This window comes from Trichloromonas sp. (assembly GCF_034006665.1).
In the GTDB taxonomy this organism is placed as follows: domain Bacteria; phylum Desulfobacterota; class Desulfuromonadia; order Desulfuromonadales; family Trichloromonadaceae; genus Trichloromonas.
Map to the genome: position 1 here is coordinate 1 of NZ_JAVESI010000015.1, position 56,766 is coordinate 56,766.

A 56,766-nucleotide genomic window follows, 5' to 3' on the forward strand; every position below is an offset into this window, starting at 1 on the left:
CAGCATCCGGGCGATGAGACTCGTCTTTAACTCTTCAGAATAGTGAGTCATACAATTTCACTTTCAGCCCCTCGGGGTTCACTCAAAGGCTCTCAAAGAGAGGCGACATCTATCCTGACACAGGGGGCTCACTGGCCGCAACAACCATGGGAAAGGTGTTTTTCAGCGCACTGAAATCGGTCAACTCGTGAACCCTGTCGGCGCACAGTGCTTCGACGTTGCTCGGCCAGGGTTCGCTACCGGCCATGGCGTCAATCTGCCCAGTCTGCATCGCTTGTGGCATGTCGAAGGGGCTCAAGGGGACAAATTCGATCTTGTTGACATCCAGCCCGGCATATGTGCTCCAGGCCAGCAGAGCCCCGTAGGTGCTCGATCCCATTTGGATGCCGACTCTGGCCCCTTCCAGCTGTTTGACATCGGTCAGCTCGCGGCGCGAAACCAGCCGGTGCATCTTGCTGCCTCCAGCAAAACCGGTCAGCAACCGGACGCGCTGGCTGCGTGATGCGGCGATCAGAAAAGGGGCGTCCCCCATAGCTGCGACATCCGTAGCACCTGTCATCAAACTCTCAGCGGCCAGGATCCCGCCGCCAACCAGTTTGACATCGACATCCAACCCTTCAGCAACAAAGAACCCCTTGGCTTGTGCGACGATAAACGGCTCGTAGCAAACCTTATTCGAATAAGCAAGTCGAAGGGATTCAACCGATTTTGCTGCGGAGACCAAGGGATTGAATAAAAACAAGATCCCCATAAAGCTGACTGCGAAGGACATTTCACAAAGTTTTTTCATCACTGCCTTCTCCTTCATTGGATTGCCGTCCTCCGTTCCCAGCAAAAAGTTTCGGTCAGAATTTGCGTTTATAGCTGATCTGGGCGAACAGCCAGTCCGCCGCGCTGTTGTCGGCCTGCTTTTTGGTGAATTCCCCGGGCCAGAAACGGCTGTAGCCGAACAGCAGCTCGATGTTTTCTTGCTTGACCGCGCGCAGGGGCGGCAGGGCCCAAGTCAGAATAAGATCCAGTTCATCTCCCAGGTGCCGGCCGCTGTTGCCGGTCTTGTCGCGGTACCGGCTGCTGTTGAGAGACCAGCCGTCCTTTGCCTCGTCCAGCCAGAAGCGGTGGCCCTCAATCTGCAGCTTGACCTGTTGGTGCGGCTTGAGATGAAGGTTGCACTGGGCATCGTGCAGGTTGGTCCAGTCAAGCAGATTCAGGCGGCCGTACATGCGGTCGCGGGCGCCAAACACGCCGAGGAAGGCGTTGCTTTCGCCATCGGCGGGATCGGCGTCCCCCGAGGCGAAACTGTATTCCAGGCTCAGGGCCGGCTTCAGCGGCAGGCTGGCGAAACGCCGGCCGACCAGCAGATGGGCGCCCCAGGCGCGCAGCCTGTCGGCGCCGGAATCGCCCCATTGCTGCACCAGGGTGGCATCGTAGAACCAGACACCCTCCAGCGCCGCCAGCCGCGCGCCCAGATTGTAGGCCTGCCGGTTACCCTTGGGCTGGCCCTGTTCCGAACCGTAGTGCTCATGGCGGTCGTACTTGACCAGAAAAAAGGGCTCCAGCACAGTTCTCTCGTTTAGCTGCCAGTGGCCGTAGACGCCGCCGCCATGACCGGCATGGCGATGGCGCAGACTCAGCTGGGTCGGTTCGTGCAGGATGTAACCACCCCAGATGAAATCGATGAAATGGGCGTCCCGGCGGTAGGACAGTTTGACGGCATCCCACTGGTAGCGGCCGCTGTTGCCCCAGCTGCCCGGTCCGAAGATGCGGTTGTCACCGTATTCCAGGGTCTGGCGGCCGACCTTGAGGGACCAAGCCGGCGTCGGCAATTCGCGGATTTCGACGAAGGTTTCGTACAGCTCCCATTCATCGCGGTAGGCGTTGTTCTGGTGGTCGTTTTTCTTGCTGTAAAAGAAGTGTTCCTCGTCCAGATCACTCTCGAAGATACGGGCATCCTGCAGCCCGACAGCCAGCTTCAGATGGCGCTGGGGTTGCCAGCTGCCGCCCAGCCGCAGGCGCTGCAGCCAGAAGCCGTCACAGCTCTCGCCGCTGGCGGGCTGCTCACCGTAGTTTTTGGCGTTGAAATGGTGCTGGTGCTCATAGCGGTAACGCAGATCGACATAGCCTGCAAAGGGGGCGGCGCCCGCCGGTATGGCCGTGGCCAGCAGCAGGGCCAGGGCGGCGCTGGCCAGCAGATGAAACCCTTTCCGCATAGCTCCTTCCTCCGATTCTGTGGGATCGATAAACGGGTGCTGGTGGCCGCCAAAATGATGGCTGGCAGCGGTAGCGGGGTGTTTTTTCGATTCTTGAATCGCGATGGAACCTCGATTATCCGTCCGCCATGGCCTGCATCCTCTCAGTCCTCAAAAATAAGAACGGGGTCGAGCGCGGCTTGAACGGGGTGAACAAACGGACAATGGCAAGAACGTTGAGCCGGGTTCGGAACAGGCGGATGAGCAGCAACATTTTCGTAATTCCCTCAACATCAGGTAGTTACAAAAAATCGCCGCACCCCTTGCGGTCGCCTGGCAAGCTAAAAATATCGTAAATTGTTGATTTTCATGGTTTTTCTTTAAAATGAGCAATGGCAACACGAGCCGCAAAACCTGACCGGGCACTACTGATTTTTTCCAGCAGATCCTTAAGGTCAGGCGGACTTGATAGATTCACGTACGGATCCCGTTTAGACGGTGGAAGCAGCAGCATTGGCCGCCCACCGTGGCCGGGTCAAAGCAAGAACTTGAGCAACGAGTCAGCGAGGGTCTGTCAGAATCTCCATCGGCAGCAGGCGGTTTTCAAAGAGATAGTCCTGTGGTCGCCAGCGCCATAGCCCGTCAGGCTGATCATCACCGGGCTGACCGGTCAAGTCGTCGGCCGGCACCAGCCAGACCTTGGCCTGCCACAGGTGCCAGCGGCCGTCGAGTTGCAGGTTGCCCGCAGCATCGCTGCGGGCGCTGGCCAGCCAGTAGCCGCGGCTGGTGCGGCCCTGGTTGTTGTGGCAGATCAGGCCATAAAGCCTGTGGGGCTGCAGACCGGTGGCGCTGAGGCGGAAGTCGCCGCTGGCGGGATCAAGCCACAGGTCGGCGCGACCTCCCAGGGGTTCTGGTTGCCAGGTGATCGGGTTCTTGCTGTGCAGTTGCAGGGAGATCGGTGCGGCGATCGCGGGAAGAGCCGGTGTGAGGAGTAGCACGGCGCCAAGCAGCGCCCCGACCAGCCGCGTCGCGTGGCCTAGGGAAGTCATGGGTGGGACTGGCGCCGCGCCTGCCATTTCTTCCAGCCCAGCGGCAACAGAGCCAGCAAAACCAGCAGAACCAGACCAACCAGCAGTTCGGTGGTCAGGGTGCCGCGCAGCAGATCGGTGAACGAGCTTGACAGGGCGATATAGGCCACCGTGGCGGGAGCCATGCAGACCGCCGAGGTCAGAACATAGTGGCTGAAACGGATGTTAGTCAGGCCGAAGGCGTAGTTGAGCAGATTGAATGGAAACAGGGGAATCAGCCGGGTAAAGGCCACCATCTTCCAGCCCTGGCGGGCGACGTCGGCATCCAGTTTTTGCCAGCGTTCGCCGGTCAGCTTGGTGGCGATCCAGTCGCGCCCGAGGTAGCGCGCCACCAGAAAAGCCAAACTGGCACCGGCAGTGGCACCCGTCAGGGTGTAAACCACGCCCCAGACGGGCCCGAACAGAATCCCGCCCAGCATGGTCAGGGGCAAGCCCGGCAGAAAGAACACCGGTGCCAGGCTGTAAAGCAGCATGAAGATCAACGGTGCCCACAGGCCATAGCCGGTGATGGTAGCCCGCAGCTGTTGGGGATCGAACTGGTCGAGCAGGCCGCTGGCGCGCAAGGCCACGATGCTGCCGATCAACAGGGCCAGCACGGCCAGACGCATAAGCTTTTGCCGGCCGGTAGCGGCGGATGCGGGGCGGGTGGCAGGTTCAGACATGGGACGCTCCTGGGCATTGGGGGCCAGAATCTGGTGCCTGGCGCGGCGTTTCAGACTCAGCCGGTTTTTGTAGCGCAGCAGGGAGGGAACAGGTTTGAGGCTGCCGTCGAGGGCTGCCGTCGGTTGCAGCAGCACATCGAGAACATGGCAGCAGTTGCTGACTGGCCGCAAAAATTCCATGCAGCCGGCGCAATAGGTCACCAGGGGCCGGTCCTGGGCCTGTTCGGCGCGGCGGTCACGCCACTTCAGAGCCAGCTGTGGCGCGGTGGCCATCACGCAGCCGCCCTCGCCGCAGCAGAGGGTGGTGCGGCCGCTGTTGCGCATTTCCTCGATCTTCAGTCCACGCTGCTCAAGCAGTTGGCGCACCGCCTGCTGTACCGGCAGGGCCTGCCGGTTGACACAAGGGTCATGGATGGTCACCGTCAAAGCTGGTGTCACTGTGGCTGGTGGGACGGGCAGTGTGGCGGGCTGTTGCGCCAATTCCTCGTAGACCGAATGGCATTGCAGACCGTTGCCATAGCGGCGGAAAACCTCGTAGCAGTTGGGGCAGGCGGTCAGAACCGTTGTGACGCCACCCGCCTGCAGCAGATCACGCAGCTGGCCGAACCGCTGACTGAAGCGCTGCTGATCACCGAGGTCGTGGGAGGGCTTGGTGCAGCAGTCGAGTACCAGCCCGAGGGTCGGCTGCTGGCGGCGCAGCTGCTCGTACAGCTGCCAGACGGTTGCCGGCCGGTTGCCGGCCAGGGCGCAGCCAGGGAAGAAGACCATCTGGCACCCCTCGGGCAAGGCATGCCAGGTGAAACGTTTTGATGTGCCGAGGTTCTCATAGCTGCGCAGACCACGAAACCGCCGCAGGATCTGTGGCTGGTCGATCACAACCGCCCGGCGCAGCTGCAGAAACAGGGCACTGAGACTCAGGCGTTCCGGGCACAGGGCATCGCACAAGCCGCACAGACTGCAGGAAAAGGCCAGGGTCGCAGCCAGCCTTGGATCGTCGCCCTGCTGTAGACGGCGGGCCAACTGGGCCGGATTGCCATACTGCTGCAAAAAGGCGCAGCCGCGTACGCAGGCGCCGCATTCGCTGCACCCGGTGGAGACGTGATCCAGCAGGCGATCGAGGTTCTGACGCATTTGCGTCGGATCGTTACAGGTCAGCGGTTGCGGGCAGCCCATTCCTCGGTCCCTCCCTCGAAGTTGATGGCGGCTGGCAGGCCGGCAAGCTGATGCACCATCCAGGCGTAGCCCGAGCGGATGCCGCCGGTGCAGTAGTACAGAACCGGCTTGTGCGGATCAATCCCTTGGGCGCGCAGCAGCTGGCGCAGCTGAGAAGCGTCGAGTGGACGGCGGTCGGAACCCTGGTAGAACTTCTCCCAGTGCAGATGGACGGCGCCGGGCAGATGGGCGGGCAGCCATTCCGTCAAATAACTGCGGGTATCCACCAGCTGCCATGCGGCACCGCGCTGTTCAATATCGCTGGCGCTGCAATTCAGGGCGCTGTTGAGGGTGACCTGATAGGTTTTAACAGCGGCAGGTTGGGGAATCTCCTGGTTCAGCGGCGCGCCGGCGGCCTGCCAGGCCTGGATGCCGCCATCAAGCAGATAGACCGGCCCCCGGTGGCCAAGCCAGGCCAGCAGCCACGCCAACCAGCCCTCACCGCCCCAGCTGCTGTCGGCGTCGCCGTAGATCAGCAGGGCGCTCTGTTCGTCGATACCGCAAGCACCCAGCGCCGCCGCCAGTTCGGCCGGTGGCCAGACGCGATATTTGACGCCGCGTGCGTCGGTTCTGCTATAGTCCTCCCAGCTGAAGGAAAAAGCATTGGGCAGATGGCCTTGCTGCCAGTGGGCGCGGGGACGGGCGTCAAGACAGATCAGGTCGGCACGTTCGAGAGCGGCGCTGACGTCAAGACGCTGCAACTGAAAGCTCGGTCCCTCGGCGGCGCCAACCGTCAGAGGCAGAAGCAACAAGGACAGTATGGGCAGAAAAAGACAACAGAAACATCGGCCTGTCCAGGTCGGGCGCACTGGTGGGACGGGGACCGATGCGATATTGCTGTTGCTGATGCTGGTCATCATGGTTTCCTTTCTGTTTCTGGCGCGTCAGAACGATCTGCGCCTGGCGCTGGTGGAAATAACCGCCGCCAGCGCGGTGGTCGTGCTGGCATTGGCTGGCTTTCTTGCGGCCTTGTCGCGCGCTCGCTGGCGCTGCTGGCCACTTCTGGTGCTGCTGACGGCGGTATTGCTGCGGCTGCTGTTTGTACCGCGTCCGCCCCAGCTCTCCGACGATCTGTACCGCTATCTGTGGGATGGCTTGCAACTGATCGCGGGCGTCAATCCCTATGCCCTGGCGCCGGCGCAGGCCGTGCCGCCTTCACCATGGGCTGCCCAATTGCAGCCGCTGATCAATCATCCCCAGTTGGTGACCCTTTATCCGCCCGTGGCACAGCTGCTGTTCGCTCTGGCGGGCGGTTCCCTGCTGGGCTGGAAGTTACTCCTGCTGACCTGCGACATCGTTACCTTGGTGCTGCTGATGGCGCTGCTGCGCCGCGTTGGCCAGCCGGCAGCACTGGCGGCCCTGTATGGCTGGCACCCGCTGGCGGTCATTGAAGGGGCGGCTTCTGCCCATCTGGATCTGGCCGCGTTGCCGCTGCTGTTGCTGGCCCTGTGGTTACTGATGCCCGCGCCAAGCCGGGCTGCGCCGGCCGCTGTGGCGGGCAGCGGTCTGGCCCTGGCCCTAGCGGGGGGGATCAAGCTGGTGCCTCTGCTGCTGGCGCCCCTGCTACTGGTGCTGCTGGCGCCTGGCCGACGGTGGCTGTTTGCGCTGGTAGCCGCTGCCGCCCTGCTGCTGCCGGCCGGTCTGTTCTGGCCGGAACTGATCAAAGGACTGCAGACCCTCGGCCAGTATGCCCGCCATTGGGAATTTGCCGCTCTGCCCTTTCGTCTGTTGCGTGCCTTGCTGGCTGACGGGCTGACGGCCCGACTGGTACTGGCGACTCTGCTGCTGCTGATTTTAGCGGAACTGCTGGTGTGGCTACGACATACAGCGGGCCAGGCCGTCGCGCTGGGTCAGGCCGCGGCGGTTCTGCTGCTGGCCTTCGCCCTGCTGACACCCACCCTGCATCCCTGGTATCTGCTCTATCCACTGGTGCTGGCACCGCTGGCCCCGCCGCCGGTGCGGTTGGCGGCATTCGTGCTGGGCTGGTCGGGCCTGCTGAGCTATCAGGTGATGACCGGCTTTGCCCTCAACGGCCAGTGGCAGGAAAGCACCCGGCTGGCGGCCTACATCTTCAGCGCACCGGCCATGGCGTTGATGCTGGCTCTGATGGTTGCCCTGCTGCGACGGTACAGGCGCAAGCCGATCTGACGCCGGTCGTGCCAGGCCTCGCGCGCGACGATCCACAAAATCGTGCTGCCGGCGCGGACCACACCCCGCAAGGTGCGGCTGATTTTGGACCGACCGGCCAGGCGTGGCAGATACAGCAGGGGAATCTCGCGTACGCGCAGACCCTGTTGCAAAGCCTTGATCTGCATTTCGATGGTCCAGCCGTAACCGGCATCGCGCATCTGCAGGCTTTGCAGGGACGACCAGCGGATCAGGCGCATGGGACCGAGATCCTGGTAGTTCCCGCCCCACAGCAGGCTGATGAGCCAAGTGGCCAAACCGTTGCCGAAACGTTGTTGCAGACTCAGGGCGGCGCGGTTCTTCGGCACCCGCTGAGCCAGCACCAGGTCGAGATTCTCTTCGACGAGGGTCTGTGCCAGAACCTGCAGTTGGGGGTGATTGTCACTGCCGTCGGCATCAGCGAAGGCGACCAGCTCCGGCGGATTGTCCTGCAAAGCGGCGATGCCGGCCAGACAGGCCGAGCCGTAGCCGAGCCGATCCTCGCGCACCACCCTGGCGCCGGCAGCACGAGCCAGGGTGCCGGTGCCATCGGTCGAAGCATTATCAACCACCAGAACTTGGCTGATACAGGCCGGGACGCGGCGCAGAACGGTCGGCAGGGATTCGGCCTCGTTATGGGCCGGCATGATCAGAGCGATGCGCGGTGCGGTTGCTGGCATGGGGATATTCATAGCCCTTTGGAAGAGTAAACAGGCGCACCTCTTTGATCCCGGTGCGCCTGTTGCGGTTTTTCGGGGTTTGCTCTGGCCGGGCCGGGATCAGAACAGGATGGCAGCCAGGGCCAGCGACCAGGTTTCACCCTTGGTGGTGCTGGCTCCGTAGAGTTCGTTGAAATAACTGGCTTCGAGCATCAGCTGAGGCAGCAGTTTGTAGCCCAGGGTGATTTCCAGTTTTCCCAGATCGGTTTCATAGGGATTGGAATTCACCTCAGTGAGCTTGCCCGTGGGGCCGGAGTCGCCGTTGCCGACATGGGCGTTGCCATCAAGCTTGGTGCGGACATAGAGGGCGCGGGTGAGGTCAAAGCCGGTCTCCAGCAGATAGACGAATTCATCGGCGTATTGCTGGGTGCGCCAGCGGTAGCCGGCCTCGACATTGAAGTAGCCCGGCAGCAGCGGATAGAGGGAATGGCCGAACTGCAGCCGCACATCGATATCGTCCTGCCCGTCGCCGAGTTGGATATCCGTCGACAGATCCTGGTCCTTTTCATCATAGGCCTCGCCGGTTTTGTACAGGGTCTGCAGAGACAGGGCCCCGGCATCAAGAGCCAGCAGCCGATAGCGCAAGCCAACGTTGATATCGGCGAGACCAGTGGATTGAGCGGTTTTGTCGACACCGTTGCTGAAGCTGGTCATGACGCCGTTCACCAGTTTGCGGCCACGTTCCTGATAGGTCCATTCGGTTTCCTTGTAATCGAAAGAGCCGATCAGGGTCAGATCCTCCAGCAGGCCGTATTCGCTGTAGAACGACCAGGTCTGCTCGTCATAGTCGAAATCCCGCCGCAGGTTCTTATAGACGTCATTCGGCGCGTAGGGCTTGGTGGACCCATTCTGGTAGAAATAACGGTCGGCTTCGTATTCACTATAGGCCAGGCGGGTGTAGAGCTTGCCTTTGGGCTGGGTCCAGGCGCCGGCCCAGAGGCTGCCGCTAGCGCATAGCAGCAGCAAAAGCGTCAGCGACAGCAGACGAGCCATTCGATGGTACGGTTGCTTCATGAGGTCTCTCCTTCAGTTCTTCCCGTGGATTAAAAGGTTCCCGGCAGGAGATCGGAGATCCGCAGCATGAACTCTGTGGCAGAAGTCAGTTGCTGGCCGGGACGTGAAAACGGCGGGAAGATATCATGTAAGCTAGTGATTTTACAAATGGATTATCTCGACAACATTCTCCGCTTTCAATCGGTTTTCTCGATAGTAGTTATTACATCTGGATTTCGCCACGCTGCCGTGCTATAGCAGGCGACCATGATGAACTCTGCTATTTTGATCGGTGCCGGGCTGCATCTTGCCGCCCTGCTGGCCCTGACCCTTTATGGTCTACATCGGCTGTGGCTGCTGTGGCGCTGGTGCCAGCTGTTGCGTTATCCTCTGATTGCGCCCCAGTGGCACGGCCCCTTGCCGCTGGTGACGGTACAGTTGCCGCTGTATAACGAGCCCTGTGTGGCCGAGCGTCTGCTCGATGCTGTGGCAGCCCTCGACTGGCCATCGGAGCGGCTCCAGATTCAGGTGCTGGACGATTCGACGGACGAAACCACAGCGCTAGTGGCGGCCCGGGTGGCCTTCTGGCGGGCGCGGGGTCTGCCTTTCGAGATCTTGCGCCGTACGCAGCGGCATGGCTACAAAGCCGGTGCCTTGGCGGCCGGTCTGGGATCGGCCCGGGGTGAGCTGATTGCCCTGTTCGACGCCGATTTCGTGCCGCCAGTGGATTTTTTACGTCGCCTGTTGCCTTGGTTCGCCGACCCGGCCGTGGCGCTGGTGCAGGCCCGCTGGGCTTTCCTCAACAGCGAAGCTAGCTGGCTGACCCGTTTGCAGGCACTACTGCTGGGGCCACATTTCAGCATTGAGCACCAGGTGCGTCATCGCCGCGGCCTCTTCTTTAACTTCAATGGCACAGCCGGTATCTGGCGGCGGCAGGCCATTGAGGACGCCGGTGGCTGGCAGGCCGACACAGTGACGGAGGATCTTGATTTGAGCTATCGCGCCCAGTTGCGTGGCTGGCGTTTCGTCTATGTCGATACGCTGGCGGTGCCGTCGGAGCTGCCGGATAGCCTGTCGGCCTTCTGCAGCCAGCAACAGCGCTGGGCCAAGGGCTCGCTGCAGACGGCGCGTAAAATGCTGCCACAGATCTGGCGGGCAACGCTGCCCCGATCGGTGAAGATCGAGGCAACGGCCCATCTGTTGGCCAATCTCGGCTGGTTGTGCGGCACCCTGGTCGCCTTGACAGTACTGCCGGCTGTGCTGTGGCGTCTGCAGACGGATGGCTACCGCTTCTGGCCGTTGGATCTGACGCTGTTTTTGCTGGCGACCGGAGCCATCCTGACCTATTTCTTCTGCCATGCCTGGCAGCGGCGGCAGTGGTCGCTGCTGCCTTTTGTGCCACTGATCCCACTGCTGACCCTTGGGCTGGCACCACGTCTGGCTTGGGCGGCGCTCACGGGGCTGGTGCGCCGCGGTGGCGAGTTTGTCCGCACCCCCAAACAGGGCGGCGCGACCGACTGGCAGCGGCTGCTGCCGGTGGGATCGGGCCGGCTCTGGCTGCCGTTAGGACTGGGGCTTTACAGTCTAGTGCCTCTGTTGCTGGCTTGGCGGCAGCTCAGTGCGTCGGGTCTGCTTCTGCTGCTGTTCTTCCCGGCCGGGTTTTTCTGGCTGGCGCTGCAGCACTGCCTTGAAGAACAGCACCGCCGGCGGCCGATGGCACGCATCAGATCTTGACGGCCAGCCTCCGGCCCAGTTTATGCTTGACAGCCCTTGGAAGGTGCCCGCGCTCGGGTGCCCCGTCCTGCCCCATCACGTTATTTATGCCAGGAAGCTGTCGTGACTATCCTGATAGAGCGTTTCTCCGAACCGGCCCCCTTAGCCAAGACCGCCGATGCGGTCGAAACGATGAAGTATCGGTTCCAGACTCAGGCGGGCCGAACTCTTTATGCCAAACGAAAATGCACGGTTGAGCCGGTGTTCGGCCTCATCAAGGCAGTCATGGGATTCCGTCAGTTCCTCCTTCGCGGGGTGGAATCCGTTCGCAGTGAATGGAACCTGGTATGCATGGCCTGGAATCTGAAGCGGTTACATGCCCTAATGGCCTAAAACCGGCCGGGGCTTCTGTTTTTGTCGTCAAAACGACGAGTTAAAAGTCAATTTGAGCAGGCGGACAAGATTGCCAATGATGATTTTCATCATCAACGGTCCTGCCGGTCCGAGGCAACTTGGCTTAGACCGGCAGGCTCCTAGATTTGCGCAGGACTTGAACCTTCTAATGTTGAGTGTGATTCTGTTTGCTGCTGAAAAAACCCATGAACAGAGTAAATGTTAAGGCCATGCCGTAAAAGCCGAACATGGCTTGCAACCCGGAAAGACCCAGAGCACGACCCAGAGAAAAGACCAGTGAGGCGATAGTGATACCCAGCAGCATCGGATAGCAGATGGAAAACAGCATCCATTTCACCGAACCGGACTGGAGTTTGACCGCCATGGCGGTGGCCAGACAGGGAGGGTAAAGCACCATGACACCATGAACAACATCAAGGACAGGGCGTGCAGGGAGGCATTTACTTCCATGCCTATGAGAGCGGAAGCGAGGTGCGACAAGGCATCAGGCACTGGATCGACCAGTACAATACGAGCCGCCCTCACTCCAGTCTGGACGACAGAACTCCGGATGAGGCATATTGGCAAAAACCCCGACCCGACTACGCTGGCCCGGCTCTCCAACTGGCGGCATAATCATAAAGACTTCCCACCTTATTCCCGCCGCCGACTTGTCCTAACAACCGGGGCCACCTTAGGATTCTGACGTTTTTTTCGCGGTGTCCGTATCAGCCGTGGAAGAGGGAAAGAGGTTTCTTCTTCCCGAAGAAATGCGTCATTTTAAACCCTTTTTTACTTTGGCGAATTATTATGATCTCGAAACCCTATACCGCTGTTAGACAGATAAATCGTAGAGCTTTTATGAAGCTAGGCGCAGCCGGAGTAGCGTCGAGTTTAGTAAGACCCAAAAATGCTCAGGCGTGGGAGTCGAAAGCACCGCCCGACACAGAATCCTTCGGATGTCTGACGGATATTTCCCGCTGTATCGGATGCAGAAAATGTGAAAAAGCCTGCAGTGAAATCAACAAGCTACCCCCTCCAATGCAACCATACGATGATCTGACGGTCTTCGATCAGACGCGCCGTCCAGATGCGGAACACATTACAGTCGTTAATCGCTATCATACTGGGCGTTTGGATGAAAACGGGAAGCTTGCCCCCAATTACGTGAAGATCCAGTGTATGCATTGCGTCGATCCCGCCTGCGTCTCGGCATGTATTACTGGTGCCATGACAAAGAGCGACAGTGGTGCCGTACATTACGATGCAAGTAAATGTATTGGGTGTCGATACTGCATGGTCGCATGTCCCTTTGAAATTCCCGCCTATGAATACCATAAGCCGCTTATGCCCCAGGTGATTAAATGTACTCTATGTGAAGCAGAGTTTACCCGCAATAACCGTCCCCCCGCATGCGCGACGGTGTGTCCTACTGAAGCCATTACTTTTGGCAAAAGATCAACTCTTCTCGAGTTGGCGAAAAAACGCCTGCAGAAGAATCCTGCCCAATATGTACAACACATCTACGGAGAAAAAGAGGTTGGAGGAACGGCATGGCTCTATATATCATCCGTTCCCTTTGCAAAAATCAACTTTTTAAAGCTGCCACATAAGCCGTTACCTAAATTAAGTGAAACTTTGCAACATTCTCTTTTCAGCTATCTGTGGTCACCAATAGTATTGTTTACCATTTTAAGTGTAGTTCTTTTTAAAAGGAGCAAGAAAGATGTCTTACCATCTTCAAATACATCTGAAGACGGAGGGAAGATATGAGTGATCCTGATGTACACAAATCTGTTCCTTTGCGTCGCCCTCTCTGGACCCCCGGAGTTTTGGTAATGCTGGTTTTCATGCTGATCGGCGCGGCCTTTATTATCGCACGCTTTACTGGAGGCATTGCGGCAGTCAGCAATCTCAGCACGGCACGCCCTTGGGGGCTGTGGGTTGGCATTGATGTCGCGACCGGCGTCGCGCTTGCTGCCGGGGGTTTTACCACCGCATTTTTGACTCATATCCTAGGCCGGCATTACTACGAATCATTAATGCGTCCCGCCCTCCTCACCGCTATGCTCGGCTATACTTTTGTCGTATTGGGTTTGTTGATAGACATCGGACGCTCATGGGCAATCTGGAAACCGATGATTTTTTGGAACACAAATTCGGTTCTCTTTGAAGTCGCCATGTGTGTAATGGTCTATCTCACCGTTTTATATATTGAATTTATGCCTATTGTTATTGAACGCTTCAAAAGCCGGCCGGGAACCTCGAATCGAAGAGTTCAATGGCTTCTGAAGAAGGGGGAAGCCCTTCTGGGCAGAACAATGTGGATCTTCATCGTTGCTGGGGTAGTACTTTCATGCATGCATCAGTCAAGTTTAGGTTCGTTGATGTTGATCACCCCCACCAAACTTCATCCATTGTGGTATACCCCTATTCTTCCATTACTTTTTCTTACGTCGGCTATTGCCGTGGGTTTTCCTATGGTGATCTTTGAAGGCACTCTGGCGAAATCCAGCTTGCAGAGTAATGACGAAATGGCCTTGATGAGCGGAATTGCCCGCTTCACGCCCGTAATACTTGGAATCTATTTGTCCCTGAAGATTGGGGACATGCTGGTGCGCGGTACCTGGATATATTTATTCGATAACACAATGCAAAGTAACTCCTTCCTCATTGAGGTGGGATTAGGGGTAATCGCCCCCATGGTTATACTTTTGAATCGTCAGCGCCGTAATTCGCAACGCTGGTTATTTTTTGCCTCCTGTTGCGTTATCGGCGGAGTTGTTTTTAATCGGGTCAATGTGTTCATTATCGGTTACAAGCCCCCCTTTGGTCCGGTAACATACTCCCCTGCGGTAGGAGAAATCTTTATCACCTGTGGATTGATTGCAACCTTAATGTTTCTGTATCGGGTCATTGTTACATATCTGCCGGTGCTTGCACCGCGCAGGGAGGACGCCATATGAACAGTCAATTTCGTCTGAACCATTCATCACTATGTACTTGTGCCGGTCTCGGTGTCTTGGGAATGCTGCTCTGGAGCACAGTCGTTTTGGGCGCGGAGCCAACCAGACAGGAGCAGGCACAACAACGTGCACTCGAACGTGTACCTCAGATCAAAGAGGTGCATCAAGAAAGCCTGCTGCGTCGTTCCCAGCGTCTTCAAGAGAGGGGAGTGTCGGTCAAGGACATCCGTCAGACCTACTTTGTCCTCGACAGTCCTATCATAAAAGAACTCGAAGATCGCTATGCTCCGGTGCGCTTCAATCATGGCCAGCATGCTGCGAGTGCGGGAGACTGCACCATTTGCCACCACAAGCGCCCCGCTGCCGATATCGCCTACAACCCCAATCCCGAACTGGTGCGTTGCAGTGCCTGTCACCAGCAATCTTTTGCCCCGGAGTTTCCGAATCGTCTCGGTCTTAAAGCGGCATACCACCAGCGCTGTATTCAGTGCCATGAAGATCAGAACAAAGGGCCGCAGATCTGTGTTGATTGCCATCTGGAACAAGTTCCAAAGCATCAGGATCTGGTAAAACTTCCCGAAAACCCGGACCCCCTGGAAGTAACTGCCGAATGTCTGCGCTGTCATGCGGAACAAGCAGAGGACTTCAAACTTACCGCCCATTGGCTCTGGCGCGGACATTCCTCCTATACCGTGGAGAATGAACGAGCGGTGCAACACGGGAAAGGCACTACAGCCATAAACAACTACTGAGTGAGCATCATCAGCAACGAGTCTCGTTGCACAAGTTGTCATGCAGGATACGGCTGGAAAGATAGTACCTTTAACTTTGAAGATACCTCACGTATAGACTGTCTAATCTGTCACGACACGACGGGAACTTACGTCAAAGAGCCTACCGGTGCCGGATATCCGAAAAAAGACGTCAATCTCAAGTACGTAGCAGAAAGGGTTGGGCATACCGGTCGGGAAAGCTGCGGCAAGTGTCATTTCAGCGGCGGCGGCGGCGATGCCATCAAGCATGCGGATATGGGCAGCAACCTAAGAGATCCGGATCCCCGTTGCGATGTGCATATGGGAGATCTGAATTTCACCTGTTCCGAATGCCACACCACTCGCCAACATCGCATTGCCGGTCGTAGTTCCTCTGTTGCTCCGGTTGAGGGCGTTACCCGTTGTGAGGACTGTCATTCCGACAGACCTCATATCGGCAACAGCATTCTCGACCATCATCTGAATGCCCACGGCAAAGCCATGAGTTGCAACACCTGCCACTCACCCGTGTATGCCAAGTGTGCCCCCACCAAAACCTGGTGGGACTGGTCCAAGGCCGGCGACTTGAAGCGCGAACCAAAACTTGAGCGCCTAGGCAACAGCGAGCCGCTACCGGACTATGCACCACAAAAAGGTGAATTCCGCTGGGCACGCGCGTCCAAACCCGAATATCGCTGGTACGACGGCTACATGGAGCGCATCAACATGGGTGATCCTACCGATCCAAATGACGAAGTGGTAAAACTCACTGCTCCGGTGGGTTCTATAAATAACCCGAAGGCGCTCATAACGCCTTTCAAGATCATGAAAGCGATACAAGCGTTTGATACGCGCTATAACACCCTGCTGATCCCTCATCTATTCCCCTATGGACCAGATGATGAAACGGCCTACTGGAAAAACTACCAATGGGACAAGGCATTTACTACCGGGATGAAAGCGGCTGGACTGCCCTTTAGTAGCAACTGGACATGGAAGGAAACTTGGACCTTCTGGCGCCTGGAACATGAAGTGATGCCGGCGAAGCTGGCGTTATCCTGCAAACAGTGCCATCCCAGTCTGCGTGAGGAGCGTACCTGCGATCGCTGCCATCAAGACAGCCGGCACGTGGATTTCAAAAAACTGGCACATAAAGAAACGGATTTCAGCTTCGTGGCTGACAAACATGAAAATATCGAAGCCCTCAAACAAAGCAATTATCTGAATTTCGAAGAATTGGGCTATAAAGGCGATCCTATTATCTATGGCGGACGCTTCAAAGAATTACCCCTGGGGCGCAAGGACAAAGAAAATTAGCAAGCCGCTTTAAAACCATCCGGGAAAAATCTGTTGTTCTCGAAAGCCTCCCCTCCGTGAACCGCTCAAGGTTCATAGAAAAGGAAGCGATGTCACCTCTGAAAACACACTGGGCCGGGAGTATCCTCCCGGCCCAGTGTGTTTTCAGAGAGTCTTCCCCTCCCCCCTACTTTTTGACGAAGTTGGTCGGGGCGTTGCAAGTGGGGCATTTTTTCGGCTTGCAGCGACTTTCCTTTTCGTAACCACATTGCTCGCAGCGCCAGATCGCCATATCGGTTTCCTTTCTTCGGGAACAAATTAAGACAACTGTAGTCTTGTTTTATCCAGAACCCTTTTTCTGTCAACATCTTTCCCGCCGGCCCCCCGATCCTTCCCCGCCCATCCGTTCGATGGCGCGTAGATGCAGGCGGGCTTCCTCGGCCAGTTCGGGGGTGCGAGCGAGATCGAGGGCGGCGAGAAAGTAGTGGTAAGCGCTGGTGATGCAGCGGGGTTGATGGATGAGGGCCTTGCCGGCGCCGAGGTAGGCACGGTCGAGTCCGGCGTCGGCCGGGCGTTCGGCGATGAAGCGGCGGAAAAGGCCGAGGGCCTGATCGAACCGCCGGTGAGCCAGGTAGAACTCCCCGAGATCAAGCCAAGTGGCCGAGGCGAGCCGTGTCCGTTCCCGGCGGTCACCGATCCGCCGGTAGAGGGTGTCGGCCAGAACCAGGTTGTCGCTGAGGACTGCTTGGCGCACCCCCTTTCCCGGATCATCAGCGGTTTCGAACCCAACCTCCCGACCGCGTCGCCACCGCCGTTCAGGCGCCCGGTCGAGTCCCCAGGCGAGAGCGAGACCGGCAATGAAGCCGCCGATATGGGCGCCATGGGCAACGCCGCCGTTACCGCCGGCGTCAATGAGAAAAGGAAGCAGGTTATCCACCAGCAGATAGAAGCCGAGGACCAGTCGCGCCGGGATGAGGAAGGTGTTGACCAGGAGGGGAAAGAGGAAGACGAAGGTCTTGACATGGTTGCGCGGAAACCACAGATAGTAGCACCCGAGCACTCCGGAAATCGCCCCCGAGGCACCGACCAGCGGCACCTGCGAACCGGGAACGAAAAAGGCGAAAAAGAGGGTCGAAGTCACCCCCATGCCGAGATAGGCGAGCAAAAAACGGAAACGACCGAGACGATGCTCGACGTTGTCGCCGAAAATGTAAAGAAAGAGCATGTTGCCGAGCAGATGCAGCCAACCGCCGTGCAGGAACATGGCGGTGAAGAGCGTGCTCCATGACAGGGAACCGGGACGGAAACCGTGGCGGAAAACAAAGAGATCGTAAGCGCTCAATTGCTCAAAGAGAATGCGCGCCGCCTGGGAGGAGCGAGCGCCGACGACGCGCAGGTATTCGTTCAGCAGGGGATCGGCGAGATCGGGACGGGCGCCGCTTAAGGGCAGGGCGATGAGCAGGAAGACGGCGACGTTGACGCCGATAAGCAGATAGGTAACATAGGGGGTTCCCGACGGATTGGGGGTATCGCCGATCGGCAGAAACATGGCGCAAGACCTCGCGTGGATAGTCCGACGGCGCACGGCTTAAGCACCGACCGGCGAAGTCATGAGACTAGCACGCTCGGCCCCGGGAAACCAGCCTTGCTTTTTAGTGGGTAAAATATTATTTTACCGCCACCGGAGGTTATGTTCTGTGAGCTTTCTCTACGCCCTCGATCTCATCGGCACCGCCGCTTTCGCCGCCTCCGGCGCCCTGGCCGGCGTCCGTCGCGATATGGATCTGTTTGGCGTAGTGGTGCTCGGCACCGTCACCGCTACCGGCGGCGGCACCCTGCGCGACATTCTTCTCGGTGACTTCCCGGCCTTCTGTTTCCAGAACGAAACCTATCTTTACATCTCCCTGGCGGTCTCCCTGCTGGTCTTTTTTCAACACCACCGTTTCGATGCCTTTAAAAATCCTCTGCTCTATTTCGACGCCGTCGGACTTGGCACCTTCGTGGTCATCGGTACCGGCAAGGCCCTCGATTTCAACATGGGTTTCATCGGCGCAGTCACCATGGGCATCATGACCGCCACCGCCGGCGGGGTCACCCGCGACGTCCTCTCCAACCGCATTCCGTTGATTCTGCGCAAAGAGGTCTACGCCTCGGCCTGTCTGGCGGGGGCGGCACTGATGACGCTGCTGCACAAGACCCCTCTGCCCACTAATTTGACCGCCTCTCTGGCGGCGGTGACCGTCATCCTTCTGCGCCTGCTGGCGATCCGCCACAACTGGTCGTTGCCCAAGGCCAAGGCGCAAAACTGAGCACCCTTCCCATCCCGCCTGAATAACCATGCGAAAGGACCCTGCATGCATAAGGTACGCCTGAAAGGAACCTCGAAAACCTTCCGCGTTGGCAAAATCGTCTGCCTGGCGCGCAACTACTCGGAACATATCAAGGAACTGGGCAATGCCGTACCCGAAAAGCCGGTTCTCTTCATCAAACCCGCCAGCAGCATCATCGGCCATCGCGAAGCGGTAATCATCCCCACCATTTCCCAGAACTGCCAGCACGAAGTGGAACTGGCGCTGCTCATCGGCAAGTGGGGGAAGAACATCACCGCCAAGGATGCCCTGGGACATGTGGCCGGTTATGGCGTCGCCCTCGACATGACCCTGCGCGACGTGCAGACCGAACTGAAACAAAAAGGGCTGCCTTGGGAAATCGCCAAGGGCTTCGACACCGCCTGCCCCCTTTCGGATTTCGTCCCCGCCGCCGAGGTCGGCGATCCCCAGAACCTGCGCATTACCCTCAAGATCAACGAACAGCTGCGCCAGGACGGCAACACCGCGCAGATGATGCTGCGCATCCCCGAGATCATCCAGGCGGTGTCGGAGATCTTCACCTTGGAAGAAGGGGATGTGATTCTCACCGGCACCCCCTCGGGAGTCGGCACGGTCAGAAGCGGCGACCGGATGCAGGCGGAGATTGAAAAGGTCGGCTGCCTGGAGATTCCGGTACAATGAAACAGCGCATCGTCCTGATCGGCCCCGGTCGCCTGGGACAAGCGGTGACCGCCCTGCTCGCCGAAGCGGGGCATTCGGTCCGCGCCATCATCGGCCGGGATGCCGGCCGCGCCTTGGCCGCCGCCCGTTTTGTCGGCAGCCGCGACGCCGCAACCACCGACCTGAACCGGGCCGCGCAGGGCAACGTCGTGCTGCTGGCAGTGCCCGACGACGCCCTCGCCGAAACCGCCGCAGGCTTGCGCCGGCAAGGTCAGCTGGCCGAGGGCGCGGTGTTGATCCACTTCAGCGGCCGGCATCCCGCCGCCATTCTCAACCAGGGGGAAGGCCCCAAGGTTCGGGCCCTCTCCCTGCATCCCCTGCAAACCTTCGCCGACACCGTCGGCGGAGTCCGCAACCTGCCCGGCACCCCCTTCTCGGTGGAAGGGGACGAGGATCTTGTGGCCTTCGGCGAACAACTGGTGAGGGATATGGGCGGCACCCCCTTCCGCATCCTCGCCGACCGCAAACCCCTCTACCACGCCGCCGCCTGCGTTGCCTCCAACTATTTGGTCACCCTCGCCGCCGTCGCCGGAAGAATACTGGCACGCTGCGGTTTCCCCGAGGACGAAGCCGTCAAACTGCTCATCCCCCTGCTCCACGGGACGGTGCATAATCTCACCGCCCTTGACCCTCCCCGGGCGCTGACTGGCCCCATCGCCCGCGGCGATATCGGAACCGTCGCCGACCATCTCAATGCCTTGGAGGAACTGCCGGACAACGTACGGCAAATCTATCGGCTGCTGGGACGGGAAACGGTTGAACTGGCGATAAAAAAAGGAAGTTTGGACAAGGAACGGGCCGAGGCTCTGCGGGAACTGCTGAAATAACCCCCCCTCGGTCTCCCCTTGTCAGGGGAGAGGATTTCCCTGCTTTCACTTTCGGATGAAGGGGTTAGGCGGGCCGAGCGGCTTTGCGGAGTTGATTCGTCAAATGATGAGCCAGGCGGGTCGGCTCGGGCATGCGGTAGCGGCGGGTGCAGGCCAGGGTCAGGCGAGTCGCGCTCGCAACGTCGGTCAGATGGCCGGGGGAAACGTACAGGGGTCTGACCCCATCCCGCGTCCGCAACACCATTCCCACGATCTCATCCCCCAGCCGCAGCGACGCCGCCTCCCCCCGTTTGCTTCCCGGCTCGTCATGAACACCGCACAGGCGGCTTTTGGCGCAGCCGACCGTCGGCAGGTTCAGCCACAGGCCGAGATGGCTGGCCAACCCAATACGCCGGGGATGGGCGATACCTTGGCCGTCGACCAGGACCAGATCGGGAACGGTCTTCAGCCGCCGGAAGGCCGCGAGCAGAACCGGCAGTTCGCGGAAGGAGAGCAGACCGGGAATGTAGGGGAAGTCAACCCGACCGTCGGCCCAGGCCTGGTCGATGACGGTGAGGGTCGAAAAATCGAGGACAACGACGGCGGCGAAGAAGTGGTCGCCGTGCTTCTCGTAGGAAACATCCACCCCCGCCACCGTCGCCGGCGATTCGGCGACGGTCGGCATCAACCGCACCTGTTGCGCCAGCTCCCGTTGCAAGGCTACCGCTTGGCGGGGGTCGAGATCCCAGTTGTGCAGCGTGGCGAATTCCATCCTTGCCTACCCTTGGCAGCGCAGCAGCTTCTTCCCCTCCTGAAAGAGAATCTCCACCTTGTTCCCCGCCACCGCGAGGACTAGGCCGAAGCCGAAGGTCGGGTGGTTCACCCAGTTCTTCACCTTGAAAACGGCGTCCATCCGGTAAGGAATGGCGCTGGCCGGATCGGCGTCGCGGCTGGCATCCTGCCACTGGGCCTGCTCCAGCAGGACCGCCTTGGAGAGAGCGGACTTGGCCTCTTTCGAGGCTTTCGGCGCCGCCGCCGCGCGGGTTTTCACTTCCCCCGCCGGCCTCTCGGCCTTGGGCGCGTGGTAGTTGTGCATTCCGCCGCAGGTATTACACTGCACGCGCACCACCTGATCGCCGACCATGGCGATAATCGTGTGGTTGGTGACAACCCGGCAGCGGGTGCAACGGGCATCGATATAATCTCCTGCGGAACGTTTTTTACTGGGCATGACGCTGTCCTTAACGAAAGAAAAGGCCACAGGCGCAGCGTCCCGTGGCCGTTTTGGTTTCAAGTTGTGAGGAGATTTATAGCATCGCGGCGGTGCTCCTGTCAAGAAACGGCCGGTGCCGTGGGGTCGACGCCGTTTACCACATTGCGGGGAAGACCGGCGAGAAAGCCGCAGAGATTGGCGACCGCTCCGGCCAGCAACCGCCCACGGGCGGCACCGGTGACCCAGGCGACGTGCGGGGTGATGTAGCAGTTTTCCGCCTGCAGCAGCGGGTTGTCGGCGGTCGGCGGCTCTTGGGAGAGAACGTCGAGGCCGGCTCCGGCCAAGCGACCGCCGTTGAGGGCCGCCGCCAGAGCGGCCTCGTCGACGAGGGCACCGCGCCCGGTGTTGATAAGCCGGGCGCCCGGTTTCATCAGCGCCAGTCGTCGGGCGTCGACCAGTCGCTCGGTATCAGACGTGAGCGGACAATGGAGACTGACCACATCGGCGCGACTGAAAAGTTCGTCGAGTTCGACGAAGGCGACATCCACCCCCGCCGCTTGTCCCCGGTATTTTTCCGGATGGCGGGTATGGACAAGAAGCTTCATGCCGAAGGCCCGTCCCAGCGTCGCCACCTTGCGGCCGATGTCTCCAAAGCCGACGATACCCAAAGCCAGGCCTTCGAGTTCGACCAGCGGCCGATCCCAGAAGGCGAAATCGGGAGAACGCGTCCACGCTCCCTCTCGCACCAGACGGGCGTGATGACCGACCTGCGAGCACATCTCCAGCAGCAGAGCGAAGACCAGCTGCGCCACCGAGGCGGCACCGTAAGCGGGGACGTTGGTCACGGCAATGCCCTGGCGGGCGGCGGCCTCGACATCGACCACGTTGTAACCGGTGGCGAGCACGCCGATATAGCGTAAATCGGGCAAAGCCGCGAGGGTTGCCGCCGCAAGCACCGTTTTATTGGTCAATACCGCCCAGGCCCCGGCGGCCCGCTCCACGATCTTGTCCACCGGCGTCCGCTCGTAAACGACGCAATCGCCCAAAGCATTCAGCCCCTCCCAGCTCAGGTCGCCGGGATTGAGAGCGTAACCATCCAGCACAACAATTTTCATAATCCCGTCCTTTCACTTAAGCATAACCGCACCATAGCAAAAAGCGCCGGGAAGCGGAAGCTTGTGGTTTCGGCTTCCCGCCACAACGCCATAGCTATCGCCAAAGAAAAGCCAGTCCCCGGCTTGCAGGGTCGCGCTTGCAGGGTATGATGGAAAAACCCTCGTTCACGCACCCGAAGCAGGGCCATATCCTCGCCCGAGCCAAGGCGGGTGGGATCCTGCGAGAGGCAAAATTCACCGGAGAAATGCCATGGAGTTCGCACCGATCAAAAAAGACCTGTCGCGCCTGGCGGTTGCACCGAATCTGCTGGATTACGAAGCCTGTCGCGCATCCTTCTCGTGGGACGGGGTGCGGGCGGAACTGGGCGGTCTGCCGGACGGACGGGGACTGAACATCGCTCACGAGGCGATAGATCGCCACGCTGCGGGCGTGCTGCGTGAGCGGGTCGCGTTGCGCTGGCTCGGCAAATCCGGCGCAACTGTCGATCTGACCTACCGCGAGCTGCGCGAACGCAGCAACCGTTTCGCCAATCTGCTGGGCGCCCTGGGCGTGACGGCGGGGGAGCGGGTCTTCTGCCTGGCCGGACGGATTCCCGAACTCTACGTTACCGCCCTCGGCACCCTGAAAAACCGCAACGTCTTCTGTCCCCTCTTTTCGGCCTTCGGTCCTGAACCGATCAGTCAGCGCCTGGCGCGGGGCGATGCGCGGGTGCTGGTCACCAGCGAACGCCAGTACACGAAAAAGGTGGCCAAGCTGATGGAGCATCTGCCGCAGTTGCGCTTCGTGCTGCTCACCGACGCCCCGGAGCATCTCGATGATCGCGTCCGTTCCCTGCCGCTGCTGATGGCCGAAGCCTCCGCCGATTTCGTCATTCCCCCCACCGATCCCGAGGATATGGCGATCCTTCACTTCACCAGCGGCACCACAGGCATGCCCAAAGGAGCGGTTCATGTCCATGACGCCGTCCTCACCCACTACCTCACCGGCAAGTACGTGCTCGACCTGCATCCGGACGACATCTTCTGGTGCACCGCCGATCCCGGCTGGGTTACCGGTACCTCCTACGGCATCATCTCCCCCCTCGTCCACGGCGTCACCAGCATCATCGACGAGGCCGATTTCGACGCCGAACGCTGGTACCGCATTCTCGAAGAACAGCGGGTCACGGTCTGGTACACCGCACCCACGGCGATCCGCATGCTGATGCGCGGCCCGGAAGATCAGTGCCGCCGCTTCGATCTCTCGCGGCTGCGGCTGGTGCACAGCGTCGGCGAGCCGCTCAACCCGGAAGCGGTGCTGTGGGGGGCAAAGGTTCTTGGTCTGCCGATTCACGACAACTGGTGGCAGACGGAGACCGGCGGCATCATGATTGCCAACTACGCCTCGCAGGAAATCCGTCCCGGCTCCATGGGCCGCCCCCTGCCGGGTATTGAGGCTGCCATCGTCCGGCGCGGCGCGCACGATACCGTTGAACTCGTCGAAACGCCGAACGTGGAAGGGGAACTGGCGTTAAGGCCGGGCTGGCCATCCATGTTCCGAGCCTATCTCCACGACGAGGAACGCTATCGGCAATGTTTCGTCGGCGGCTGGTACCTCAGCGGCGATCTGGCGCTGCGCGACGAAGACGGCTATTTCTGGTTCGTCGGCCGCGCCGACGACATCATCAAGACCGCTGGGCACATGGTCGGGCCGTTCGAGGTGGAAAGCGCCCTCATGGAACATCCGGCGGTTGCCGAAGCGGGGGTCATCGGCAAGCCCGAAGCGGTCATCGGCGAGCTAGTCAAGGCGTTCGTGGTCGTGAAAGAAGGGTTCGAGCCCAACGACGAGCTGCGCCTGGAGCTGCTCGGTTTCAGCCGAAGCAAACTTGGCTCGGCCGTCGCTCCGAAAGAGATCGCCTTTGTCGACACCCTCCCCAAAACCCGCAGCGGCAAAATCATGCGCCGTCTGTTAAAGGCCCGAGAGCTGGGCCTGCCCGAAGGGGACACCTCTACCTTGGAAGGAGGAGAAATCTCATGAGCAGCGAAGACGAAGGGACAAGGTTGACCCGCCTCCTGCGGTCGATGCTCCTCATCCGCCGTTTCGAGGAGAAAGCCGCCGAGATGTACAGCGCCATGAAGATCCGCGGTTTTCTCCATCTCTATATCGGTGAGGAGGCGGTAGCCGTGGGGGTGATGGAGGCGCTTACCCCGGAAGACGCCGTGGTCGCCACCTATCGGGAACACGGGCAGGCCCTGGCGCGGGGTATGAGCACTCAGGCGATCATGGCCGAGATGTACGGCAAGCTGGAAGGCTGCTGCCGGGGACGAGGCGGTTCCATGCATCTCTTCAATGTTGCGACCCGTTTCTACGGCGGCAATGCCATTGTGGGCGGCGGCATGCCCCTCGCCGTGGGCCTGGCGCTGGCCGACAAGATGCGAGGGCAGGCGCGGGTCACGTGCTGTTTCTTCGGCGACGGTGCGGTGGCCGAAGGAGCCTTTCATGAATCGATGAATCTCGCCTCACTGTGGAAACTGCCGGTACTCTTCATCTGCGAAAACAATCTCTACGCCATGGGGACCGCCCTCCGCTACACCCAGGCGGTGCGGGATCTGGCGGCCAAAGGCGCCAGTTACGGCGTGGCTGCGGCGGCAGTGGACGGCATGGACGTGCTGGCGGTGGAGCAGGCGGCAAAAACCGCGGCGGACCATGTCCGCCGGGGGAACGGGCCCTATTTCCTGGAGTGCCGCACCTACCGCTTCCGTCCCCATTCCATGTTCGACACCGAGCTGTACCGGACCAAGGATGAAGTGGAAACCTGGAAGCCGCGCGACCCAATCATTCTGCTGACCCGCCACATGGAAGATCGAGGGCTGCTCGACGAGCCAACGCTGGCCAAGCTGGAACGGGAAGTGGCCGCCGAGATCGAGGCGGCCGTGGCCTTCGCCGAAGCCGGAACCTGGGAGGCCGTGGAAGACCTGACCCGTTTCGTTCATTCGGAAAAGGGGGCGTCATGAGCGAACCGGAAGCAATGAAAAAAACCACCTATCGCGAAGCGGTACGGGAAGCCCTCCGCGACGCCCTGCTCAGGGACGAGCGCGTCTTTCTCATGGGCGAGGACGTCGGTCATTACGGTGGCTGCTATGCCGTCAGCAAAGGGCTGCTGGAGGAATTCGGTCCCGAACGCATCCGCGACACCCCTTTGTCGGAGCTGGGGTTCGTCGGTGCCGGCATCGGCTCGGCCCTGGGCGGCATGCGCCCGATCGTGGAGATCATGACGGTCAACTTCAGCCTGCTGGCTCTCGATCAAATTCTCAACAACGCTGCCACGCTCCTGCACATGTCGGGCGGACAGTTCAACGTCCCCCTCGTCATCCGCATGGCGACCGGCGCCGGTAAACAACTGGCGGCCCAGCATGCCCACTCCCTCGAAGGCTGGCTCGCCCATATCCCCGGCCTCCGCGTGCTGACCCCCGCCACCCTGGAAGATGCCCGGGGGATGCTCTGGACCGCATTGGAAGATCCCGATCCGGTACTGATTTTCGAAAACAACACCCTCTACAACATGGAGGGCACCTTGCCGGAAAACGCCGGACCGGTGGACATAGCCACCGCCAGGGTGCGGCGGCCGGGACGGGATCTGACCATCATCACCTACGGCGCCAGCCTCTTCAAAGCCCTCGAAGCGGCCGAAACCCTGGCACGGGAGGGGATCGAGGCCGAGGTCATCGACCTGCGCAGCCTCCGCCCGCTGGACGACGCCACCTACCTCTCATCCATCGCCAAGACCCATCGCGCCCTGATCGTGGACGAAGACTGGCGCAGCGGCAGTCTTGCCGCTGAAATATCCGCGCGGATCATGGAACAGGCCTTCTACGAACTGGATCTGCCGGTGGCGCGCCTCTGTAGCGCCGAGGTGCCCATCCCCTACGCCCGACACATGGAAGAGGCCGCCCTGCCCCAAGCCGAAAAGATTGTCGCAATAGCGAAAGGGATGATGAGTCATGGCTGAATTTAAGATGCCGAGCCTCGGCGCGGACATGGAGGAAGGGACTCTGGTTGAGTGGTTGATCCAACCGGGAGAGCGGGTCAAACGCGGCGACATCGTTGCGGCGGTGGAAACCCAGAAAGGGCTGTTCGAAATCGAAAGCTTCGAGGACGGCATCCTTGGGGAACCCCAGGTTTCACCTGGGCAAACGGTGCCGGTGGGAACGGTGTTGGCAATGATTCAGGCGGACGGGGCGCCAAGCCCTTCCGAAGAGTCCCCTCCGCCCGCAAGCGAGCAACAGGGGACTGAACCGTCGGCAACGACGCAGGCTCCAGTGGTCGCGGCGATCCCGGTTCCCGCACCCAGCCAAAGAATCGCTGCCTCGCCGGCGGCCCGCAGACGGGCGGCGGAACTCGGCCTTGACCTCGCCGGCATTCAGGGCAGCGGTCCGGATGGTGCCATTCAGCTCAGCGATGTGGAACAGGCGGCACGGCCCGCTTCGGGGGAGGCCCCGCCACACGCGGTGCTAACGCCCTCCAGCGCCTCCCGGGAGGGAATGCGCCAGGCCATCGCGGCAGCCATGAGCCGCGCCAACCGGGAGATCCCCCACTATTATCTGGAAACGGATATCGATCTCAGCCGCGCCCTGCTCTGGCTGGAAGAAGAAAACCGCAAGCGCCCCATCCGCGAGCGCATCCTGCCCGCCGCCCTACTCCTCAAGGCGGTGGCCAAGGCGCTGGCGGCGGTGCCCGAACTCAATGGCTACTGGCTCGACAACCGCTTGCAGGCCAGCGTGGCCATCCACATCGGCTTCGCCATTTCCCTGCGCGACGGCGGCCTGATCACGCCTGCCATCCACAATGTCGATCAGTTGAACCTGTCCGAGCTGATGAAAGCCATGGCGGATCTGATCGAACGGACCCGCGCCAATCGCCTGCGCGGTTCCGAAATGACCGACGCCACCGTGACCGTCACCAACCTCGGCGATCTCGGCGTCAAGACCGTCTTCGGCGTCATCTACCCGCCCCAAGTGGCACTGGTCGGCTTCGGCAGAATCACCGAGCGTCCCTGGGCCGAAAACGGCATGCTGGGCGTACGCCGCTGCGTCACCGCCACCCTGGCCGCCGATCACCGCGCCAGCGACGGCCACCGGGGCGGACAGTTTCTTGCCGCCCTTGATCGTTTCCTGCAAACTCCGGATGACTTATGACCAGCGAAGAAATCAGGCAAGTAATTTATCGGAATCTGCGGCGGATTGCTCCGGAATGCGATCCGTCGGAACTTGCGCCGGAAGAAAATATCCGCGAAGCGCTGGATATCGACTCCTTCGGCTTTCTCCAAGTGCTGATCGGCATCAGCGAGGAGATCGACATTGAAATCCCCGAAACCGACTATGCCCAGGTGTTCACTCTGGCGGGGATGCTCAACTACCTTACGCGCCGCCAGGGCTGAAATGCCCGTCCAGGTCATCGACTGCGGCGTCATGGACTACCACTTGGCCTTCGCTCTCCAGCAACGGCTCATCACCGGCATAGCCGACGGAAGCGAACCGGAAACCCTGCTGCTGGTGGAACATCCCGGCATCTACACCCTCGGCACCGGTGGTAACGAGGCCAATCGCCGCGATCCGGCCATCATTCCACTCCGGGTCAATCGGGGAGGAGACATCACCTGGCATGGTCCGGGACAACTGGTGGGATATCCACTGGTGAATCTGGGCTTGCGGGGGCGAGATCTGCACCGCTGGCTGCGCTTTATCGAGAACGTCGTGATTCGGACGGTGTCGGGCTATGGCGTGAAAGCCTGGCGGGTTCCCGGCCAAACCGGGGTCTGGACGGCGGGGGGCAAGCTCGCCGCCATCGGCGTCGGTGTTCGCCGCTGGGTTACCCTGCACGGCTTCGCCCTGAACGTGGCCCCCGACATGAGTCCGTTTGCCAGGATCCACCCCTGCGGAATTCAGGATTGCCCCGTTACTTCGTTGTTAAAGGAAGCCGGGCAATCCCCCTCCATGCCAGAGATCAAAACCCGAATAAGAGACGTGTTTTTGGCCTTATTGGCCGAAGATATGCCAAGAACAGAAAGCGCCGCGCCGCCCGTTCAAAAAAACTAGCGACGCCTTGCCCAAAACGGGACGACCCCAGCCCTTGGCGGCTGGGGTCGTCAACGTTTCTCGGATATCGGCCGGTTCACAATCCCTTTTTCTCCAGAAACCGGAACAACAGCAGCGCACCGCCGATAAAGACGACGATTACCAGCCAGTGGTTGATCCCCAAAAGCTGCGGCAGGCTGATTTTTCCGAAATTGCCCCAAGTCAGCACGGTGCGCTTCATCAGGGGAAAAGCTTCGGCATAGAGGGCAGCGCCGGCGATCATGCCGAAAATCCCCCAAATGGCGTCCCAACGCCCTTCCCCCAAGGCACCCGCCGAGGTGCCGGGACAGTAGCCGAGCAGTCCCCAACCGAGTCCGAAAATCAGTCCACCGAGGATGTTGCCGCCGAGCACCGTCGTTTTCAGGCTGAGTTTAGCCAGTTCGAGATCGACCAGCAGGTAAACGCCGACCATGCCAACCAGCACACTCGTGAGCATGAACTTGATGATGGTCATATCCTTAAACAACAGGGCACCAAGCTGCTTATCGTAGCGCAGCACCCTTCCCTTCTGCAGGATAAAGCCGAAGGCGATGCCGGTCACCAGACCGTAGATGAGCATTTTCATGACGATTTCCTCCCGTAGAGAAGGCGGGCGACGAAAATGCCGCCGATGAAAAAGCAGACCAAGGAGACAAAACCGCTGACAGCCAGCTGGAGCGAACCGCTCAGCCCGTGACCGCTCGGTCAGCCGTCGGCCAGACGGGCGCCGAACATGGCGACGGTCCCGCCGGCGAAGGCGAAGAGCGCCCGGCGACCGTGACTGACCGCGCCGAAGCGCTGCTGCCAGAGGCCGGGCAGGGCTTGGACCCGAAAGCTGCGATCAGTCATTGAAGCGATCAGGGCGCCGATGAAGATGCCGACAACAAACATCCACTGCCAGTCAATCTTGGGCGCGGTTTTGATGAAATAATCCATTTGCGCCACCCGCTCCGGGGTGAATACGGTTTCGACCATGCCGGCAATGCGCACAAATGTCGTGGACGCGCCGAGAAACTGCCCGGCGAACCATACGGAAAAGACCGAAACCAACCCGGAAAGGGCCCCGGCCAGATAGGGGTTCCACCCGCCGTCGGATAGCGACGAAAAACGCGAAACCATAAAAATCTCCTTTCGTTTACAGAGGTTCACATCCGCAAGCACGAATGGTAACGGTCCAGAAAGATTAGCAAATTTTTCCGGAAAAACAAGTCTTCACAGACGCCGAAGCCCCCGGTGGATAACCACCGGGGGCTTCGTATTTACACGCGGGATCAGACAATCGCCCGCTTAGCCTTTCAGGGCCGCGTGGGCCGCGGCGAGACGGGCAATGGGCACCCGGAAGGGGGAGCAGGAAACGTAGTCGAGGCCGATGTGATGGCAGAAGATGACGCTCGACGGCTCGCCGCCATGCTCGCCGCAGATGCCGAGCTTAATATTCGGGCGGGTGGCCCGGCCCTTCTCGCAGCCCATTTTCACCAATTGGCCGACTCCGGCCTGGTCGAGGGCGACGAAGGGGTCGGTGGGGTAGATCTCGCTTTCGACGTAGAAGGGCAGGAACTTGCCGGCGTCGTCACGGGAAAGGCCGTAAGTGGTCTGGGTCAAGTCATTGGTGCCGAAGGAGAAGAACTCGGCTTCCTTGGCGATGGCGTCGGCGGTCAGAGCGGCGCGGGGCAGCTCAATCATGGTGCCGATCAGATACTCAACCTTGACGCCGTAACGGGCGATGACTTCATCACACACCCGCACCGCATTGGCCTTGAGGATCGCCAGTTCCTTCACTTCGCCGACCAGCGGGATCATAATCTCGGGGATGATCGAGAAGCCTTCATGCTTGATCAGCTCGCAGGCCGCCTCCATGATCCCCTGCACCTGCATGTCGTAGATCTCGGGGAAGGTGATCCCCAAGCGGCAGCCGCGATGGCCAAGCATCGGGTTGAATTCGTGGAGGAATTCCACCTTGTTCTTGAGCACCTGGGCGGTCACGCCCATGACCTTGCCGAGTTCCTCGATCTCCGAATCCTTCTGCGGCAGGAACTCGTGCAACGGCGGATCGAGCAGACGAATGGTGACCGGCAGCCCCTTCATTTCGCGGAAGAGGCCGATGAAGTCGCCCTTCTGCATAGGCAGAATCTTGGCCAGTGCCCGCTTGCGCCCTTCGATGTCGTCGGCCAGGATCATTTCGCGCACAGCCATGATGCGGTCGGCGTCGAAGAACATATGCTCGGTGCGGCACAGGCCGATGCCCTCGGCACCGAACTCGCGGGCAACCTTGGCATCCTGCGGGGTGTCGGCGTTGGTGCGGACCTTGAGCTTGCGATATTTGTCGACCCACTGCATGAGCTGGCCGAAATCGCCGGTGAGCTCGGGCTGCACGGTCGGCACCTGGCCGAGAATGACTTCACCGGTGGAGCCGTCGAGGGTGATGATATCGCCCTTCTTGATGACCACGCCCCCCTTGGCGGTGAACTGCTGCTCGCGGTAGTTGACGACGATGTCGCCGCAACCGGCGACGCAGCACTTGCCCATGCCGCGGGCAACGACCGCCGCGTGGGAGGTCATGCCGCCGCGGGCGGTGAGAATGCCTTGGGCGGCATGCATACCGTGAATGTCCTCGGGGCTGGTTTCGACCCGTACCAGGATGACCTTGAGGCCGATCTTGGAGGCCTCTTCGGCTTCATCGGCGGAGAAGACCACCTCGCCGCAGGCGGCGCCGGGGGAAGCAGGCAGACCCTTGGCGATAACCGTCTTGGCCGCCTTGGGATCGAGGGAAGGATGAAGCAGCTGGTCAAGCTGGGAGGGCTCGACACGCAGCACCCCTTCCTTATCGTCGATCAGCCCTTCCTTGACCATGTCGACGGCGATCTTCACCGCTGCCTTGGCGGTGCGTTTGCCGTTGCGGGTCTGGAGCATGTAGAGCTTGCCCTTCTCAATGGTGAACTCGATATCCTGCATGTCCTTGTAATGCTTTTCGAGGATTTCACGGATCTTCACCAGCTGGGCATAGCAGTCGGGGAGCACGTCTTCCATGGCCGGCAGGTCACCGGGCTTGTGCTTGGCTTTGTTGATCGGCTGGGGGGTACGGATGCCGGCGACCACGTCCTCGCCCTGGGCGTTGACCAGATATTCGCCGTAGAAGTAGTCCTCGCCGGTGGAGGGGTCACGGGTAAAGGCGACGCCGGTGGCGCAGTCATCCCCCATGTTGCCGTAGACCATGGACTGGACGTTGACGGCGGTCCCCCACTCGGCGGGGATGTTGTTGAGTTTGCGGTAAGTGATGGCGCGGGGGTTCATCCACGAGCCGAAGACCGCACCGATGGCGCCCCAGAGCTGCTCCTCGGGATTCTCGGGGAAGTCGCGGCCAAGCTCTTCCTTGACTTTCTGCTTGAACTGCACGACCAGGTCCTTGAGATCGTCGGCAAGCAACTCGGTGTCGAGGTGCACCCCCCGGGCGTCCTTTTTCTGCTCGAGCAGGTGTTCGAGGATATCGCCGTCCATTTCCATAACGACGTCCGAGTACATCTGGATAAAACGACGGTAGGAGTCGTAGGCGAAACGGGGGTCGCCGCTCTGCTCGATGATCCCCTGCACGGTCTCGTCATTGAGGCCGAGGTTGAGGACGGTGTCCATCATTCCCGGCATGGAGGCGCGAGCACCGGAGCGCACCGAGACCAGCAGGGGGTTCTTGCGGTCGCCGAACTTCTTGCCCATCAGGGCTTCGACCTGCTTGAGTTTCTCCTCGACCTGCCCTTTGAGTTCCGCCGGATACTGGCGGTTGTTCTTGTAGAACTCGGTGCAGACCTCGGTGGTGATGGTGAAACCCGCCGGAACCGGCAGCCCGATGGAGGTCATTTCCGCCAGGTTGGCGCCCTTGCCTCCCAGCAGGTTTTTCATGTCGCCCTTGCCCTCGGCTTTCCCGTCGCCGAAAAAGTACACATACTTCACAGCCATCAACCTTCTCCTCCTGAAAAGTTTTAACGCCGGGACCAGTCCCGGCCAAGTAACGGGCTCCCCGGCCCCTAGGCGGCGATCCGGGAGAAATCCGCGATCCCCGTAAACAGCTTGGCGACGCCGGTAAGCAGTGCCAGACGATTGATGCGCACGGCGTCCTCATCAGCCATGACCATGACGCCTTCGAAAAAGCCGTCCACCGCGCCGCGCAAACCGGCAATGGCGCGCAAGGCCGCAGCATACTCCCCGGCCGCCACGGCTTGATTGACCTGCCCGGCCGCCGCACGGGTCGCTTCATGCAAAGCCCCCTCGCAAGGGGCGGCAAAGAGCGCCGGATCCACGGGTGTATCGACTCCGCTTTTAATTATATTGACGACCCGCTTAAAAGCAACGGCCAGCGGTTCGAAATCTTCGCGTCCCTTGAGTTCAGCCAGGGCCTTGACCCGGGCCAAGGCATCGCTGACATCCACAAAAGAGGCGGAAAGGACCGCGTCGACCACATCCTGGGGATAGCCTTGCCCGGTGAGCAGATTGACCAAGCGCAGACGGAGAAATTCGAGAACGTCGGCACGCACCTCGGGGCGGGGCCGGGTCAGCTTGACCGTCAGCAGATCGAGACTGCGGTCAACCAGCGCCGGCAGAGACAGGCGGTAACCGCGCCCGAGGATGATGTTGAGGATGCCGATGGCGCTGCGCCGCAGGGCGTAAGGGTCGGCGGTGCCGGTGGGAATCAGGCCGACACCAAAACAGCCGCAAAGGGTATCGAGTTTGTCGGCAATGGAGACGAAAGCACCGAGGTCGGCGGAAGGAATGGCGCCACCGGCCTGGGTCGGCAGATAATGTTCGTAGATCGCCTGGGCGACTTCGGCGTCCTCCCCTTCGAGCAGAGCGTACTCGCGCCCCATCACCCCTTGGACTTCGGGGAACTCGCCGACCATGCCCGAAACCAGGTCGGCCTTGCACAGGGTGGCGGCACGAGCAACCTTCTCCTTCAGCTTCGGCGCCAGCTCTTCGGCAAGGGCCACGGCCAGCGCCCGGAAGCGCTCCATCTTCTCGAAGGAAGTGCCGAGCTTGGCCTGATAGACCACCGATTTGAGGGCTTCGACGCGAGTCGCGAGAGGCACCTTCTTGTCTTCCTCGAAAAAGAAGCGGGCGTCGGAAAGACGGGCGCGCAACACCCGCTCGTTCCCCCGAACCACCACCGACGGATCGGGAGCGAGGGTGTTGTTGATAGTGATGAAGGCCGGCATCAGCTTGCCGGAAGCGTCGACCAAGGAGAAGTAACGCTGGTGACTGCGCATGGAGGTGATCAGCACCTCCTTGGGCACTTGGAGAAAATCGGGGTTGAAAGTGCCGAGCACGGCGCTGGGATATTCCACCAAGTAAGTCACCTGCTCCAGCAATTCCTCATCGGCGAGCGCCTCCCCTCCCGCTTCCTTGGCCAGGCGGGCGACCTCGGCGCGAATAATCGCCTTGCGCCTATCCGGATCGACAATGACGAAATGGCGCTCGCATTCGTCCAGATACCGTCTGAAATCCTTGACTTCAAAGGCGCCCGGAGCCATGAAGCGATGCCCCCGCGACCGGTTGCCGCTGGTGACGTTGCCGAAGGCGAAGGGCACGACGGCGCCGCCGTAGAGGGCGACAATCCAATGCACCGGCCGGGCAAAGCGGACATCGAGATCCTTCCAGCGCATGGATTTCTTAAAAGGGATATTGTTGATCAGGCGGGGGAGGATTTCCGTCAGCAACTCTGCCGTGGGCCGTCCGGCCTGTTCTTTCCTGGCGCAGACATAGTGCCCTTTTTCCGTCTCGACAATAACCAGCTGATCGACGCTGATCCCCTGACCGCGGGCAAAACCTTCGCCGGCCTTGGTCGGCTTGCCCGTGGCGTCGAAGGCGACACTTTTGGCCGGACCCATGACCTCGCTGCGCAACGTCGGCTGATGTTCCTCGACCCCATCCACCACCAGCAGCAGCCGGCGGGGGGTCGCCAGGGTACGGACGGCACCGAAAGCAAGCTGGGCGCTTTCGAGTTCGGCGCGGATCAGGTTGGCCATATCGGCCATAGCCTTGGGCAGAAAACCGGCGGGGATCTCTTCGGTTCCGATTTCGAGCAGCAGTTCCTGAGCCATCAGCGGCCTCCTTTCAGTAGCGGGAAGCCGAGCTGCTCACGCAGACGCAGATAGCCTTCGGCGCAGAGCTTGGCCACGTTGCGCACGCGGCCGATGTAGTTGGCCCGTTCGGTCACCGAAATTGCTCCCCGGGCGTCAAGTAGATTGAAGGAATGGGAGCATTTCATCACATAGTCGTAGGCGGGAAGCACCAGCCCACGCTCCACCAGGCGGATGCATTCTTTTTCGTACATGGAAAAAAGCTTGAGGAGCATGTCGACGTCGGCCTCCTCGAAGTTATAGGTCGAGAACTCGACCTCACTCCGGTGGTGGACGTCGCCGTATTTGACCCCTTTGACCCATTCGAGGTCATAGACGTTGTCAACCCCTTGCAGGTACATGGCGATCCGTTCGCAGCCGTAGGTGATCTCGCCGGAAACGGGTTTGAGATCAACGCCGCCCGCCTGCTGGAAGTAGGTAAACTGGGTAATCTCCATGCCGTCCAGCCAGACCTCCCAGCCCAGCCCCCAGGCGCCGAGGGTCGGGGACTCCCAGTCATCCTCGACGAAACGGATGTCATGGGCCTTGGGATTGATCCCGAAACTCTTGAGCGAGTCGAGATAGAGATCGAGGATGTTCATCGGCGAGGGCTTGAGAATGACCTGGAACTGGTAGTAATGCTGAAGACGGTTGGGATTTTCGCCGTAACGGCCGTCGGTGGGCCGGCGGGAGGGTTCGACATAGGCGACATTCCACGGCTCGGGGCCGAGAACCCGAAGGAATGTCGCAGGGTTGAAAGTTCCGGCACCTTTTTCCACATCGTAGGGCTGCTGAATGATACATCCTTGCCCGGCCCAGTAATTCTGCAAAGAAAGAATCAGATCTTGAAACGTCACGCGACCTCCAGAAAAAGCCGGAACCGGTCATGGCAACGACCGGCCCGGCCCGGATTAAATCCCCGGCTCGGGATCTGCTAAAAAAATCGAATATTAGCTTTTTCCAGCTTCGGCTGTCAAGCTGGAATCGTCGCTAGAAAGCCTATTTAGCCACCCTTCTGCGCCTCGCCATCAAGCAGGATCCGCTCCAGAAAATTTTGCGAACGCAAAGGTCGACAGAGGTGACATTCCAGGGCGTTCGCCACCAGTTGCCGCCCCTCACGAAGGGTCGTTTCTCCCAGTCGGATATCGGCGAAAACTGTCGACGGCCCGTTGAGAATCCGCGATACGGAACCGAGGGTCAGCAAATCCAAGGAAAGCTCCCCCTGGCTCCCCGCACAGACAGGGCAAAGGCTGCCACCGCGCCGAGCGGCAAAGCTCACCCGGGGACCGAGCAGGGGACCGAAGCAGGCGGCACAATGAAGCAGATGAGGGATGTAGCCGGAAAGGTTGAGCAGACGCAGCTCGAACAGAAGCCTGGCCGATTTTCCGCCCCCGTTGCGGGCCAAAGCATCGAGCAAAGCCTTGAGGAGCGCATAGACCTCGTCCTGCTCCTCCCCTTCAGCAAAGAGCGCCTCAATCAGTTCACAGGCGTAGCCGGCCAAAGCAATCGCCGCCAGGTCAGCACGCAATCCCAGACGCGGATCGACCAGTTCCGACTCCTTCAGGATGAGCAGGCCCCCAGAGCGGGGAAACGTCCAGTGAAGAATCACGCTGGCGAAAGGTTCGAGGGAAGCCGCAAAACGCCGCCGGCTGTTGCGGGCGCCCCGGGCGAAACCACGCAGCCGGCCGTGCCCCGGGGCGAAAAAAGTGACGATGCGGTCGGCCTCGCCGTAGTCGAAATGGCGCAACACAATCGCCTCGGAACGGAACAGGCGCATCGGTCGTCAGGTTAGCGCAGATGGTTGAGGAAGAGGGTGGCGGTGCCGAAGTAGATGAGAATGCCGGTAATATCGTTGGCGGTCTGTACGAAAGGGGTGGAGGCGATGGCCGGATCGACCCCGACCTTTTTGAAGAAACACGGCGCAAGAACACCCATGGTCGCCGCCACCGTCATGGCGGTCACCATGGCCAGCCCGACCACCAGCCCGAGATAGGCATTGTGATGCCAGACAAAGGCCACCAGGCCGATGGTCGCACCGCAAACCACGCCCATGATGATCCCAACCCGCAACTCTTTCAGAAAAACCTGGCGCATGGTGGAAAAGTCGATGCGCCCGGTGGCGAAGCCACGCACCACGATGGTCGCCGACTGACCGCCGACGTTCCCGCCCATGCCGGTAATGACGGGGATGAAGGAGATGAGGGCGATCACCTCCTCCAACGTCACCTTGAAAAGCCACATCAGATAGCCGGTGATCACGCCGCCGAAAAGGTTGGTGATCAGCCAGGGCAGGCGCAACCGAGCAATCTTAAAAGATTTATAACCGTAGAGCAGCTCCTCGTCGCTGGAGCCGGCCATCTTGTAGATATCCTCCGTGGCCTCTTCGCGCATGACGTCGATGACGTCATCGACGGTGATGATCCCCATCAGCTTGTTCCCCTCGTCGACAACGGGAATCGCCAGGATGTTGTACTTGGCCACCAGCTGCGCGACCTCTTCCTGGTCGATGTCGGTGCGCACGCTGATCACGTCGGTGGTCATGATGTCCTTGAGCCGCGACGTCGGCGGCACCGTCAACAGCTGACGGAGAGAGAGCACCCCGACGAGGTGATTGTACTCGTCGGTGACGTAGAGATAGAAAACCATCTCGATATCCTCGGCGCCCTGTACCGCTTCGATCGCCTCGCGCACGGTCATATCCTCGCGCAGGGAGAAGATCTCGGTGGCCATGATGCCGCCGGCGGTATCCTCGTCATACTTGAGCAGTTCCTCAATCTCTTCGGAATGCTCGATCTTCATGCTCTGCAGCACTTCCTCGGCCAGTTCCTCGGGCATATTGCGGATGATGTCGACGGCATCGTCGTAAGGCATTTCCTGCAACACTTCGGTGATCGTTTCCTTGTCGATCTGCTCCAGCAGCTGGGCGCCGGTGGCATGATCAAGTTCGGAGAGCACGTAGGCCGAAATCTCCGGATCGGCGAGGAGATTGAAGAGGATACGCTGTTCCTTGAGGTCGAGATAACGGAAGAGATGGGCGATATCGGCGGGATGGGACTTGGCCAGAACCTTGGTGATATGGGGATAGGCACCGCGTCGGATCAGTTTGCGGACGGTATCGAGGAGCATTTGCAGTTTCTGGTCCATAGCGATAAATCCTCCCCGGAGCGCAGTGCGAAATAGATGACGGCCGATACTAGCACCCCCCCGACGAAGGTGTCAACGACGGGGAGACGACCCCTTAAGACACAAAAAAACCCCGCGACGCGGGGTTTTTTTGATCGATTGCGACAACGGCGAGCTAGCCGAGTTCCTTGATGACCGCCGAGAAATCCTCCTCGCCGCGCCCGGCCTTGACTGCCTTCTCAAAGACCTTGGCCACGGCGTTGGCCGCCGGCAGTTCAAGGCTCGAATTGTCCGCCACTTCCTTGGCTTGGAGCAATCCCTCATAGACATACTTCAAGGCCAGGTTACGCGAGAAATCGCCGCGGGCAATAGAGCGCCCCTTGGCATTGAAGAGAGGAGAAGCGACGCCGCCCGATTCGAGAACTTCGAGAATCTTCTCGGCATTGAAGCCAAGCTTCTCACCGAGAACCAGACCCTCGGCCAAAGCTTCCATCAGCTCGGCCTGAACCAGGTTGACCACGAACTTCATGCGGGTCGCGTCTCCGACTTCGCCGACATGAATAATGTTCAGGGCGAAATGGGAAAAAACCTCGCGACAACGACTGAGCAGGGTATGATCACCGCCGGTAAGCACGGTCAGCAGACCGCTGATGGCATGCTCCTTGGTCCCCCAGATCGGCGCTTCGAGGAACTGGACTTTCTTGGCCGCGGCCTTGGAAGCAAACTCCAGAGTAACCTCAAGGGAATGGGTGCCCATGTCGACCAGGATCGCCCCCGGCTTGAGGCCGTCCATAAAACCACCTTCGCCGTTCAGGGCGGCGCTGACCTCTTCCTTCTCGGGCAGCACGACGATAAGCATATCCTTGTTCTGCGCGACCTCGTAAGGACTCGCGGCCGATTTCGCTCCCAGCTTGACCAGATCGGAAACTGCGTCCGACTTGGCATCGTAAACCGTCAATTTATAGTGTGCCTTCAGCAGATTGGCGGCGATATGCCACCCTACCGTACCCAGCCCGATGAAACCGATATCTTTGACCATCCGCGACCTCCCCGTAAGACTCGAAAGTAAAACATATGCTGATTACCTATACCGCAAATCCACAAAAAAACAAGAGTAAATAAATCATAAACCCGCGAAACGCGAAGGACGTCAACAAATCGATTCTATTCTCAAGCCTTTGCCAAAGGCAAGGAAAAGGCGACCCGAGTACCGACCCCCTGTTGACTTTCCAGAGAGATCCGGCCGCCATGAGCCTCGACGATCGCCTTGACCAGACTCATGCCCAGGCCGATCCCTCCCAAGGCCGTATCCGAAGCATCGGCCCGAAAAAAACGATCGAAAGCATGGCATTTCTCCTCGTCGCTCATGCCCGTCCCCTGATCGGCCACCTCGAAGCAATAGAAGTCGCCCTCGGAGAGTCCAGCGATACGAATGACGCCCGGATTCGGCGAGAACTTCACCGCATTGCTCAGCAGATTGGTAAAAATCTGCTCAATTTTCGCCCGATCGATCTCCATGCGGCACTCGGGATCGCTCACGACAAAATCAAAGCGTTGATTGGTCGACAGGCCGCAACAGTACTCCCGCACATCGTCGAGGAGTTCAGCCACGGTATGCACCCGCCGTTCGAGGGGCAGAGTTAGCCCCGAATCGACGCAACTGATATCGAGCAGCACGTCGAGAATCTGGTTGAGCCGCCAGGAATTTTCGTAGATCCGGCGCAATCCGTCCCGGCGCTGGTCGGGGGAAAGAAGTTCATCCTGCAAGATCTCGGCGAAGCCGCTGAGGACGGTAATCGGGGTTTTCAGCTCGTGCGCGGCGGCAATGATGAATTCGGACTTCAAGCGTTCAATCTTGTGCTCGAAGGTGACATCCTGCAACACCAGCACCGTACCGGTGCCCTCCCTATCCGCGTTATGCAGCCGCGCGAACTTGCCCCGCAAAACCTTACCGCCCAGGCTGGTCGCAAGGAGAACCGGGCAGTCCGAAACCGCCGAAAGCTCCCTGGATTTATCCAGCGGAGTGGTCAGTTGCAATAGGGCGGATTCCAAGGGGCCGGCGGCGGCCAGTTCGTCGATTCCCGGAAGCAGTTCCAACGCCGCCGGATTCATCAGTTCGATGCGTCCGGCGGGATCGGTGACGATCACACCGTCCTTGAGGGAGCGCAGAATCAGACTCAGACGCCGCTGGGCGCGGGTCTGCTCACGCAGGGAGGTCTTGATTTTCTGTAAATAGAGCCCAACCAGCACCCCGGTGGCGGAGCCGAAAACAAGGGGAACCACAAAAGCTCTGGGCTTAAGTGGGAAGCCCGCCAGCACCTTCTGCAGAGCGGAGAGAGAAGCCAGCAGCAGGGCGCCCCCCAGGGTGCTCAACACCATCAGAAGGATTCGGGAGAGCCCTTCCTCGCGGGGAAGAAGGTTTCCGCGCTTGTACAAACGGGTCGAGTGCATGGCGACCCCCCCTAGGATCACGCCCAACCCTAGGGGGAACAGACTCCCCCCAAAAAGCTCGCCGCTGCCGCCATCCGTCGCTTCGAGCCGGTGAAAAATGCTGAGGACGACCAGCGCGCCGAGCAAAAAAACAAGCAACAGGCGCCATGGCCCAAGGGTTTGCCGCATCGTCGATTCTCCCATGAAACGGATTGTGCTGCTGCCCACTCCACGGACATGCCACCGAATATTGTTACACCAAGATCCTGAAACATGTAACCCCCGAACGGCAAATTTTCAGCAGGACGTGAACCGCTTTTGGACCGAAAAAAGCCATGCTTGCTTTTTTAGCCGGTGGCTAAAATCACAGATGCCAGACAATACGCAGATTGTAGCGCTCCCCTTCGGGACGGTTTTCCGCCTCATACTCCTTGTAGATATTGAAAAAGAGATGCGTATCGGGACTGATGTGCCAAACACCGCCGGGACCGATGGCGAAAACCCGCTCATCGTCGTCGATGGAACGGCCGTTGACCCGGGTCTGGGTGATCTGGTCGAAAAAATAGCCGTTGAGCCCGACCCGCAGAGTTTTGGGGAACACCGCTGTATCCAGGGTGAAATTCCCGTGCCAGGCCTGCCCGGCTTTGAGTTCGTCGGCGCCGCCGAAGGGATCGTCGTTCGTGTCGTTCCACAGGTAGTGGATCCGCCATGAGGCCGTCACTTCCTGGGTGATAAAGAGGGTCGCCGCCCAGTAGGGATTGAAGGAAAAATGATTGCTGCCGGGATTCAACGCCCTCTTCTCGTCGTACTGTCCGGTTGGCCAGATGGTCTGAAGCTCGATACGGTTGAGCATCAACGGCCCCTTTTCGCCCATAATCGGATCCCACTGGAGGAAGGGTCCGACGAGCAGGTCACCGAAACCGGAATCGGTCTCCGGCAGGGGATCACTGTCGATGAAAACCTGGGGCAGCATGAAATTGAGTCCCCAGCGGGCACCGGGGAAAAGCTCGGTTCCCGACTGGTAGGTCGCCTGGGCAAGGCTCACGGCGACATCGACTGAGGGATCGTCAAAAGGCAGCCCCGCCAGTTTGTCGGCGGTATAATACTGAAGATACTCGGTCAGATAGAGCCCCCGTCCGGCGGGCGGCGCACCGTCGAGAAAACTGGTGAAGCCGAGATTGACCGACGGTTGGTTGAAAGCGCCGGCGGGCCCGGCCACAAGCGCCGCGCCCAAAACAAGAAAGATGACCGGAAGGTGCAATCGCCGCATGAATCACTCCTGTAGACAAAAAAAGCTGATAAGAATCGGCCTAGAATCATCGCTTACCCCCTGTTTTGTCAAGAAATAAAACCTTGTTCGAAAGACCTCCAGTACCGACGGAACGGCTATTTCAGGGGATCCCCAATCCCCTCCGGCAAGACCTCGCCCGCCCCCTCCCCTTTCAGCTCTTGGTAAATCCGTTTCCAGTCCTTCTCGACCCGCAGAAAAGCCGCGACGATCTCGGGATCAAACTGGGTCCCGCTGCACTGCCGGATGATCCGCACCGCGGCATCGTGACTGATGGAAGGCTTGTAGACCCGCTGGCAAACCAAGGCATCGTAGACGTCGGCAATGGCCATCAAACGACCGGGCAAGGGGATTTCCTCCCCCTTGAGACCCTCGGGGTAGCCGCTACCGTCCCACCACTCGTGATGGCAATAGACGATTTCACGGGCCATCTGCAAAGCCGGACTTCCGGAAACCCCGGCGCGGCGCCCCGCCTCGTCGATCACCTGGCGCCCGTAAGTGGTATGTTTCTTGATTTCCTCGTACTCCTCGGGGGTCAGACGTCCGGCCTTGCGCAGCAGCAGATCGGGCACGCCGACCTTGCCGATATCGTGCAGCGAGGCCAGCCGGCAAAGAAGATCGATGGTCTCGGGAGTAAGAACCTTGCCGTAACGGGGATGATGACTCAGTTCCTCGGCGACCGAGCGCAGATATTTTTCCGTGCGCAGAATGTGGGCGCCGGTTTCGCTATCACGAATGCTCGCCAGGGAGCAGAGGGAATGCATCATGAAGTTCTGCATGAACTCGGTCTGTGCCTGATGTTGCTGGGAGCGGTGCTCTTCGAACCGAAAGCGCAGCAGGGTCGCGGCGCCGAGGATGGCAGACATGAGCAGGATCGGCATGACCGGAGACAGATAAAGCCCATACAGATTGAGCAACCAGGCACTGCCGGTCCAGAGCAGCAGGCCCGAGAGAGCGGTCAGCAACAAACCCACGGTCGGCGAGAGCCAGGCGAGCAAGAGCGGCAGCAACAACCCTGAAACCATCAGCATGAGGATGTCGGCGCCGGGAAACCAGCCCGGAATGCGGATAAAATCACCGTTGAGGATGTTGGCGGCAATGCGGGCATGAATCTCCACCCCGAGAAAGTTTTCCTCCAGAGGGGAGACAAGGCGGGTATCGAGGCCGGTGGCGACGACCCCGACAAAGACAACCTTGTCCTTGAGCAGGGCGGCAGCCTGGGAATCGTCCAGCAGAGTCGCGGCGGAAATCTCCTGCCAGCCCCCCCGAGCTGCCGGAAAATCGATGAGAAAATTGCCTTGTTTATCCAGAGGAACCCGCCGCTCGCCCCAGCGCAGAAAGAGTTCGTCGCGCCCGGCCAACAACGCCGGTGTCTCCACGCCGTCGGCAAGAAGCACGGTGGCCAGAGCCAAGCCGGGGTAGATCTCGCCCTGGGCGGTAATCAACAGGGGGATGCGACGAAAGATGCCGTCGTGGTCGGCGACAGCATTGAGAAAACCGGCGGCGGAAGTCCTCTCGGCCAGCTCCGGAAGAATCCCCAGCCGTCCCCGCGCTTCGCAGAGGCGGGATTCGGGCAGGGACAGGGCCAAAGAGGGAGGCTCGGCGCCGGTCCAGACGCCGGCGCCGGGAGCACCGAAGTGAACCTTGTAGCCCAAAACAAAGGGACCGTCGGCGAGAACCCTGGCCAGGGCTTGATCGGAAACGGGCGGTGCCGGCGTCGGAAAGAGCGCCTGGAGCCGTTCCCGCAACCGCAGATCCAGGGCCTCGGAGCGCATGCGGTCAGGCTCCGCGAACATGATATCCACCCCCACCGCGCGGGGCTCGGCCCGCCGCACCCGATCCAGAAGCAGGGCCAGCAGAGAGCGGGGCCAAGGCCACTGACCGAACTCTTGCAGGCTGGGGTCGTCGATGTCGACGATGACCACCTGGGGATCGTCAATGGATTCGGGGGAAGCCCGCAGCAGCAGATCATAGACCCGCTGATCCAACTCGCTGACCAGGACCGGTCGCCAGATCGAGAGCAAACAGGCCAGCAGGGTGAGCCCTGCTCCAACCAGCAGGATCAGCAACCGTCCGCGAATGAGATCGCGTCCGATCCGCGATTCGAGCAGATGCAGCATCAGCGCACGGTGATCTCGACACGCCGGTTGCGCGGCTCGGAAACCTCGTCGTCTGTCGGCACCAGCAGATTGCGCTCACCGTGGGAACTGGTCTCAAGCACTCTCGGGTCAATCCCGGCATCGGCCAACATCGTGACGATAATCGCGGCGCGTTCCTTCGAAAGACGCATATTGGCCTCGTTGGAACCGACGGTGTCGGTGTGGCCGACGACGCTGGTATCCACCGAGCGCCGCTCATGGATCGTCGCGATAACCTCGGGAATGAGGGCCTGCGATTCGTTGGTGAGTTCCTTGGACCCTTTTTCAAAATAGAGAATGAAGCGCCGCACCGGTTCCGCCTGCGCCGCCAGGGCGTCGTGGAAACGGGCCTTGACCTCGTCGGCGGCAAGCAGGGTCGGAACTTCGGGGGCTGCCTCGGCGGTCGCAACCGTCGTCCCCTGCCAGGCTTCGTCAAGGGTTTGCGAGCCCTGCGGGTTCCTGACGGTGATGCTGCCCACCGTACCGTTGTCGTCCGGCAAGAGCACAAACAGACTGGGGGGGGGAGTTTGCGGAGCGCTGCACGCCGCCAGCATTGCAGAGAGACAAACAACCAGTATTCGCAAGAACAAACCCATCAGACGATCCCTCCTCCGCGATAAGTTATCCGACGATATTCATGACAAAATGCGTACCCCTCACCCCCACCGTTCCTACCGGGGTTTCCAGACGCACGGATTCGGGCGCGAGCTTGGAGATCTGTCCGGAAACAAAAGCCGCCATCCCCCGAGCCAGGCGCAGCACCAGCGCCAGACGCCCCTCGCCGGGGGCGAACTCAAACTGTTCGACGGCCAGGTCGCTGTTGCCTCCCAGAGAAAGCCGGGTATCATCGCGAAAGATCACACCGACTCGGCCCGATTCCCCGGTCTTGAGCTGATCGCCGCGATAAAGCAACGTCCCCGCCTCGGCCGCGAGCGTCTCGCCGCCACGCAGGACGAAAACCTGCCCCTCAACGTTCTTGATGCTACCGATGCGCTCATCCTGAGCCTGGACAAAACTGGGACAAAAGACCATCACGAGCAGGAAAATACAAAATCTCTTCATAAACGCCCTCCACGTTCACAAGTTGATGGTTTATCCGCCGGGCCCTTGGCGGAGCTAGGTCATATTAACATAAAAACCGGATTGACATTGGGAGGAAAAATTCGGAGGACAGGAACCACTTTGAAGCCGGGAGGGAAATCAGACTTGAGCCGTTTGCCGGCTTTGTTTAACCGAATTGGCGCACTTTTCGTGCAAGGAACTGAAGATCATATCGAGCACGGCCTTCTGTCGCATCTCGTGCTTGTTCAGTACCGCCAGGCAACTGCCCATGGGAAACTGCATGTGCAGATATTCGGCGTCACGACCGGAGAGGATGATGATCCGGTTGCGGCCGACCCCTTTGGCCACGGCGTAGTTAAGCATCTTGCGCCCATCGAGCCCCGGCATCTCCAGATCGAGCAGAAGCAGCGCCAGATCCTCGTCAATCGCGGCCAACCCCCGGACGGGATTGAGGCAGGTACTGAAATCCAGCCGCGGAAAACGCTCGTGGACATAGCCCGCGATATAGTCAAGAAAGAGTTGATCGTCATCGATCATGAGAATTTTCGGCATCGTTTTCATCCTCTTCGGAGCCTTGTCCGATAAGGAAATTAGACGGCACAAACCCTGCCTGTCAAGGGATTATTTTCCCGGTTCCCGGTGTTGTTTAATGCGCCTCGCGCCAATTGCCGCCGACACCGATGTCGACGACCAACGGCACGTTCAGCGCCATCGCTCCTTCCATCTCGCGCCGCACCAGATCCCGCACCCGCTCCAACTCCCCTCGCGGCACATCAAAGACCAGTTCGTCATGCACCTGCAGCATCATCCGCGTCTTCAATCCTTCCTCCACAAAACGCCGGTGAATGCGGACCATGGCAAGCTTGACGATGTCGGCGGCGGAGCCCTGGATCGGGTAGTTGATGGAGTTGCGCTCGGCATAGGCGCGGATCGCACCGTTTTTGCTGTGAATTTCGGGGACGGCGCAGCGCCGCCCAAGAAGGGTGGTGACGTACTGCTTTTCCCGAGCTTCCTGTTTCTTGCTCTCCATGAAGGTCTTGATGCCGGGATAGCGGGCGAAGTAGTTGTCGATGAAGGCCTGCGCTTCGCGGGTCGGGATGCCGAGATCCTTGCCGAGGCTGAAGGCACCCATGCCGTAGATCACTCCGAAATTGATGGTCTTGGCCTGGCGGCGCATCTCGTTCGTCACCATCTCGGGGAAGACGCCGAAGACCTCGCTGGCGGTGCGTTTATGGATATCCTCGCCCCGGGCGAAACTCTCCTTGAGCACCGCCTCGTCGGCGAGATGGGCGAGGATGCGTAGTTCGATCTGCGAGTAGTCGGCAGCCAGCAGCACATGCCCTTCGGCGGGAATGAAGGCTTCGCGGATGCGCCCCCCCTCCTCGGTGCGAATCGGGATGTTCTGCAGATTCGGCTCGGAAGAGGAAAGCCGGCCGGTAGCGGTCACCGCCTGGTTGAAGCTGGTGTGGATACGCCCGGTGTCGGGGTTGACCAGCTTTGGCAGGGCGTCGCAGTAGGTATTCTTGAGCTTGGCCAACGACCGGTGTTCGAGGATGCGCGCCGCCACCGAATGCTGCTCGGCCAGAGCGCTCAAAACCTCGACGTCGGTGGACCAGCCGGTCTTGGTCTTCTTGCCCTTGGGCAACTTCAGCCGCTCGAAAAGCACCTCGCCGAGCTGCTTGGGGGAAGCGATATTGAAAGGACCGCCCGCCAGTTCGTGAATCTCCCGCTCCAGCGCCGCGAGCTTTCCTTCCATCTCTTTCGACAGAGCCCCGAGAAAGGCGCTGTCGATGCGGATTCCGGCCCATTCCATCGCCGTCAGCACCTCGACCAGCGGCATTTCCACCTCATCGAAAAGCTGGCGCTGCGCGGTTTCGTCCAGCTTCGGGTCGAGCACCGCCGCCAGGCGCAGGGTGATGTCGGCATCCTCGGCAGCGTAATGGACGGCCTTTTCCACCTCGACCTCGGCGAAGCCGATCTGCTTCTTGCCGCTGCCGGTCACCTCGGCGTAACTGACGGTCTTATGAGCGAGCAGGTCGCTGGCCAGGGCATCCATGCCGTGGCTCTTGGCCGCGGGGTGGACGAGATAGGAGGCGATCATGGTATCGAAGAACGGCCCCTTGACTTCGATCCCGGCCCGGCGCAGCACCAGCAGGTCGTACTTGAGATTCTGGCCGATCTTGAAGAGGTTGGGATCTTCCAGCAGCGGCAGCAGCGCATCCAGTACCCGCCGGCGGTCGAGCTGTTCGGGGGCACCCAGATAGCGATGGCCAACGGGGATATACCAGGCCTCCTGTTCCTTGACGGCAAAGGAGAGTCCAACCAGATCAGCCCGTACCGCATCGAGACTGGTCGTTTCAGTATCGAAGGCAAAACGCCCGGCCCGGCGCAGCTCGGCCGTCAGTTCGTCGAGTCCGGCTTCGTCCAGCACCCCCCGGTAGCCGCTGCCGTCGGCGCGAGTTTCCGTAGAGAATTCCTGAATCAGTTTATGGAACTCCAGCTCCTTGAAGAGCGCGGTCAGTGCCTCGCGGTTCGGTTCGGAAAGGGCAAAGCTTGCATAATCGAGATCCAAAGGAAGATTGTCGACCAAGGTCACCAGTCGCTTCGACAGCCGCGCCTGCTTGGCGAACTCCCGCAGTTTCTCCCCCATCTTCCCCTTCACCTCGGCGCTGCGCTCCAGAAGCTCTTCCACCGTGCCGAACTCGCGGATCAGCTTGACCGCCGTCTTCTCGCCGATCCCCGGCACCCCCGGGATGTTGTCGGAGCTGTCCCCGGCCAGGGCCTGCACCTCGATGACCTTGTCCGGCGTGCCGCCGAAGCGCTCCGCCACCTCCTCCAGACCGGAGACTTTATCCTTCATGGTGTCGAGCAGACGAATGCGGTCGCTGACGATCTGCATCAGATCCTTGTCGCCGGTGACGACGGTGATCTCCAACCCCTCGGCGGCGAACTTTTTCGCCAAGGTGGCGATAATGTCGTCCGCTTCGAACCCCTCCTTCTCGATGGCCGGCATATTGAAGGCCCGCACCACCTCCTTGATGTAGGGGATCTGCGGCACCAGATCCTCGGGCATCGCCACGCGGTTGGCCTTGTACTCGGGATAGAGCTCCTTGCGGAAGGTCGGCCCCTTGGCGTCGAAGACGACCGCCAGATGATCGGGGGCATGCTCGCGCACCACCTTGAGCAGCATGTTGACAAAACCTAAGACGGCGTTGGTGGCGAGGCCCCTGGAGTTGGAGAGATGGCGGATGGCAAAGTAGGCGCGGTAGATATAACTGGAGCCGTCGATGAGATAAAGACGGCGGGACTGCTCGGTCATGAAGATCTCCCGGTGGATTCAAGTGGATAGCGGCGGGCATTATTTCACAGACAGACCGAATCGCCAAACCCTATTGACGACCCGCCAACCGTTGACAAAGCCCGTCGGAATGATTAGCTTGCGACAGAAACCGGTCATTGCAAAGGAGCGAACCAATTTATGGTTGAAGATAAAGAAACCGCGATCGACATCGACAAAAGCCCTGAAACCCCTGACCCGCCCCCCCAGCCCTCCGAGCTGGTGCTCGCTGCCGATATTCTCCCGGCCGGACTGCCGATCCTGCCCCTGCGGCCGCGCCCGGCCTTTCCCAGCCTGCTGATCCCCATGGCGGCCACCGGCCCGGGGCAGATGAAAGCGGTGAAGAAGGCCCTGGAGAGCCCGTCCCAGGCCTTGGGGCTGGTCATGGTGCGCGACCTGGAGCGGGAGGACTCGCCGGAAAACCTGCACAAAATCGGCGTGGTCGGCAAGATCGTCAAGGTCATTCACAGCGACGACGATAGCGTGCATTTTCTCATCAACTGCCTGGAGCGTTTCTCTATTGAGGAACTGACCGAGACCCCCGAGGGGCTCTTCGCCCGAGCCCGCTACCACTACGGCGCCGAACTTTCGGTCAATCCCGAGCTCAAGGCCTATTCCATGGCGATCATCGCCACCCTCAAGGAGCTGGTGCAAATCAATCCCCTCTATTCCGAGGAGATCAAGCTTTTTCTCAACCGGTCGAGCATGAATGACCCCGGGCGGCTGGCCGATTTCGCCGCCAACCTGACCAGCGCCGACGGTCAGGAACTGCAGGCCATTCTCGAAACCTTCGACGTGCGCCGACGCATCGACCGGGTGCTGGTGGCGCTGAAAAAGGAACTGGAGGTTTCCCGCCTGCAGACCAAGATCACCAAGCAGATCGAAGAGAAGGTTTCGGCCCAGCAGCGGGAGTTTTTCCTCAAGGCCCAGCTCAAGGAGATCAAGAAGGAACTGGGGCTGGAGAAGGAAGGCAAGACCACCGAGATCGAGAAGTTTCAACAGCGACTGGAAGGGCTCAAGCTCAATGCCGAGGCCCAGAAGGCGGTGGACGACGAACTGGAAAAGCTGCAACTCATCGAACCGTCGTCACCCGAATACAATGTCACGCGCAACTATCTCGACTGGCTGACCATCCTCCCCTGGGGGAAATTCAGCAAGGACAGCTACAAACTCGACCGGGCGCGCAAAATCCTTGACCGCGACCACTACGGCCTCGACGACGTCAAGGAGCGCATCCTCGAATTCATTGCCGTCGGCAAGATGAAGGGGGATATTTCCGGCTCGATTCTCTGCCTGGTCGGCCCCCCCGGCGTCGGCAAAACCTCGGTGGGCAAGAGCATCGCCGACGCCCTCGGCCGGGAATTCTATCGTTTTTCCCTTGGCGGTATGCGCGACGAGGCGGAGATCAAGGGGCACCGCCGCACCTATATCGGCTCCATGCCGGGCAAATTCATCCAGGCGATGAAGAGTGCCGGCACCGCCAACCCGGTGCTGATGCTCGACGAAATCGACAAGATCGGCGCCAGCTATCAGGGGGATCCGGCCTCGGCCCTGCTGGAAGTCCTCGACCCCGAGCAGAACAGCAGCTTCCGCGACCACTATCTGGATGTTCCCTTCGACCTCTCCAACGTCCTCTTCGTCGCCACCGCCAACCAGCTCGACACCATCCCGGCGCCGCTCCTCGACCGCATGGAGCTGATCCGCCTGTCGGGGTACATTCTGGAAGAGAAAGTGGAGATCGCCAAGCGCTACCTGATCCCCAAGGCGTTGAAAAACCACGGGCTCCAGAAAGGCCAGGTGAGCATCCGCAAGGAGGCGCTGGTCGCCATCATCGACGGCTACGCCCGCGAGGCCGGTGTGCGTAGCCTGGAGAACCGCATCAAGAAGATCATGCGCAAGGCGGCGATGGAGTTTGCCGGCGGGCATAGCGAAAACATCGTTATCGGCAAGAAAGAAGTCGAAACCTATCTCGGCAAACCGGTCTTCAGCGCCGACGAGGTTTTCGAGAACGTCCCCGGCGTCGTCACCGGCCTGGCCTGGACCAGCATGGGCGGCGCCACGTTGCAGATCGAGGCGACGGCCATGCCGAGTAAGGGCAAGGGCTTCAAGCAGACCGGCCAGCTCGGCAAAGTCATGGTCGAAAGTTCAGAGATCGCCTATTCCTATGTCATGGCCCATCTCAAGGATTACGGCGCCGCCGAGGACTACTTCGACACCCACTTTGTCCATCTGCACGTCCCGGCCGGCGCCACCCCCAAAGACGGCCCCTCGGCCGGGGTGACCATGACCACCGCGCTGCTCTCGATGATCACCGGCCAGCCGGTGAAAAAGCACCTCGGCATGACCGGCGAGCTGACTCTTACCGGTCGGGTGCTGCCCATCGGCGGAGTCAAGGAAAAGACCATCGCCGCCCGCCGCGCCGGCCTCAAAACCCTGATCTTCCCCGAAGGCAACCGCAAGGACTTCGAGGAACTCCCCGACTACCTGCGCGCGGGAATCGAGGTCCACTTTGCCGGAGACTACGCCGACGTCTTCCGCGTCGCCCTGAAATCCTGACCAATCACCAGCAACCAATCACCAATCACTGATTTTCGGAGCCCTTAATGACCGTCGAAGAACTCAAAACCGCCGTCCTCGCCCTCGAACCCGAGCAGAAAAAGGCCTTCATGCTCGAAACCCTCTCCCCTCTGGCCAAAGACGCGGTCAAGGATCCCGCCTTCCTCAGCCAGCTCTTCCCCGTCTTCCTCGGCATCCTCAAGGAAAGCGGCATGGACTTGCAACAACTCCTCCAGTTCGCCATGATGATGGGCAACAACGGCAGCACACCGAAAGCGTAGAAAATTTCTCAAACCAAAAGCCATGCGTCTCATCCTGATCTGTTCGAGATGAGACGCATGGCTTTTGCTGGGGGAAAATGCCGGTCCTGATCCTATTCAGAACAGATCAAACCTCTTGCCCATCGACTGTTTCCGGCCATTACCGCCCAGCCAGCATAACTCAGCTCTCTTCTTGCCGGCTTGCCATTTTCCCCGTTGACGGATCGATGCGGAGTTGTTAATCTGCCGGCCATGAAAACGCATGCTCGCAACAATCTGAACAACACCAAGAATTGGTGGCGCTGGACCTCTTATTAACCGGTCCGCGCATCGATCATATTGCATCCTGCCGCGAACCGAACCAGGTCGCGGAACGAAAGCACCAGCACCAGCCGCGGCCGCAAACCGCGGCTTTTTTGTTGAAAATCGTCTCGCGCCCGTTCGCTGTGCGCGAAGCGAACGGACGCAAGGCCGTTTTTAAATTTAGCCAATCACCAACAACCCATCACCGACTTATCAGAGGTAAACCATGCGCGTCCTATCCGGCATCCAGCCTTCGGGCTCCCTGCACTTGGGCAATTTCTTCGGCATGATGAAGAAGATGATCGAACACCAGGAAAACCACGAACTCTTCTGCTTCATCGCCAACTATCATGCCATGACCTCGGTCTCCGACGGCAAGGCCCTGGCCAAGGGAACGCTGGAGGCGGCGGCAAACTTCCTGGCCCTGGGGATGGATCCGGGAAAAAGCATCTTCTGGGTGCAGTCGGACGTGCCCGAAGTACAGGAACTGACCTGGGTGCTCTCCAACTTTACCCCGATGGGGCTTTTGGAACGCTGCCACAGCTACAAGGACAAGACCGCCCGGGGCATCGCCGCCAACCACGGTCTCTTCGCCTATCCGGTGCTGATGGCGGCGGACATTTTGCTCTTCCAGAGCGAGCGGGTGCCGGTGGGCAAGGACCAGAAGCAGCACGTGGAAGTGACCCGCGACATCGCCGTCAAGTTCAACAACGAATATGGCGAGATCTTTACCCTGCCGGAACCGGAGATCGACGAAGAGGTGGCCACGGTGCCGGGACTCGACGGCCAGAAGATGAGCAAAAGCTACGGCAACACCATCGATCTCTTTCAGGACGAAAAGTCCCTGCGCAAACAGATCATGCGCATCGTCACCGATCCGACCCCGGTGGAGGAGCCGAAAAATCCCGACAAATGCAACGTCTTTCAGATCTATCGCCTTTTCATGAGCAAAGAGCAGGAAGCCGAACTGCGCCGCCGCTACGAAGCGGGGGGGATGGGCTACGGCGAGGTCAAGGAGGAACTGTTTGTCACGGTACGGGATTTCTTCGCCCCCTATACCGAGCGGCGCAACGAACTGCTGGCCAACACCGAAGAACTGCGGAGGATCCTCGCGCAAGGGGCAGACAAGGCCCGCCACACGGCCCTAAAGACCCTACGCAAGGTACGCAAGAAAACCGGCCTGGCCTACTGAAATCAGGCCCCTGCGCTTGAGACCGGGGCGGCTTCTGGCATAATAGGGAAGCAAACGCGACGCGAAACGGGACTCACCGAGAAAGGAAGGAAACCATGGGCGTTAAGCGAAAGTGGTTCTGCACCTGCAGTGGCACCCCGCTAGAACTCGAATATCCCCTCGTCCCGGTCAGCGAGGACGATCCCGGAGAGCCGGTGTGTCGACTCTGCGGCGCAAGTCCCTCCTCCGATCCCCGCAAAACCGTCTATTACGAGGATGTCGACGATCGGGAGGACTGAACCTGTTCAGTCCTCCCGCTGCCGGGTAAAGAAGATGAAAGCCATGGCCGGGCGCTTGCTTCCCTCGCGCATAGCGAGTTGCATGCCGTCATAGCGCCAGCCCTCGGCCACCCAACGGTTGAGAATCGTTTCGAGATTCTCGTCAGTCACCACCGACTCCTCGACCACCTTGTATTCAAGTCTTGCCATTCCCCTGCCTCCCTTACCGGCTTGTCCCTTCTCCGGCGGTCGCTTCACGCGCCGTTCCTTCCTCTACCCACCCCACGAAAAACCCGTCGAAACGGCCTTTTGCCAAAAAAACGCTTCCATCACAATTGTCTTCGGTTGTTTTCATAACACCTTTTTACATAATATCTAATTTATTTTTTTACGCCGAAACATTCCAAAAAAACCTCTGAAAGTTATCCCTTATCCTCACGATAATTAACGATATTTCAGAAAAAAATTATGTTTATATGATTTTATAACATCGTATTATATTTCGAAAATAAACACCCATTGGAAGACAGTAATTACCTAGGTGTGCCGAAAAAGTCCACACTTATCAAAAAATGTTTGATCACAGGTAATTTCGCCGCTTTCCCCCGCTCTCGGGGAAGGCACACCCGCCGGGAAAGGGGGTGACCCAAAAAGCAGGACCGGCAGCGAAACCCTGCCTGATAGCGCAAACCCTCGCAAGCAGTCGGGACCCTCGCACCAAAACCACCCGGCTTTTCCTCATCCTCACGGTCTTCATGGGCATCGGCGCCATGACCAACAGCGTCATCAACATCATGGACAACCATATGTCCGCCCCGCTCCTGGCTCTTTCCTTCAGCGTGGTGCTTCTTCGCAATCATCTCCTCCATCGCCTTCGCCACCGTCCTTGGCACCGTCTCGAGCCTGATCGTCGCTGCCTCGGTCACCGTTGCCCATGACCCGATAGACAACTTCCTCGGCATGAAGATGACCGACAAGGGCAAGGTCATGGCCGGCAAAATCTCGGCTGTGGTCGTCGGCTGCATCGCCATCTACCTGGGCATCGTCTTCGAGGGGATGCACGTCTCCTTCCTCGTCGCGATCCCGAACTCCTCGACCTTTTCTGCAACTATTATTTCCGCCAGGATTCGGAAGCGGATCAAAAGCGTTTCCTTGAAAAAAACTGCGAACGTTTTACCGTGCGCCGCGACGTCACCGGCACTGATATCGGCGGGCTGATCGCCAGTGGTAATCGTGACAAACTCATGACGTTGGCCAAACACCTCGGCATTCCCGTACAGGAAAACATCCTTTTCATCTCCGAGGGCAAAGAGCCGGGGAAATGGCGCGGCTTCTTCTTTTTCGTCGTCGGCCTGCTCGGGCTGCTCAAGGTTCTGCTCAAATGGCCCAAGGGAACGCCCCCTGAAGCCGCGTAAACTGAAAATTTCGATGGACTGCTCCTTCCCAGCACACGCCTCGACGAAAAAATCCCCTCCGGTCTGTGCCGCAAGGGGATTTTTTCGTCGAGGATGGGAAAGTTTCAGAATTTCGCGTTGCCCGGCGTGCGCGGGAAGGGGATGACGTCGCGGATGTTCTCCATGCCGGTGAGATACATGATGAGGCGCTCGAAACCGAGGCCGAACCCGGCGTGGGGGCAGCTTCCCCAGCGGCGGATGTCGAGATACCAGGGGAGGCTTTCCGGCGCGATCTTCCAGGCCGCCATCCGTTGCAACAGCACGTCGTGCCGGTCCTCCCGCTGACTGCCGCCAATGATCTCGCCGACCCGGGGAACGAGCAGATCCATGGCCGCCACGGTTTTACCGTCCTCGTTGAGGCGCATGTAAAAGGCCTTGATCGCCGCCGGGTAGTCGGTGACGAAGACCGGGCCGCCCACCACTTTTTCCGTCAGATAGCGCTCGTGCTCCGATTGCAGGTCGCAACCCCATTCCACCGGAAACTCAAATGGCTGCCCCGAACGTTGCAGACGCGCCACCGCCTCGGTGTAGCCCATCCGCTCGAAGCGGGCCCTGGCTAACGCTTCGAGTTTGGCGAGCAAGCCCTTTTCGATCCGTTCGTCGAAAAAAGCGAGATCTTCGCCGCATTCATTGAGGGCGAAGGTCACCAAGTAGCGGAGAAATTCCTCGGCCAGGGCGCAGTCGCCGGCGAGGTCGCAGAAAGCCATCTCCGGCTCGATCATCCAGAATTCCGACGCGTGACGGCTGGTGTGGGAGTTTTCGGCGCGGAAGGTTGGGCCGAAGGTGTAGATGTCGGCGAAGGCGGTGGCAAAGAGTTCTCCCTGCAACTGGCCACTGACCGTGAGGCCCGCCTTTTCGCCGAAGAAATCCTCGGACCAATCGACCTTGCCCTCCTTGAGCGGCGGTTTTAAGGGATCAAGGGTGGTGACCCGGAACATCTCCCCGGCACCTTCGCAGTCGTTGGCGGTGATGATCGGGGTATGAACGTAGAGAAAGCCCCGCTCGCGAAAGAACTGGTGGATGGCGAAGGACAGGGCGCTGCGTACCCGAAAGACCGCGCCGAAAGTATTGGAGCGGGGGCGCAAGTGGGCGATGGTGCGCAGGTATTCGAGGCTGTGGCGTTTTTTCTGGAGCGGATATTCCTCGTCGGCGTCGCCGAGGATCTCGACCCGCGCCGCCTGGATTTCCCAGCGCTGGCCGGATGCCGGCGACGGCACCAGCGCGCCGACGACGGACACACAGGCGCCGGTGCCGAGACGGGCGGCCTCTTCGAAACCGGCCATGGACGGTTCCAGCACGATCTGGATGGAAGCGAAGCAGGAACCGTCGTTGAGGGCAAGAAAAGCCACCTCCTTGCTCCGGCGCAGCGTCCGCACCCAACCCTTGACGCAAATGGCGGGCTGTTCGCTATCGGCAGCCAGGGCATCCTTGATCCGGGTCCGGGGCAGAAATGTCGTTGTCATAAGCCGGCTCCTTTTAAGAAAAATCGCGAGGCCGCTTTTGCCCTTATCAATTATGCTCCCGCGTCTTGTGAAACGTCACTTCCGGCCATTGCTCGGCGACGTGGCCCAGGCGCCATTCGCTGGAGGCAAGATAGGCGAGGTTCCCTTCGGCGTCGAGGGCGAGATTGGACTGGTTCTTCTTCTCGAAATCGGCCAGTTTCTTCTTGTCGGCGCACTCAACCCAGCGGGCGGTGGCGTAGTCGATCCCCTCATAGATGGCGTCGACGCCGTATTCGTTCTTGAGGCGCGAGACGATAACGTCGAACTGGAGGACGCCGACGGCACCTAGGATGTAGTCGGAGGAGATCAGCGGCCTGAAGAGCTGCACCGCCCCTTCCTCGGCAAGCTGCACCAGCCCTTTTTCCAGCTGTTTGACCTTGAGGGGATTCTTCAGCCGTACCCGGCGAAAATGCTCCGGAGCGAAGCTGGGGATGCCGGTGAACTTGAGGGGTTCCTTTTCGGTGAAGGTGTCGCCGATCTTGATGGTGCCGTGGTTGTGCACGCCGATGATGTCGCCTGGGTAGGCCTCCTCAACGTTACTGCGGTCCTGGGCCATGAAAATGGTGGCGTTGGAGACGTTGATATCCTTGCCGATACGATGGTGGCGCATCTTCATCCCCCGGGTAAACTTGCCGGAACAGATGCGCATGAAGGCGATGCGGTCACGGTGCATGGGATCCATGTTCGCCTGGATTTTAAAAACGAAACCGGAGAAGGCTTCTTCGTAGGGAGAGACTTCGCGCGTGGTGGTCTGCCGGGCACTGGGACCGGGGGCCAGTTCGACAAAGGCGTCGAGAAGTTCGCGCACGCCGAAATTGTTGATGGCGCTACCGAAGAAGACCGGGGTCTGGTTCCCTTTCAGATACTCTTGCAGTTCGAAAGGATTGGCCGCCCCTTCGAGCAACTCGATATCGTGACGCAGTTCCTCAGCCTGGCTGCCGAGTAGCTGATCCAACTTCGGATCGCTCAGATCGGTGATGCGCAGGACGTCGCCGCTCCGGGTTTCCTGGCCGGGAGTGAAGAGGAGCAGTTCCTTGCGGTAGAGGTTGTAGGTTCCCTTGAAACGCTTGCCCATGCCGATCGGCCAGGAGAGGGGTGCACATTCCACTTGCAGGGTCTCTTCGATATCGGCGAGCAGGTCGAGAGGCTCGCGCCCCTCGCGGTCGAGCTTGTTGATGAAGGTGATGATGGGGGTGTTGCGCATGCGGCAGACCTCCATCAACTTGCGGGTCTGGGTCTCGACCCCCTTGGCGCTGTCGATGACCATCAGCGCCGAATCGACGGCGGTGAGCACCCGGTAGGTGTCCTCGGAGAAATCCTGGTGACCGGGGGTATCAAGT

Annotated in this window: 55 protein-coding genes and 1 pseudogene (1 of these 56 only partly in view); 23 read left to right on the forward strand and 33 right to left on the reverse strand. The window is 59.9% G+C overall.

The genetic code is table 11. The features are described 5' to 3' along the window. Window positions 1-109: 109 nt before the first annotated feature. The 6 genes from RBR25_RS07715 to RBR25_RS07740 form a co-directional block, all read right to left on the reverse strand. Complete coding sequence (locus tag RBR25_RS07715; RefSeq protein ID WP_432819032.1) at window positions 110-790, reverse strand: ABC transporter substrate-binding protein; 681 nt, start codon at window positions 788-790, stop codon at window positions 110-112. Window positions 791-845: 55 nt separating this feature from the next. Then, a complete protein-coding gene (locus RBR25_RS07720) occupies window positions 846-2,207 on the reverse strand; it encodes an alginate export family protein (protein WP_432818968.1) in 1,362 nt (453 codons plus the stop codon). A gap of 115 nt (window positions 2,208-2,322) precedes the next feature. Beyond that, window positions 2,323-2,460: a hypothetical protein gene (locus RBR25_RS07725; protein ID WP_432818969.1), complete on the reverse strand. Its 138-nt coding sequence runs from the start codon at window positions 2,458-2,460 to the stop codon at window positions 2,323-2,325. A gap of 286 nt (window positions 2,461-2,746) precedes the next feature. Further along, a complete protein-coding gene (locus tag RBR25_RS07730; RefSeq protein ID WP_432818970.1) occupies window positions 2,747-3,235 on the reverse strand; it encodes a hypothetical protein in 489 nt (162 codons plus the stop codon). After that, the gene (locus tag RBR25_RS07735; RefSeq protein ID WP_432818971.1) at window positions 3,232-5,109 is read right to left on the reverse strand and encodes a VTT domain-containing protein; all 1,878 of its coding nucleotides are present in this window, start codon (window positions 5,107-5,109) and stop codon (window positions 3,232-3,234) included. The genes RBR25_RS07730 and RBR25_RS07735 overlap by 4 nt, the downstream gene beginning before the upstream one ends. Beyond that, on the reverse strand, window positions 5,088-6,008 hold the full coding sequence (locus RBR25_RS07740; RefSeq protein ID WP_432818972.1) for a sulfurtransferase: 921 nt from the start codon (window positions 6,006-6,008) through the stop codon (window positions 5,088-5,090). Before RBR25_RS07740 ends, RBR25_RS07735 begins: the two co-directional genes overlap by 22 nt. 286 nt (window positions 6,009-6,294) lie before the next feature. On the opposite strand from RBR25_RS07740, the gene RBR25_RS07745 reads away from it, so the two are divergent. Beyond that, window positions 6,295-7,296 (forward strand): hypothetical protein, encoded by a 1,002-nt coding sequence (locus RBR25_RS07745; protein ID WP_432818973.1) that lies wholly within the window; start codon window positions 6,295-6,297, stop codon window positions 7,294-7,296. On the opposite strand, the gene RBR25_RS07750 is transcribed toward RBR25_RS07745, so the two are convergent. Both RBR25_RS07750 and RBR25_RS07755 read right to left on the reverse strand, forming a co-directional pair. Beyond that, the gene (locus tag RBR25_RS07750; protein ID WP_432818974.1) at window positions 7,212-7,994 is read right to left on the reverse strand and encodes a glycosyltransferase family 2 protein; all 783 of its coding nucleotides are present in this window, start codon (window positions 7,992-7,994) and stop codon (window positions 7,212-7,214) included. The genes RBR25_RS07745 and RBR25_RS07750 overlap by 85 nt on opposite strands. Window positions 7,995-8,093: 99 nt before the next feature. Further along, on the reverse strand, window positions 8,094-9,047 hold the full coding sequence (locus tag RBR25_RS07755) for a hypothetical protein (RefSeq protein ID WP_432818975.1): 954 nt from the start codon (window positions 9,045-9,047) through the stop codon (window positions 8,094-8,096). A gap of 246 nt (window positions 9,048-9,293) precedes the next feature. On the opposite strand from RBR25_RS07755, the gene RBR25_RS07760 reads away from it, so the two are divergent. Together RBR25_RS07760 and RBR25_RS07765 are read left to right on the forward strand one after the other, a co-directional pair. Beyond that, the gene (locus RBR25_RS07760) at window positions 9,294-10,760 is read left to right on the forward strand and encodes a glycosyltransferase (protein ID WP_432818976.1); all 1,467 of its coding nucleotides are present in this window, start codon (window positions 9,294-9,296) and stop codon (window positions 10,758-10,760) included. A 117-nt stretch (window positions 10,761-10,877) separates the two neighbouring features. Next, window positions 10,878-11,132 (forward strand): annotated as a pseudogene (locus RBR25_RS07765) (transposase); the annotation flags it as partial. A gap of 166 nt (window positions 11,133-11,298) precedes the next feature. On the opposite strand, the gene RBR25_RS07770 reads toward RBR25_RS07765, so the two are convergent. After that, on the reverse strand, window positions 11,299-11,550 hold the full coding sequence (locus RBR25_RS07770) for a hypothetical protein (RefSeq protein WP_432818977.1): 252 nt from the start codon (window positions 11,548-11,550) through the stop codon (window positions 11,299-11,301). Window positions 11,551-11,624: 74 nt separating this feature from the next. On the opposite strand from RBR25_RS07770, the gene RBR25_RS07775 reads away from it, so the two are divergent. From RBR25_RS07775 to RBR25_RS07795, 5 genes are all read left to right on the forward strand, one after another. Next, window positions 11,625-11,768: an integrase core domain-containing protein gene (locus RBR25_RS07775; protein ID WP_432819033.1), complete on the forward strand. Its 144-nt coding sequence runs from the start codon at window positions 11,625-11,627 to the stop codon at window positions 11,766-11,768. Between the two features lie 174 nt (window positions 11,769-11,942). Then, window positions 11,943-12,905, forward strand: a complete 963-nt coding sequence (gene hybA / locus RBR25_RS07780; protein ID WP_432818978.1) for a hydrogenase 2 operon protein HybA — start codon at window positions 11,943-11,945, stop codon at window positions 12,903-12,905. Next, window positions 12,902-14,098, forward strand: coding sequence for an NrfD/PsrC family molybdoenzyme membrane anchor subunit (nrfD, locus tag RBR25_RS07785; protein ID WP_432818979.1), 1,197 nt, complete (start codon window positions 12,902-12,904; stop codon window positions 14,096-14,098). Before hybA ends, nrfD begins: the two co-directional genes overlap by 4 nt. Next, the gene (locus tag RBR25_RS07790; RefSeq protein WP_432818980.1) at window positions 14,095-14,850 is read left to right on the forward strand and encodes a hypothetical protein; all 756 of its coding nucleotides are present in this window, start codon (window positions 14,095-14,097) and stop codon (window positions 14,848-14,850) included. Before nrfD ends, RBR25_RS07790 begins: the two co-directional genes overlap by 4 nt. After that, complete coding sequence (locus RBR25_RS07795; protein WP_432818981.1) at window positions 14,851-16,167, forward strand: tetrathionate reductase family octaheme c-type cytochrome; 1,317 nt, start codon at window positions 14,851-14,853, stop codon at window positions 16,165-16,167. A 166-nt stretch (window positions 16,168-16,333) separates the two neighbouring features. On the opposite strand, the gene RBR25_RS07800 is transcribed toward RBR25_RS07795, so the two are convergent. Further along, window positions 16,334-16,438, reverse strand: a complete 105-nt coding sequence (locus RBR25_RS07800) for an RCKP-type rubredoxin-like domain-containing protein (RefSeq protein ID WP_432818982.1) — start codon at window positions 16,436-16,438, stop codon at window positions 16,334-16,336. A gap of 69 nt (window positions 16,439-16,507) precedes the next feature. Beyond that, window positions 16,508-17,695: a rhomboid family intramembrane serine protease gene (locus RBR25_RS07805; RefSeq protein WP_432818983.1), complete on the reverse strand. Its 1,188-nt coding sequence runs from the start codon at window positions 17,693-17,695 to the stop codon at window positions 16,508-16,510. 148 nt (window positions 17,696-17,843) lie between these two features. Here RBR25_RS07805 and RBR25_RS07810 point away from each other — a divergent pair, with 148 nt between their 5' ends. The 3 genes from RBR25_RS07810 to RBR25_RS07820 are packed head-to-tail and all read left to right on the forward strand — an operon-like array spanning window position 17,844 to window position 20,023. Further along, entirely contained in the window at window positions 17,844-18,455 is a 612-nt protein-coding gene (locus RBR25_RS07810; RefSeq protein WP_432818984.1) for a trimeric intracellular cation channel family protein, read from the forward strand. Window positions 18,456-18,500: 45 nt separating this feature from the next. Continuing rightward, window positions 18,501-19,157 carry a fumarylacetoacetate hydrolase family protein gene (locus RBR25_RS07815; protein ID WP_432818985.1) on the forward strand — a complete coding sequence of 219 codons (657 nt, stop codon included), beginning with the start codon at window positions 18,501-18,503 and terminating at the stop codon, window positions 19,155-19,157. Continuing rightward, window positions 19,154-20,023: a Rossmann-like and DUF2520 domain-containing protein gene (locus tag RBR25_RS07820; RefSeq protein WP_432818986.1), complete on the forward strand. Its 870-nt coding sequence runs from the start codon at window positions 19,154-19,156 to the stop codon at window positions 20,021-20,023. The genes RBR25_RS07815 and RBR25_RS07820 overlap by 4 nt, the downstream gene beginning before the upstream one ends. Before the next feature lie 64 nt (window positions 20,024-20,087). Here the strand turns inward: RBR25_RS07820 and nfi are convergent, their stop codons facing one another. From nfi to RBR25_RS07835, 3 genes are all read right to left on the reverse strand, one after another. Further along, window positions 20,088-20,774, reverse strand: a complete 687-nt coding sequence (gene nfi, locus RBR25_RS07825) for a deoxyribonuclease V (RefSeq protein ID WP_432818987.1) — start codon at window positions 20,772-20,774, stop codon at window positions 20,088-20,090. Between the two features lie 6 nt (window positions 20,775-20,780). Next, window positions 20,781-21,233, reverse strand: a complete 453-nt coding sequence (locus RBR25_RS07830; protein WP_432818988.1) for a hypothetical protein — start codon at window positions 21,231-21,233, stop codon at window positions 20,781-20,783. A gap of 101 nt (window positions 21,234-21,334) precedes the next feature. Next, complete coding sequence (locus RBR25_RS07835) at window positions 21,335-22,330, reverse strand: D-2-hydroxyacid dehydrogenase (RefSeq protein ID WP_432818989.1); 996 nt, start codon at window positions 22,328-22,330, stop codon at window positions 21,335-21,337. A 250-nt stretch (window positions 22,331-22,580) separates the two neighbouring features. Between RBR25_RS07835 and acsA the strand changes: the two genes are divergently transcribed. The 6 genes from acsA to lipB are packed head-to-tail and all read left to right on the forward strand — an operon-like array spanning window position 22,581 to window position 28,405. Next, window positions 22,581-24,347: an acetate--CoA ligase gene (gene acsA / locus RBR25_RS07840; RefSeq protein ID WP_432818990.1), complete on the forward strand. Its 1,767-nt coding sequence runs from the start codon at window positions 22,581-22,583 to the stop codon at window positions 24,345-24,347. Further along, complete coding sequence (pdhA, locus tag RBR25_RS07845) at window positions 24,344-25,324, forward strand: pyruvate dehydrogenase (acetyl-transferring) E1 component subunit alpha (protein ID WP_432818991.1); 981 nt, start codon at window positions 24,344-24,346, stop codon at window positions 25,322-25,324. Before acsA ends, pdhA begins: the two co-directional genes overlap by 4 nt. Then, window positions 25,321-26,319, forward strand: coding sequence for an alpha-ketoacid dehydrogenase subunit beta (locus tag RBR25_RS07850; protein WP_432818992.1), 999 nt, complete (start codon window positions 25,321-25,323; stop codon window positions 26,317-26,319). The genes pdhA and RBR25_RS07850 overlap by 4 nt, the downstream gene beginning before the upstream one ends. After that, entirely contained in the window at window positions 26,312-27,505 is a 1,194-nt protein-coding gene (locus tag RBR25_RS07855) for a dihydrolipoamide acetyltransferase family protein (RefSeq protein ID WP_432818993.1), read from the forward strand. The genes RBR25_RS07850 and RBR25_RS07855 overlap by 8 nt, the downstream gene beginning before the upstream one ends. Beyond that, entirely contained in the window at window positions 27,502-27,747 is a 246-nt protein-coding gene (locus RBR25_RS07860) for an acyl carrier protein (protein WP_432818994.1), read from the forward strand. Before RBR25_RS07855 ends, RBR25_RS07860 begins: the two co-directional genes overlap by 4 nt. Before the next feature lies 1 nt (window position 27,748). Then, on the forward strand, window positions 27,749-28,405 hold the full coding sequence (gene lipB / locus RBR25_RS07865) for a lipoyl(octanoyl) transferase LipB (RefSeq protein WP_432818995.1): 657 nt from the start codon (window positions 27,749-27,751) through the stop codon (window positions 28,403-28,405). A 76-nt stretch (window positions 28,406-28,481) separates the two neighbouring features. Here lipB and RBR25_RS07870 read toward each other — a convergent pair whose 3' ends face one another. The 15 genes from RBR25_RS07870 to polA all read right to left on the reverse strand — a co-directional run bounded on the left by RBR25_RS07870 (window position 28,482) and on the right by polA (window position 47,884). Continuing rightward, complete coding sequence (locus tag RBR25_RS07870) at window positions 28,482-29,009, reverse strand: YeeE/YedE thiosulfate transporter family protein (protein WP_432818996.1); 528 nt, start codon at window positions 29,007-29,009, stop codon at window positions 28,482-28,484. Further along, window positions 29,006-29,542, reverse strand: a complete 537-nt coding sequence (locus tag RBR25_RS07875; protein WP_432818997.1) for a YeeE/YedE thiosulfate transporter family protein — start codon at window positions 29,540-29,542, stop codon at window positions 29,006-29,008. The genes RBR25_RS07870 and RBR25_RS07875 overlap by 4 nt, the downstream gene beginning before the upstream one ends. A 168-nt stretch (window positions 29,543-29,710) precedes the next feature. After that, window positions 29,711-32,371, reverse strand: a complete 2,661-nt coding sequence (gene ppdK, locus RBR25_RS07880) for a pyruvate, phosphate dikinase (RefSeq protein WP_432818998.1) — start codon at window positions 32,369-32,371, stop codon at window positions 29,711-29,713. 68 nt (window positions 32,372-32,439) lie between these two features. Then, window positions 32,440-34,506 (reverse strand): glycine--tRNA ligase subunit beta, encoded by a 2,067-nt coding sequence (gene glyS, locus RBR25_RS07885; RefSeq protein WP_432818999.1) that lies wholly within the window; start codon window positions 34,504-34,506, stop codon window positions 32,440-32,442. Continuing rightward, a complete protein-coding gene (gene glyQ / locus RBR25_RS07890) occupies window positions 34,506-35,381 on the reverse strand; it encodes a glycine--tRNA ligase subunit alpha (protein WP_432819000.1) in 876 nt (291 codons plus the stop codon). Before glyQ ends, glyS begins: the two co-directional genes overlap by 1 nt. 146 nt (window positions 35,382-35,527) lie before the next feature. Next, window positions 35,528-36,301 (reverse strand): DNA repair protein RecO, encoded by a 774-nt coding sequence (gene recO / locus RBR25_RS07895; protein ID WP_432819001.1) that lies wholly within the window; start codon window positions 36,299-36,301, stop codon window positions 35,528-35,530. A gap of 11 nt (window positions 36,302-36,312) precedes the next feature. Continuing rightward, window positions 36,313-37,668, reverse strand: coding sequence for a magnesium transporter (mgtE, locus tag RBR25_RS07900; protein WP_432819002.1), 1,356 nt, complete (start codon window positions 37,666-37,668; stop codon window positions 36,313-36,315). Between the two features lie 154 nt (window positions 37,669-37,822). Then, window positions 37,823-38,686, reverse strand: coding sequence for an NAD(P)-dependent oxidoreductase (locus tag RBR25_RS07905; protein ID WP_432819003.1), 864 nt, complete (start codon window positions 38,684-38,686; stop codon window positions 37,823-37,825). A 131-nt stretch (window positions 38,687-38,817) separates the two neighbouring features. Next, entirely contained in the window at window positions 38,818-40,266 is a 1,449-nt protein-coding gene (locus RBR25_RS07910; RefSeq protein ID WP_432819004.1) for a sensor histidine kinase, read from the reverse strand. A gap of 175 nt (window positions 40,267-40,441) precedes the next feature. Beyond that, window positions 40,442-41,347, reverse strand: a complete 906-nt coding sequence (locus RBR25_RS07915) for a SphA family protein (RefSeq protein WP_432819005.1) — start codon at window positions 41,345-41,347, stop codon at window positions 40,442-40,444. Window positions 41,348-41,463: 116 nt separating this feature from the next. Then, window positions 41,464-43,485: a CHASE2 domain-containing protein gene (locus RBR25_RS07920; RefSeq protein WP_432819006.1), complete on the reverse strand. Its 2,022-nt coding sequence runs from the start codon at window positions 43,483-43,485 to the stop codon at window positions 41,464-41,466. Next, the gene (locus tag RBR25_RS07925; RefSeq protein WP_432819007.1) at window positions 43,485-44,099 is read right to left on the reverse strand and encodes an OmpA family protein; all 615 of its coding nucleotides are present in this window, start codon (window positions 44,097-44,099) and stop codon (window positions 43,485-43,487) included. Before RBR25_RS07925 ends, RBR25_RS07920 begins: the two co-directional genes overlap by 1 nt. A 25-nt stretch (window positions 44,100-44,124) precedes the next feature. Beyond that, on the reverse strand, window positions 44,125-44,565 hold the full coding sequence (locus RBR25_RS07930) for a FecR family protein (protein ID WP_432819008.1): 441 nt from the start codon (window positions 44,563-44,565) through the stop codon (window positions 44,125-44,127). Between the two features lie 138 nt (window positions 44,566-44,703). Then, window positions 44,704-45,117, reverse strand: a complete 414-nt coding sequence (locus RBR25_RS07935; RefSeq protein ID WP_432819009.1) for a histidine kinase — start codon at window positions 45,115-45,117, stop codon at window positions 44,704-44,706. Window positions 45,118-45,211: 94 nt separating this feature from the next. Then, on the reverse strand, window positions 45,212-47,884 hold the full coding sequence (gene polA, locus RBR25_RS07940; RefSeq protein ID WP_432819010.1) for a DNA polymerase I: 2,673 nt from the start codon (window positions 47,882-47,884) through the stop codon (window positions 45,212-45,214). Window positions 47,885-48,043: 159 nt separating this feature from the next. Here polA and lon point away from each other — a divergent pair, with 159 nt between their 5' ends. Together lon and RBR25_RS07950 are read left to right on the forward strand one after the other, a co-directional pair. Beyond that, window positions 48,044-50,458 carry an endopeptidase La gene (lon, locus tag RBR25_RS07945; protein WP_432819011.1) on the forward strand — a complete coding sequence of 805 codons (2,415 nt, stop codon included), beginning with the start codon at window positions 48,044-48,046 and terminating at the stop codon, window positions 50,456-50,458. 47 nt (window positions 50,459-50,505) lie between these two features. Next, window positions 50,506-50,739 (forward strand): hypothetical protein, encoded by a 234-nt coding sequence (locus RBR25_RS07950; RefSeq protein WP_432819012.1) that lies wholly within the window; start codon window positions 50,506-50,508, stop codon window positions 50,737-50,739. A 293-nt stretch (window positions 50,740-51,032) separates the two neighbouring features. Here RBR25_RS07950 and RBR25_RS07955 read toward each other — a convergent pair whose 3' ends face one another. Further along, a complete protein-coding gene (locus tag RBR25_RS07955; RefSeq protein ID WP_432819013.1) occupies window positions 51,033-51,209 on the reverse strand; it encodes a hypothetical protein in 177 nt (58 codons plus the stop codon). 38 nt (window positions 51,210-51,247) lie between these two features. On the opposite strand from RBR25_RS07955, the gene trpS reads away from it, so the two are divergent. Together trpS and RBR25_RS07965 are read left to right on the forward strand one after the other, a co-directional pair. Beyond that, entirely contained in the window at window positions 51,248-52,213 is a 966-nt protein-coding gene (gene trpS / locus RBR25_RS07960) for a tryptophan--tRNA ligase (protein ID WP_432819014.1), read from the forward strand. Window positions 52,214-52,308: 95 nt separating this feature from the next. Then, window positions 52,309-52,491, forward strand: a complete 183-nt coding sequence (locus RBR25_RS07965) for a hypothetical protein (protein WP_432819015.1) — start codon at window positions 52,309-52,311, stop codon at window positions 52,489-52,491. Between the two features lie 6 nt (window positions 52,492-52,497). Here the strand turns inward: RBR25_RS07965 and RBR25_RS07970 are convergent, their stop codons facing one another. Continuing rightward, complete coding sequence (locus tag RBR25_RS07970; RefSeq protein ID WP_432819016.1) at window positions 52,498-52,680, reverse strand: DUF4177 domain-containing protein; 183 nt, start codon at window positions 52,678-52,680, stop codon at window positions 52,498-52,500. Between the two features lie 696 nt (window positions 52,681-53,376). Between RBR25_RS07970 and RBR25_RS07975 the strand changes: the two genes are divergently transcribed. Continuing rightward, entirely contained in the window at window positions 53,377-53,688 is a 312-nt protein-coding gene (locus tag RBR25_RS07975; protein ID WP_432819034.1) for a hypothetical protein, read from the forward strand. Next, window positions 53,649-53,885 (forward strand): hypothetical protein, encoded by a 237-nt coding sequence (locus tag RBR25_RS07980; RefSeq protein ID WP_432819017.1) that lies wholly within the window; start codon window positions 53,649-53,651, stop codon window positions 53,883-53,885. The genes RBR25_RS07975 and RBR25_RS07980 overlap by 40 nt, the downstream gene beginning before the upstream one ends. 104 nt (window positions 53,886-53,989) lie before the next feature. Here RBR25_RS07980 and asnS read toward each other — a convergent pair whose 3' ends face one another. Both asnS and RBR25_RS07990 read right to left on the reverse strand, forming a co-directional pair. Next, entirely contained in the window at window positions 53,990-55,387 is a 1,398-nt protein-coding gene (gene asnS / locus RBR25_RS07985; RefSeq protein WP_432819018.1) for an asparagine--tRNA ligase, read from the reverse strand. Between the two features lie 46 nt (window positions 55,388-55,433). Further along, on the reverse strand, window positions 55,434-56,766 hold the 3' portion of the coding sequence (locus RBR25_RS07990) for a peptide chain release factor 3 (RefSeq protein WP_432819019.1). The gene runs 254 nt beyond the window's last position; 1,333 of the gene's 1,587 nt are visible here — the last part of the coding sequence; the start codon falls outside the window, past its right edge; the stop codon is at window positions 55,434-55,436.

Coding starts and splice junctions, on each gene's coding strand:
- RBR25_RS07870 (WP_432818996.1), bottom strand. CDS start 29,009: ATGAAAATGCTCATCTACGGTCTGGTGACCGGCATCGCCTTCGGCTTT.
- RBR25_RS07760 (WP_432818976.1), top strand. CDS start 9,294: ATGATGAACTCTGCTATTTTGATCGGTGCCGGGCTGCATCTTGCCGCC.
- mgtE (WP_432819002.1), bottom strand. CDS start 37,668: ATGGACCAGAAACTGCAAATGCTCCTCGATACCGTCCGCAAACTGATC.
- RBR25_RS07920 (WP_432819006.1), bottom strand. CDS start 43,485: ATGCTGCATCTGCTCGAATCGCGGATCGGACGCGATCTCATTCGCGGA.
- lon (WP_432819011.1), top strand. CDS start 48,044: ATGGTTGAAGATAAAGAAACCGCGATCGACATCGACAAAAGCCCTGAA.
- nfi (WP_432818987.1), bottom strand. CDS start 20,774: ATGGAATTCGCCACGCTGCACAACTGGGATCTCGACCCCCGCCAAGCG.
- RBR25_RS07735 (WP_432818971.1), bottom strand. CDS start 5,109: ATGGGCTGCCCGCAACCGCTGACCTGTAACGATCCGACGCAAATGCGT.
- RBR25_RS07755 (WP_432818975.1), bottom strand. CDS start 9,047: ATGAAGCAACCGTACCATCGAATGGCTCGTCTGCTGTCGCTGACGCTT.
- trpS (WP_432819014.1), top strand. CDS start 51,248: ATGCGCGTCCTATCCGGCATCCAGCCTTCGGGCTCCCTGCACTTGGGC.
- RBR25_RS07830 (WP_432818988.1), bottom strand. CDS start 21,233: ATGCCCAGTAAAAAACGTTCCGCAGGAGATTATATCGATGCCCGTTGC.
- RBR25_RS07850 (WP_432818992.1), top strand. CDS start 25,321: ATGAGCGAACCGGAAGCAATGAAAAAAACCACCTATCGCGAAGCGGTA.
- RBR25_RS07815 (WP_432818985.1), top strand. CDS start 18,501: ATGCATAAGGTACGCCTGAAAGGAACCTCGAAAACCTTCCGCGTTGGC.
- RBR25_RS07910 (WP_432819004.1), bottom strand. CDS start 40,266: ATGCGGCAAACCCTTGGGCCATGGCGCCTGTTGCTTGTTTTTTTGCTC.
- RBR25_RS07730 (WP_432818970.1), bottom strand. CDS start 3,235: ATGACTTCCCTAGGCCACGCGACGCGGCTGGTCGGGGCGCTGCTTGGC.
- RBR25_RS07750 (WP_432818974.1), bottom strand. CDS start 7,994: ATGCCAGCAACCGCACCGCGCATCGCTCTGATCATGCCGGCCCATAAC.
- RBR25_RS07905 (WP_432819003.1), bottom strand. CDS start 38,686: ATGGTCAAAGATATCGGTTTCATCGGGCTGGGTACGGTAGGGTGGCAT.
- RBR25_RS07935 (WP_432819009.1), bottom strand. CDS start 45,117: ATGCCGAAAATTCTCATGATCGATGACGATCAACTCTTTCTTGACTAT.
- RBR25_RS07970 (WP_432819016.1), bottom strand. CDS start 52,680: ATGGCAAGACTTGAATACAAGGTGGTCGAGGAGTCGGTGGTGACTGAC.
- recO (WP_432819001.1), bottom strand. CDS start 36,301: ATGCGCCTGTTCCGTTCCGAGGCGATTGTGTTGCGCCATTTCGACTAC.
- RBR25_RS07725 (WP_432818969.1), bottom strand. CDS start 2,460: ATGTTGCTGCTCATCCGCCTGTTCCGAACCCGGCTCAACGTTCTTGCC.
- RBR25_RS07930 (WP_432819008.1), bottom strand. CDS start 44,565: ATGAAGAGATTTTGTATTTTCCTGCTCGTGATGGTCTTTTGTCCCAGT.
- RBR25_RS07720 (WP_432818968.1), bottom strand. CDS start 2,207: ATGCGGAAAGGGTTTCATCTGCTGGCCAGCGCCGCCCTGGCCCTGCTG.
- polA (WP_432819010.1), bottom strand. CDS start 47,884: ATGACCGAGCAGTCCCGCCGTCTTTATCTCATCGACGGCTCCAGTTAT.
- RBR25_RS07805 (WP_432818983.1), bottom strand. CDS start 17,695: ATGTTTCTGCCGATCGGCGATACCCCCAATCCGTCGGGAACCCCCTAT.
- hybA (WP_432818978.1), top strand. CDS start 11,943: ATGATCTCGAAACCCTATACCGCTGTTAGACAGATAAATCGTAGAGCT.
- lipB (WP_432818995.1), top strand. CDS start 27,749: ATGCCCGTCCAGGTCATCGACTGCGGCGTCATGGACTACCACTTGGCC.
- acsA (WP_432818990.1), top strand. CDS start 22,581: ATGGAGTTCGCACCGATCAAAAAAGACCTGTCGCGCCTGGCGGTTGCA.
- RBR25_RS07715 (WP_432819032.1), bottom strand. CDS start 790: ATGAAAAAACTTTGTGAAATGTCCTTCGCAGTCAGCTTTATGGGGATC.
- RBR25_RS07915 (WP_432819005.1), bottom strand. CDS start 41,347: ATGCGGCGATTGCACCTTCCGGTCATCTTTCTTGTTTTGGGCGCGGCG.
- RBR25_RS07800 (WP_432818982.1), bottom strand. CDS start 16,438: ATGGCGATCTGGCGCTGCGAGCAATGTGGTTACGAAAAGGAAAGTCGC.
- asnS (WP_432819018.1), bottom strand. CDS start 55,387: ATGACAACGACATTTCTGCCCCGGACCCGGATCAAGGATGCCCTGGCT.
- ppdK (WP_432818998.1), bottom strand. CDS start 32,371: ATGGCTGTGAAGTATGTGTACTTTTTCGGCGACGGGAAAGCCGAGGGC.
- pdhA (WP_432818991.1), top strand. CDS start 24,344: ATGAGCAGCGAAGACGAAGGGACAAGGTTGACCCGCCTCCTGCGGTCG.
- RBR25_RS07820 (WP_432818986.1), top strand. CDS start 19,154: ATGAAACAGCGCATCGTCCTGATCGGCCCCGGTCGCCTGGGACAAGCG.
- RBR25_RS07790 (WP_432818980.1), top strand. CDS start 14,095: ATGAACAGTCAATTTCGTCTGAACCATTCATCACTATGTACTTGTGCC.
- RBR25_RS07835 (WP_432818989.1), bottom strand. CDS start 22,330: ATGAAAATTGTTGTGCTGGATGGTTACGCTCTCAATCCCGGCGACCTG.
- nrfD (WP_432818979.1), top strand. CDS start 12,902: ATGAGTGATCCTGATGTACACAAATCTGTTCCTTTGCGTCGCCCTCTC.
- RBR25_RS07770 (WP_432818977.1), bottom strand. CDS start 11,550: ATGGTGCTTTACCCTCCCTGTCTGGCCACCGCCATGGCGGTCAAACTC.
- RBR25_RS07965 (WP_432819015.1), top strand. CDS start 52,309: ATGGGCGTTAAGCGAAAGTGGTTCTGCACCTGCAGTGGCACCCCGCTA.
- RBR25_RS07740 (WP_432818972.1), bottom strand. CDS start 6,008: ATGATGACCAGCATCAGCAACAGCAATATCGCATCGGTCCCCGTCCCA.
- RBR25_RS07860 (WP_432818994.1), top strand. CDS start 27,502: ATGACCAGCGAAGAAATCAGGCAAGTAATTTATCGGAATCTGCGGCGG.
- RBR25_RS07855 (WP_432818993.1), top strand. CDS start 26,312: ATGGCTGAATTTAAGATGCCGAGCCTCGGCGCGGACATGGAGGAAGGG.
- RBR25_RS07950 (WP_432819012.1), top strand. CDS start 50,506: ATGACCGTCGAAGAACTCAAAACCGCCGTCCTCGCCCTCGAACCCGAG.
- RBR25_RS07925 (WP_432819007.1), bottom strand. CDS start 44,099: ATGGGTTTGTTCTTGCGAATACTGGTTGTTTGTCTCTCTGCAATGCTG.
- glyS (WP_432818999.1), bottom strand. CDS start 34,506: ATGGCTCAGGAACTGCTGCTCGAAATCGGAACCGAAGAGATCCCCGCC.